53 protein-coding genes, 1 pseudogene and 1 riboswitch (1 of these 55 cut by a window edge) are annotated in these 56,760 nt (G+C 71.6%); of the genes and pseudogenes, 38 read left to right on the top strand and 16 right to left on the bottom strand.

Features of this window, described 5'->3' with window-relative positions:
- The 13 genes from IG02_RS0123145 to IG02_RS0123085 all read left to right on the top strand — a co-directional run.
- A protein-coding gene (locus tag IG02_RS0123145) for a spermidine synthase (protein WP_078854734.1) crosses the window boundary here: on the top strand, positions 1–16 show its 3' portion. Its footprint begins 1,721 nt before the window's first position; 16 of the gene's 1,737 nt are visible here — the last part of the coding sequence; its start codon lies beyond the left edge, outside the window; the stop codon is at positions 14–16.
- 204 nt (positions 17–220) lie between these two features.
- The gene (locus tag IG02_RS0123140) at positions 221–1,078 is read left to right on the top strand and encodes an SRPBCC family protein (RefSeq protein ID WP_030751375.1); all 858 of its coding nucleotides are present in this window, start codon (positions 221–223) and stop codon (positions 1,076–1,078) included.
- Positions 1,079–1,087: 9 nt separating this feature from the next.
- Positions 1,088–1,882 carry an aldose epimerase gene (locus IG02_RS0123135; RefSeq protein ID WP_030751373.1) on the top strand — a complete coding sequence of 265 codons (795 nt, stop codon included), beginning with the start codon at positions 1,088–1,090 and terminating at the stop codon, positions 1,880–1,882.
- Between the two features lie 49 nt (positions 1,883–1,931).
- On the top strand, positions 1,932–2,471 hold the full coding sequence (gene pyrE / locus IG02_RS0123130; protein WP_030751371.1) for an orotate phosphoribosyltransferase: 540 nt from the start codon (positions 1,932–1,934) through the stop codon (positions 2,469–2,471).
- 263 nt (positions 2,472–2,734) lie between these two features.
- Positions 2,735–3,766, top strand: coding sequence for a class II fructose-bisphosphate aldolase (gene fbaA / locus IG02_RS0123125; RefSeq protein ID WP_030751370.1), 1,032 nt, complete (start codon positions 2,735–2,737; stop codon positions 3,764–3,766).
- Between the two features lie 178 nt (positions 3,767–3,944).
- Complete coding sequence (locus IG02_RS0123120) at positions 3,945–5,432, top strand: MFS transporter (RefSeq protein ID WP_051765557.1); 1,488 nt, start codon at positions 3,945–3,947, stop codon at positions 5,430–5,432.
- Positions 5,433–5,521: 89 nt separating this feature from the next.
- Positions 5,522–5,935 carry a DUF3151 domain-containing protein gene (locus IG02_RS0123115; protein ID WP_030751365.1) on the top strand — a complete coding sequence of 138 codons (414 nt, stop codon included), beginning with the start codon at positions 5,522–5,524 and terminating at the stop codon, positions 5,933–5,935.
- Positions 5,936–6,234: 299 nt separating this feature from the next.
- Positions 6,235–7,086 carry a tryptophan 2,3-dioxygenase family protein gene (locus tag IG02_RS0123110; RefSeq protein ID WP_030751362.1) on the top strand — a complete coding sequence of 284 codons (852 nt, stop codon included), beginning with the start codon at positions 6,235–6,237 and terminating at the stop codon, positions 7,084–7,086.
- Positions 7,079–8,530: a kynureninase gene (gene kynU, locus IG02_RS0123105; RefSeq protein ID WP_078854733.1), complete on the top strand. Its 1,452-nt coding sequence runs from the start codon at positions 7,079–7,081 to the stop codon at positions 8,528–8,530. Before IG02_RS0123110 ends, kynU begins: the two co-directional genes overlap by 8 nt.
- A gap of 103 nt (positions 8,531–8,633) precedes the next feature.
- Entirely contained in the window at positions 8,634–9,584 is a 951-nt protein-coding gene (locus tag IG02_RS0123100; protein ID WP_030751356.1) for an alpha/beta hydrolase family protein, read from the top strand.
- Positions 9,585–9,838: 254 nt separating this feature from the next.
- Positions 9,839–11,197 (top strand): histidine kinase, encoded by a 1,359-nt coding sequence (locus tag IG02_RS0123095; protein ID WP_051765555.1) that lies wholly within the window; start codon positions 9,839–9,841, stop codon positions 11,195–11,197.
- Positions 11,194–11,853, top strand: a complete 660-nt coding sequence (locus IG02_RS0123090; protein ID WP_030751351.1) for a response regulator — start codon at positions 11,194–11,196, stop codon at positions 11,851–11,853. The genes IG02_RS0123095 and IG02_RS0123090 overlap by 4 nt, the downstream gene beginning before the upstream one ends.
- Before the next feature lie 128 nt (positions 11,854–11,981).
- Positions 11,982–12,575 carry a Uma2 family endonuclease gene (locus tag IG02_RS0123085; RefSeq protein ID WP_030751348.1) on the top strand — a complete coding sequence of 198 codons (594 nt, stop codon included), beginning with the start codon at positions 11,982–11,984 and terminating at the stop codon, positions 12,573–12,575.
- 70 nt (positions 12,576–12,645) lie between these two features.
- Here IG02_RS0123085 and IG02_RS0123080 read toward each other — a convergent pair whose 3' ends face one another.
- Both IG02_RS0123080 and IG02_RS0123075 read right to left on the bottom strand, forming a co-directional pair.
- Entirely contained in the window at positions 12,646–14,271 is a 1,626-nt protein-coding gene (locus IG02_RS0123080; RefSeq protein ID WP_030751343.1) for an ABC transporter permease, read from the bottom strand.
- On the bottom strand, positions 14,268–15,227 hold the full coding sequence (locus tag IG02_RS0123075) for an ABC transporter ATP-binding protein (protein ID WP_030751340.1): 960 nt from the start codon (positions 15,225–15,227) through the stop codon (positions 14,268–14,270). The genes IG02_RS0123080 and IG02_RS0123075 overlap by 4 nt, the downstream gene beginning before the upstream one ends.
- 107 nt (positions 15,228–15,334) lie before the next feature.
- Between IG02_RS0123075 and IG02_RS0123070 the strand changes: the two genes are divergently transcribed.
- Positions 15,335–15,958 (top strand): GbsR/MarR family transcriptional regulator, encoded by a 624-nt coding sequence (locus tag IG02_RS0123070; protein WP_078854732.1) that lies wholly within the window; start codon positions 15,335–15,337, stop codon positions 15,956–15,958.
- A 6-nt stretch (positions 15,959–15,964) separates the two neighbouring features.
- On the opposite strand, the gene IG02_RS0123065 is transcribed toward IG02_RS0123070, so the two are convergent.
- A complete protein-coding gene (locus tag IG02_RS0123065) occupies positions 15,965–16,897 on the bottom strand; it encodes a diacylglycerol kinase family protein (RefSeq protein ID WP_030751334.1) in 933 nt (310 codons plus the stop codon).
- 290 nt (positions 16,898–17,187) lie between these two features.
- Between IG02_RS0123065 and IG02_RS0123060 the strand changes: the two genes are divergently transcribed.
- From IG02_RS0123060 to IG02_RS0123045, 4 genes are all read left to right on the top strand, one after another.
- Positions 17,188–18,471, top strand: a complete 1,284-nt coding sequence (locus IG02_RS0123060; RefSeq protein WP_030751332.1) for an adenylosuccinate synthase — start codon at positions 17,188–17,190, stop codon at positions 18,469–18,471.
- Positions 18,472–18,915: 444 nt separating this feature from the next.
- Positions 18,916–19,881, top strand: a complete 966-nt coding sequence (locus tag IG02_RS0123055) for a hypothetical protein (protein ID WP_030751330.1) — start codon at positions 18,916–18,918, stop codon at positions 19,879–19,881.
- 102 nt (positions 19,882–19,983) lie between these two features.
- Positions 19,984–20,247 (top strand): hypothetical protein, encoded by a 264-nt coding sequence (locus IG02_RS0123050; protein ID WP_234314871.1) that lies wholly within the window; start codon positions 19,984–19,986, stop codon positions 20,245–20,247.
- Positions 20,244–20,645, top strand: coding sequence for a hypothetical protein (locus IG02_RS0123045; RefSeq protein ID WP_030751326.1), 402 nt, complete (start codon positions 20,244–20,246; stop codon positions 20,643–20,645). The genes IG02_RS0123050 and IG02_RS0123045 overlap by 4 nt, the downstream gene beginning before the upstream one ends.
- Positions 20,646–20,726: 81 nt before the next feature.
- Here IG02_RS0123045 and IG02_RS0123040 read toward each other — a convergent pair whose 3' ends face one another.
- The 4 genes from IG02_RS0123040 to IG02_RS0123025 form a co-directional block, all read right to left on the bottom strand.
- The gene (locus IG02_RS0123040; RefSeq protein WP_030751323.1) at positions 20,727–21,212 is read right to left on the bottom strand and encodes an SRPBCC family protein; all 486 of its coding nucleotides are present in this window, start codon (positions 21,210–21,212) and stop codon (positions 20,727–20,729) included.
- A gap of 50 nt (positions 21,213–21,262) precedes the next feature.
- The gene (locus IG02_RS0123035) at positions 21,263–21,619 is read right to left on the bottom strand and encodes a DoxX family protein (RefSeq protein WP_030751320.1); all 357 of its coding nucleotides are present in this window, start codon (positions 21,617–21,619) and stop codon (positions 21,263–21,265) included.
- Positions 21,620–21,722: 103 nt separating this feature from the next.
- Positions 21,723–21,959: a DUF397 domain-containing protein gene (locus IG02_RS0123030; RefSeq protein ID WP_030751317.1), complete on the bottom strand. Its 237-nt coding sequence runs from the start codon at positions 21,957–21,959 to the stop codon at positions 21,723–21,725.
- Positions 21,956–22,792 carry a helix-turn-helix domain-containing protein gene (locus tag IG02_RS0123025; RefSeq protein WP_030751315.1) on the bottom strand — a complete coding sequence of 279 codons (837 nt, stop codon included), beginning with the start codon at positions 22,790–22,792 and terminating at the stop codon, positions 21,956–21,958. The genes IG02_RS0123030 and IG02_RS0123025 overlap by 4 nt, the downstream gene beginning before the upstream one ends.
- Positions 22,793–22,947: 155 nt before the next feature.
- Here IG02_RS0123025 and IG02_RS0123020 point away from each other — a divergent pair, with 155 nt between their 5' ends.
- Complete coding sequence (locus IG02_RS0123020) at positions 22,948–23,421, top strand: hypothetical protein (protein ID WP_234314870.1); 474 nt, start codon at positions 22,948–22,950, stop codon at positions 23,419–23,421.
- Positions 23,422–23,460: 39 nt separating this feature from the next.
- Here IG02_RS0123020 and IG02_RS41720 read toward each other — a convergent pair whose 3' ends face one another.
- Entirely contained in the window at positions 23,461–25,638 is a 2,178-nt protein-coding gene (locus IG02_RS41720) for a serine/threonine-protein kinase (protein WP_030751309.1), read from the bottom strand.
- 131 nt (positions 25,639–25,769) lie between these two features.
- Positions 25,770–26,477 carry a formylglycine-generating enzyme family protein gene (locus IG02_RS0123010; RefSeq protein ID WP_030751306.1) on the bottom strand — a complete coding sequence of 236 codons (708 nt, stop codon included), beginning with the start codon at positions 26,475–26,477 and terminating at the stop codon, positions 25,770–25,772.
- A gap of 119 nt (positions 26,478–26,596) precedes the next feature.
- On the opposite strand from IG02_RS0123010, the gene IG02_RS0123005 reads away from it, so the two are divergent.
- The 4 genes from IG02_RS0123005 to IG02_RS0122990 all read left to right on the top strand — a co-directional run bounded on the left by IG02_RS0123005 (position 26,597) and on the right by IG02_RS0122990 (position 32,685).
- Entirely contained in the window at positions 26,597–27,982 is a 1,386-nt protein-coding gene (locus tag IG02_RS0123005; protein WP_030751304.1) for an aspartate aminotransferase family protein, read from the top strand.
- Between the two features lie 205 nt (positions 27,983–28,187).
- Complete coding sequence (locus IG02_RS0123000; RefSeq protein ID WP_030751302.1) at positions 28,188–28,880, top strand: GntR family transcriptional regulator; 693 nt, start codon at positions 28,188–28,190, stop codon at positions 28,878–28,880.
- Positions 28,881–28,942: 62 nt separating this feature from the next.
- On the top strand, positions 28,943–31,777 hold the full coding sequence (locus IG02_RS0122995) for a dolichyl-phosphate beta-glucosyltransferase (RefSeq protein ID WP_078854731.1): 2,835 nt from the start codon (positions 28,943–28,945) through the stop codon (positions 31,775–31,777).
- Positions 31,778–32,034: 257 nt separating this feature from the next.
- Positions 32,035–32,685: a hypothetical protein gene (locus IG02_RS0122990; RefSeq protein WP_030751296.1), complete on the top strand. Its 651-nt coding sequence runs from the start codon at positions 32,035–32,037 to the stop codon at positions 32,683–32,685.
- Between the two features lie 120 nt (positions 32,686–32,805).
- On the opposite strand, the gene IG02_RS0122985 is transcribed toward IG02_RS0122990, so the two are convergent.
- Positions 32,806–33,690 carry an SLATT domain-containing protein gene (locus tag IG02_RS0122985; RefSeq protein WP_030751294.1) on the bottom strand — a complete coding sequence of 295 codons (885 nt, stop codon included), beginning with the start codon at positions 33,688–33,690 and terminating at the stop codon, positions 32,806–32,808.
- 410 nt (positions 33,691–34,100) lie between these two features.
- Here IG02_RS0122985 and IG02_RS0122980 point away from each other — a divergent pair, with 410 nt between their 5' ends.
- The 3 genes from IG02_RS0122980 to IG02_RS0122970 all read left to right on the top strand — a co-directional run bounded on the left by IG02_RS0122980 (position 34,101) and on the right by IG02_RS0122970 (position 35,777).
- Complete coding sequence (locus IG02_RS0122980) at positions 34,101–34,436, top strand: YbaB/EbfC family nucleoid-associated protein (RefSeq protein ID WP_030751292.1); 336 nt, start codon at positions 34,101–34,103, stop codon at positions 34,434–34,436.
- An 80-nt stretch (positions 34,437–34,516) separates the two neighbouring features.
- On the top strand, positions 34,517–35,116 hold the full coding sequence (gene recR, locus IG02_RS0122975) for a recombination mediator RecR (RefSeq protein ID WP_030751288.1): 600 nt from the start codon (positions 34,517–34,519) through the stop codon (positions 35,114–35,116).
- Entirely contained in the window at positions 35,109–35,777 is a 669-nt protein-coding gene (locus IG02_RS0122970) for a DUF5063 domain-containing protein (RefSeq protein WP_030751285.1), read from the top strand. The genes recR and IG02_RS0122970 overlap by 8 nt, the downstream gene beginning before the upstream one ends.
- 184 nt (positions 35,778–35,961) lie before the next feature.
- Here IG02_RS0122970 and IG02_RS0122965 read toward each other — a convergent pair whose 3' ends face one another.
- Together IG02_RS0122965 and IG02_RS0122960 are read right to left on the bottom strand one after the other, a co-directional pair.
- Positions 35,962–36,372, bottom strand: coding sequence for a VOC family protein (locus IG02_RS0122965; protein ID WP_030751282.1), 411 nt, complete (start codon positions 36,370–36,372; stop codon positions 35,962–35,964).
- 486 nt (positions 36,373–36,858) lie between these two features.
- Positions 36,859–37,791 (bottom strand): zinc-binding dehydrogenase, encoded by a 933-nt coding sequence (locus tag IG02_RS0122960; RefSeq protein ID WP_030751279.1) that lies wholly within the window; start codon positions 37,789–37,791, stop codon positions 36,859–36,861.
- Positions 37,792–37,880: 89 nt separating this feature from the next.
- On the opposite strand from IG02_RS0122960, the gene IG02_RS0122955 reads away from it, so the two are divergent.
- From IG02_RS0122955 to IG02_RS0122925, 7 genes are all read left to right on the top strand, one after another.
- Complete coding sequence (locus tag IG02_RS0122955) at positions 37,881–38,483, top strand: TetR/AcrR family transcriptional regulator (protein WP_030751275.1); 603 nt, start codon at positions 37,881–37,883, stop codon at positions 38,481–38,483.
- A 72-nt stretch (positions 38,484–38,555) separates the two neighbouring features.
- Positions 38,556–39,251 carry a transposase gene (locus IG02_RS39705; protein ID WP_234314869.1) on the top strand — a complete coding sequence of 232 codons (696 nt, stop codon included), beginning with the start codon at positions 38,556–38,558 and terminating at the stop codon, positions 39,249–39,251.
- A gap of 96 nt (positions 39,252–39,347) precedes the next feature.
- Positions 39,348–40,508 carry a hypothetical protein gene (locus IG02_RS36825; RefSeq protein ID WP_199814067.1) on the top strand — a complete coding sequence of 387 codons (1,161 nt, stop codon included), beginning with the start codon at positions 39,348–39,350 and terminating at the stop codon, positions 40,506–40,508.
- A gap of 219 nt (positions 40,509–40,727) precedes the next feature.
- Positions 40,728–41,996 carry an aspartate kinase gene (locus IG02_RS0122940; RefSeq protein ID WP_030751265.1) on the top strand — a complete coding sequence of 423 codons (1,269 nt, stop codon included), beginning with the start codon at positions 40,728–40,730 and terminating at the stop codon, positions 41,994–41,996.
- A 28-nt stretch (positions 41,997–42,024) separates the two neighbouring features.
- A complete protein-coding gene (locus tag IG02_RS36820; RefSeq protein WP_037803959.1) occupies positions 42,025–43,254 on the top strand; it encodes an aspartate-semialdehyde dehydrogenase in 1,230 nt (409 codons plus the stop codon).
- A gap of 357 nt (positions 43,255–43,611) precedes the next feature.
- Positions 43,612–44,430, top strand: a complete 819-nt coding sequence (locus tag IG02_RS39700) for a SigE family RNA polymerase sigma factor (protein WP_078854730.1) — start codon at positions 43,612–43,614, stop codon at positions 44,428–44,430.
- A 431-nt stretch (positions 44,431–44,861) separates the two neighbouring features.
- Positions 44,862–45,935: a hypothetical protein gene (locus tag IG02_RS0122925; protein ID WP_234314868.1), complete on the top strand. Its 1,074-nt coding sequence runs from the start codon at positions 44,862–44,864 to the stop codon at positions 45,933–45,935.
- 203 nt (positions 45,936–46,138) lie between these two features.
- On the opposite strand, the gene IG02_RS0122920 is transcribed toward IG02_RS0122925, so the two are convergent.
- Together IG02_RS0122920 and IG02_RS0122915 are read right to left on the bottom strand one after the other, a co-directional pair.
- A complete protein-coding gene (locus IG02_RS0122920) occupies positions 46,139–46,891 on the bottom strand; it encodes an SURF1 family protein (RefSeq protein ID WP_030751253.1) in 753 nt (250 codons plus the stop codon).
- A gap of 118 nt (positions 46,892–47,009) precedes the next feature.
- The gene (locus IG02_RS0122915) at positions 47,010–48,914 is read right to left on the bottom strand and encodes a S9 family peptidase (RefSeq protein WP_030751250.1); all 1,905 of its coding nucleotides are present in this window, start codon (positions 48,912–48,914) and stop codon (positions 47,010–47,012) included.
- Positions 48,915–49,145: 231 nt separating this feature from the next.
- On the opposite strand from IG02_RS0122915, the gene IG02_RS0122910 reads away from it, so the two are divergent.
- The 4 genes and pseudogenes from IG02_RS0122910 to IG02_RS0122895 all read left to right on the top strand — a co-directional run bounded on the left by IG02_RS0122910 (position 49,146) and on the right by IG02_RS0122895 (position 53,929).
- Positions 49,146–49,862, top strand: a complete 717-nt coding sequence (locus tag IG02_RS0122910) for a hemerythrin domain-containing protein (RefSeq protein ID WP_030751247.1) — start codon at positions 49,146–49,148, stop codon at positions 49,860–49,862.
- Positions 49,863–50,103: 241 nt separating this feature from the next.
- Entirely contained in the window at positions 50,104–50,364 is a 261-nt protein-coding gene (locus IG02_RS0122905; protein WP_030751245.1) for a twin-arginine translocase TatA/TatE family subunit, read from the top strand.
- A gap of 237 nt (positions 50,365–50,601) precedes the next feature.
- Positions 50,602–50,913: pseudogene (locus IG02_RS0122900) on the top strand (ArsR/SmtB family transcription factor); the annotation flags it as partial.
- Positions 50,914–51,064: 151 nt separating this feature from the next.
- Positions 51,065–53,929, top strand: a complete 2,865-nt coding sequence (locus IG02_RS0122895; protein WP_078854729.1) for an HAD-IC family P-type ATPase — start codon at positions 51,065–51,067, stop codon at positions 53,927–53,929.
- 6 nt (positions 53,930–53,935) lie between these two features.
- Here IG02_RS0122895 and IG02_RS0122890 read toward each other — a convergent pair whose 3' ends face one another.
- Positions 53,936–55,498, bottom strand: a complete 1,563-nt coding sequence (locus IG02_RS0122890; RefSeq protein ID WP_051765551.1) for an LCP family protein — start codon at positions 55,496–55,498, stop codon at positions 53,936–53,938.
- A gap of 155 nt (positions 55,499–55,653) precedes the next feature.
- On the opposite strand from IG02_RS0122890, the gene tatA reads away from it, so the two are divergent.
- Positions 55,654–55,917, top strand: coding sequence for a Sec-independent protein translocase subunit TatA (gene tatA / locus IG02_RS0122885; protein ID WP_030751234.1), 264 nt, complete (start codon positions 55,654–55,656; stop codon positions 55,915–55,917).
- Between the two features lie 130 nt (positions 55,918–56,047).
- On the opposite strand, the gene IG02_RS0122880 is transcribed toward tatA, so the two are convergent.
- Complete coding sequence (locus IG02_RS0122880) at positions 56,048–56,311, bottom strand: hypothetical protein (RefSeq protein WP_051765549.1); 264 nt, start codon at positions 56,309–56,311, stop codon at positions 56,048–56,050.
- A gap of 146 nt (positions 56,312–56,457) precedes the next feature.
- Positions 56,458–56,539, top strand: a riboswitch (cobalamin riboswitch).
- Positions 56,540–56,760: the final 221 nt, after the last annotated feature.

Raw genomic sequence — 56,760 nt, 5'->3', positions numbered from 1 at the left:
TCCGAGGTACGGGTAGACGTGGGGCGGCAGGTGACACGGAGCGCGACCGGAAAGGAAAGGAAGGTGCCGCGGGCCTGGAGCCGGATCGGAAAGGAGGGGCCCGAAGGGCCGGGGCCGGAGGGGAAGGAGCCGGAGCGGGAGCGGAGGAGGCCAGGGGCTGGGAGAGAAACCTGTGGCAGGACCAGGGCCCCGAGGAGTGGGAATGAGTAGGCTCGAAACCATGGAGCATGAGGTGTTCGTTCCGGTGGTGGCAGAGGCTCTCCGGCGGGCGCTGCGGGATCCCTCTCGAGTCGCTCGTTGCGTGCCGGGGATCCAGCAGGCCGCGGAGGAAGGGGCGGGGCCCCTTGTGGGGCGGCTCAGGTTCCGGGTCGGGGGGCACACGATCACCTATCGCGGGGCGCTGACGCTCGTCGAGCGGGACGGCGTGTTCACCGTCGAGGGAGAGGGCGCGGAGGTCCGGGGCAGCGGGACCGTGAAGGTCGTGCTCTCGCTCCGGCTGACCGAGCGCCCGGACGGCACGGCCCTCACGTTCACGGGCAGCTCCGGCACCGAAGGCCGGCTGACGGAGTTCTCCGACGAGACGACGACCGCTGCCGCGCGACGGCTGCTGGGGCGGTTCGCCGTACGGCTGGCCGAGGAGGCCGAGCCCGAGCCCGCGACGAACCAGCCCGCCCCGCCGCCGCCCGCGGACGCCGCCGCCGACCCGTTGCCCGCCGAGCGGTCCCCCGGGGGCGAGTCCTCCAGGGAAGCGGTCGGTGACGTGAGCGACGTGGATGATGTGGACGACGCGGGCGGTGTCGACGATGTTGACGCCCTGCTCAATTCGCGGGCCGAGGCCGACGGCGCCGAGTTCCTGGTGCCCGACACGCCTCCCGCCGAGGCCGCGCACGCCCGGCGCACCATGATCGGACGGAGCGCGGAGGAGGTCGACCACGCGCCGCCCCGTGGTCGTTACGCGCCCGTGCCCGCGCCCGACGCGGCCACCACCCGGGTCACTCTGCGCTGGGTCGCGCCCGCTGCCGCGCTGGCGCTGGCGTCCGCCGTGGTGGTCGGCCGCGCGCTGCGCCGTCGCAAGTAGTGTCGGAGTGTGAGTAGCAGCGAGAAGAGCATCCGACTCTCGGCCGGTGACGCCGAGTTGACCATCAGCCCCGACAACGGCTGCCGTATCAGCAGCCTGCGCATCGGCGGCACCGAACTGCTGCGCCAGGGCGAGCGGTACGGCTGCTTCCCGATGGTGCCGTGGTGCGGGCGGATCGAGCATGGCCGCTTCCGTAACGGCGAGGTGGTCCAGCAGATGCCCCTCAACTCCCCGCCGCACGCGATCCACGGCACGGGCCGTGACACCGCGTGGCGCACGGCCCGCGTCGGTGAGAGCGAGGCGGCGTTCACCTACGACCTGGTCGAGCCGTGGCCGTACAGCGGGCGGGTCACCCAGACGTTCCGGCTGACCGGGGACTCGCTGTCGCTGGCGCTCGGGGTGGAGACGTACGACACCTCGTTCCCGGCGCAGGCCGGCTGGCACCCCTGGTTCCTGCGCAGCCTTGACGGCAGCGACGTGGCCGTCGACTTCACCGCCGCCTGGCAGGAGGAGCGCGGCGACGACCACCTGCCCACCGGCCGCCGGATCCCGCCGTTGCCCGGCCCCTGGGACGACTGCTTCGGTATGCCCGACGGTGTGGACGTGACCCTGACCTGGCCCGGACAACTGGAGCTCAAGGTCGCGAGCCGCGCAGAGTGGGTCGTGATCTACGACGAGCAGGACGAGGCCGTCTGTGTGGAGCCCCAGTCAGGGCCGCCGAACGGGCTCAACAGCATGCCGCACCTCGTGACGCCCGTGGATCCGCTGGAGATCACGACGGACTGGACCTGGCGACGGCTGTGAGGGACGGCTGTGCGGGCCGGCCGTCGGCGGACCGCATAAGCTCGTGGCCATGAGCGACGTACGGGCCGAGCTGCTGCAGCTGATCAAGGACAAGGCCGTGGTGCACGGCAAGGTGACCCTCTCCTCGGGGATCGAGGCCGACTGGTACATCGACCTGCGCCGGATCACGCTGGACGGCCAGGCCGCTCCGCTGGTGGGGAAGGTCATGCTCGATGCGACGGCCGGTCTGGACTTCGACTGCGTGGGCGGGCTGACGCTGGGCGCCGATCCGGTGGCGACCTCGATGCTGCACGCCTCCGCCGCCCGGGGGGAGCGGCTCGACGCGTTCGTGGTGCGCAAGGCACAGAAGGCGCACGGCATGCAGCGCCGGATCGAGGGCACGGACGTCCGGGGCCGCCGCTGCCTGGTGGTCGAGGACACCTCCACCACAGGGGGTTCCCCGCTGACCGCTGTCGAGGCGGTACGGGAGGCCGGCGGCGAGGTCGTGGCGGTCGCGGTGATCGTGGAGCGCGGAGCGGCCCCGGCCATCGCCGAGGCGGGGCTTCCGTACGTCAACGTCTACGGGCTGGAGGAGCTGGGCCTGGCCTGAGCCGGATCTGGCCTGAGCCGGGCCTGGCCTGTGTGTCGCCGGCCCGCGCGCGTGGACCTCGCGTATTGCGGCCCGGGTGCCTGCCGTGTCCGGCCGGACCGGCCCGCACCTGCGCTTTTTGGGATCTCTTGACTGTTTCACGTGAAACGGCCAAGACTCCCGGTGGAGCCCCTCACCACGTCTGGAAAGATGGGGGCGACGATGATGTCGCCCCCAGGTCTGGGACAAGCACCTCACACCCGCACATCACAAGGAGCGGCCCGATGCCCATCGCAACCCCCGAGGTCTACGCCGAGATGCTCGACCGGGCGAAGGCAGGCAAGTTCGCCTACCCGGCCATCAATGTGACGTCGTCCCAGACCCTGCACGCTGCGCTGCGCGGCTTCGCGGAGGCCGAGAGTGACGGCATCATCCAGATGTCGACCGGTGGCGCCGAGTTCGCGGGCGGTCAGTACAACAAGGACATGGTGACCGGTGCCGTCGCCCTGGCCGAGTTCGCGCATATCGTGGCCGCGAAGTACGACATCAATGTGGCGCTGCACACCGACCACTGTCCGAAGGACAAGCTCGACGGCTATGTCCGGCCGCTGCTCGACATCTCCGCCGAGCGTGTGAAGGCCGGCCGTAACCCGCTCTTCCAGTCGCACATGTGGGACGGCTCCGCCGAGACCCTGGCCGACAACCTCACCATCGCCGAGGAACTGCTCGCGCAGGCCGCCGCAGCCAAGATCATCCTTGAGGTCGAGATCACCCCGACCGGTGGCGAGGAGGACGGCGTCAGCCACGAGATCAACGACGAGCTGTACACCACGGTCGACGACGCGCTGCGTACCGCCGAGGCCCTGGGCCTGGGAGAGAAGGGCCGCTACCTGCTGGCCGCCTCCTTCGGCAATGTCCACGGTGTCTACAAGCCGGGCAACGTCGTGCTCCGCCCCGAGCTGCTGAAGGACCTCCAGGAGGGGACCGCCGCCAAGTACGGCAAGGCCGCGGGCAGCCAGCCGTTCGACTTCGTGTTCCACGGCGGTTCCGGCTCCACGGCCGAGGAGATCGCGACCGCGCTGGAGAACGGCGTCGTGAAGATGAACCTCGACACCGACACCCAGTACGCCTTCACGCGCCCCGTCGCAGGCCACATGTTCAGCAACTACGACGGTGTGCTGAAGGTTGACGGCGAGGTCGGCAACAAGAAGACCTACGACCCGCGGACCTGGGGCAAGCTGGCCGAGGCAGGCATGGCCAAGCGCGTCACGGAGGCGTGCGCGGCGCTGCGCTCGACCGGTACGAAGCTCAAGTAGTCCCGCCGGCACGTTGTTCGTGGCTCGCGCAACTCGTTGCGCGCCACACGGGGCCCGCTTCATGCGGGCCCCGAGTGCATTCCGCCTCCGCCGGGCCGTGCTCGGGACCGTCCGTCCGAAGCCGTCTGGGACGGGGCGTCCGGTCGCCTTCCGAACGCGGGGCGAGGATGATCCCCCTATGGACATCAGGCTGTCCTCGGCACGGGGGCGCTGGGTCATCCTGACCACGGTGCTCGGCTCCAGCATGGCGCTGCTGGACTCCACCGTCGTCAATGTCGCCCTGCCGCACATCGGACGGGCGCTCAACGCGGATCTCGCGGCGCTCCAGTGGACCGTCAACGCCTATACGGTCACGCTGGCCGGGCTGATCCTGCTCGGTGGATCGCTCGGGGACAGGTACGGGCGGCGGAAGATCTTCGTTCTGGGGGTGGCCTGGTTCGCGCTGGGCTCGCTGGTGTGCGGCATCGCGCCGAACGCGGCCGTGCTGATCGCGGCCCGGGCGTTCCAGGGCGTGGGCGGGGCGTTGCTGGTACCGGGCTCGCTCGCGATCATCCAGGCGAGCTTCCACCCCGACGACCGGGCGCGAGCGGTCGGCCTGTGGTCGGGGTTCGGCGGGGTCGGCGCGGCGGTCGGGCCGTTCCTGGGCGGCTGGCTGGTCGACGGGCCCGGCTGGCGCTGGGTGTTCCTGCTGAACGTGCCGCTGGCCGCGATCTGCGCACCGGTGGCGCTCCGGCACGTACCGGAGTCCCGGGACCCGGTGGCGCGCGGCGGCTTCGACGTGCTGGGGGCGGCGCTCGGGGCGGTGTCGCTGGCCCTGATCACCTACGCCCTGATCGGCAGGACGGTCTGGACGGGGATCGCCGGGGTGCTGCTCGCGGTGGTCTTCGTCCAGGTCGAGCGACGGCGGTCCGATCCGATGCTGCCGCCGTCGATCTTCCGTTCCCGGCTGTTCACCGCGGTGAACCTGGTGACGCTGTGCGTGTACGCGGCGTTCGGTGGCTTCTTCTTCCTCGCCGCGCTCCAGCTCCAGGTCGTCGCGGGCTACTCGGCGCTGGGCGCGGGGGCGGCCCTGCTGCCGACGACGGTGCTGATGCTGCTGTTCTCCGCGCGGTCCGGCGCGCTGGGGGAGAAGACCGGGCCGCGCCTCCCGCTCACGGTGGGGCCGCTGCTGTGCGCGGCGGGGCTCCTGCTGATGCTGCGCGTGGGGCCGCACGCCGACTACCTCAAGGACGTACTGCCCGCGCTGGTGGTGATGGGCATGGGGATGGTCGCCCTGGTCGCGCCGCTGACGGCGACGGTCCTCGCGTCCGTGGACACCGCGCGGGCGGGCCTGGCCAGCGGCATCAACAACGCGGCGGCCCGCGCGGCCGGCCTGATCGCGGTGGCGGCGCTGCCGCTGCTGACGGGTTCGGGCCCCGAGGCGTACCGCTCGGCGGCGCAGTTCGACGACACCTTCCGCCGGGCCATGCCGATCCTGGCGGGAGTCCTGGTGGCGGGCGCGCTGCTCGCCTTCGCGACCGTACGTACCCCGAAGCCGCCGCGGGGCGCCGGCCCGGAGGCCGCGCTCCACCCGGAGTGCCGGATCAACTGCGGCCTCTCGGCCCCACCACTGGAACCGCCACGACGGACGAGGGGCGACGGGGGCGGCCGGACCGGGCGCACCTGAGGCGGGTGGCCGAGGCCACCGGTGACACAAGACGCGGGGCACCCGACGGTGTCGCGGCACGGCCGGGCGGGGCAAGGCAGACTGTAGGCATGGCCATCCATGAGAACCTCCTCGGAGGACCGCCCCCCACCCGGCTGCCCGATGATCCCGAGCCGCGTGAGCTGCTCGCGAACGGGACGTCGCCCACCGACGTCGCCGCGAAGTACCCGACCTCGTCGCTGGCCTGGGCACAGCTCGCGGACGCCGCGTTCGAGAACGGGCAGGTCATCGAGTCTTACGCGTACGCCAGGACCGGTTACCACCGTGGGCTCGACGCCCTGCGGCGCAGTGGGTGGAAGGGGCACGGGCCCGTGCCGTGGGAGCACGAGCCGAACCGCGGTTTCCTGCGTGCCCTGCACGCGCTCGCCCGCGCCGCGCAGGCGATCGGTGAGCAGGAGGAGTACGAGCGCTGCGCCACGTTCCTCCGGGACTCCTCGCCGCTGGCGGCCGACACGCTCGGCTGAGCACGAGCGCCCGCGTACCGCTCGAGCAGCGTCACGTACCGCTCACGTACCCCGTACCGCTCGCATACCCCGTACCGCTCAGGTACCGCAGAACCCTTGATGGCTCGCCCGGCTCCGACGGACTCCCGTCCCCGGGCGGGCCATCGGCGTGCTCGCGGCGGGCGGGCTGTCGGCGTATGTGCTCCCGCGCACTGACCCCGGTCCGTGCCCCCGGATTATGATGCGCACAGGGGACCGGGGCTCCACGGACGAACGGAAGGGGCGGACCGCTACCCGGCAGCGCATTCGAGGAGACAGCAATGTCGCAGACCCCCGATGTTCATGTGCCCGGAGCCGGTTCGGACGCCCCGAACCTCGATTTCGCCGGGACCACCCCGTACGAGGACTACGTCCAGGCCGACGTCCTGACCCACTTGCAGCATCCGCTCTCCGAGGATCCCGGCGAGATGGTCTTCCTGGTCACCACCCAGGTCATGGAGCTGTGGTTCACGGTGATCGTCCACGAGTGGGAGACGGCGTCCCGCGCGCTCCGGGAGGACCGGACGCGGGAGGCGATCGACGCGCTCGGCCGGTCGGTGCATGAGCTGGAGGCGCTCAACGCGTCGTGGAAGCCGCTCGGACGGCTGACGCCCGCGCAGTTCAACTCGTACCGGGCCGCGCTCGGTGAGGGTTCCGGATTCCAGTCGGCGATGTACCGGCGACTGGAGTTCCTGCTGGGCGAGAAGTCCGCGTCGATGCTCGTCCCGCACCGGGGCGCGCCGCGCGTGCACGCCGAGCTGGAGAAGGCGCTCCACCAGCCGAGCCTGTACGACGAGGTGCTGCGGCTGCTGGCGCGGCGCGGGCTGCCGGTCCCGGTGGCGGTCCTGGAGCGGGACCTGTCCCAGCGCTACGAGCCGTCCCCGGAGGTGGAGCGGATCTGGGCCGGCGTCTACGCCGACCCCGACCAGTGCTCCGAGCTCCTCCGGCTCGGCGAGGCGCTGACGGACGTCGGGGAACTGGTCTGGCGATGGCGGAACGACCATCTGGTGGCGACCCGGCGGGCGATGGGTTCCAAGACCGGCACCGGCGGTTCCGCGGGGGTGGCCTGGCTGGAGAAGCGGGCCGCGAAGAACGTGTTCCCCGAGCTGTGGACGGCGCGCAGCCATGTCTGATTCCCCTCTCGCGTCCCCCGCTTCCTCCGCTTCCTCCGCCAAGGGGGCCGCTGCCCAGCTCGTCGCGCGCGCCGCCGCGCTCGACGCCGCCGACGTGCTCGCCCCTCTCCGAGACCTCTTCGTCCTCGATCGACCTGCCACCACCTACCTCGACGGCAACTCCCTCGGCGCCCTGCCGCGCCACGTCCCCGCCCGTCTCCAGGACGTCATCACCCGGCAGTGGGGCGAGCTGGGCATTCGTTCCTGGACCGAGAGCGGCTGGTGGACCGCGCCGGAGCGGATCGGGGACCGGATCGCCCCGCTCGTCGGCGCGGCGCCGGGCAGCGTCGTGGTCGGCGACTCGACGAGCGTGAACGTGTTCAAGGCCGTGGTGGGCGCGGTACGCCTGGCGGCCCCGGCGGACGACGCGGCGGCCTCGGCGGACGACGCGGCGGTTCCGGCGGATGGCACTGCGGTTCCGGTGCGGGACGAGATCCTTGTCGATGCCACGACGTTTCCCACGGACGGGTACATCGCGCGCTCCGCGGCCCGGCTGACCGGCCACCGGATCGTTCCGGTCGACCCGGCGGCCGCCGCCGGCCCGGGCAGCCTGTTCGGCTCGCTCGGGCCCCGGACGGCCGTCGTGCTCGTCAACCACGTCGACTTCCGCACCGGGCGCCTCCACGACCTGCCGGGCATCACCGCCGCCGCGCACGACGCCGGCGCGCTCGTCGTCTGGGACCTGTGCCACAGCGCGGGGGCGCTCCCCGTCGGCCTGGACGCGCACGGTGTGGACCTCGCGGTGGGCTGCACGTACAAGTACCTGAACGGCGGGCCCGGGGCCCCTGCCTTCCTCTACGTCGCCGAACGCCACCAGTCCCGCTTCGACTCGCCGCTGCCCGGCTGGAACTCCCATGCCGACCCCTTCGCGATGTCCCCCGGCTTCACGGCGGCCGAGGGCGCGGTACGGGGCCGGGTCGGCACCCCCGACATCCTCTCGACGCTGGCGCTGGACGCGGCGCTCGACGTCTGGGAGGGCGTGCGGATCGAGGACGTACGGGAGAAGAGCCTGGCGCTCACGGACTTCTTCCTGGAGTGCGTGGCGGAGTACGCGCCGCCGGGGCGGGTGCGGTCGCTGACCCCGGCCGCGCACGCGGAACGCGGCAGCCAGGTCGCTCTGCGCTGCGCGGAGGCGCCAGCCGTGATGGCGGCGCTCATCGCCCGTGGCGTGGTCGGTGACCTGCGCAGACCGGATGTGCTGCGGTTCGGCTTCACCCCGCTGTACACCGGGTTCGCCGACGCGGAACGGGCGGCGAGGGTGCTCGGCGAAGTCCTGGCGGAGGTACCGGCGGAGGTACCGGCGGAGGTACCGGCGCAGGCGCCGGCCGAGACCTCGGTGGAGGTGTCGGCGGAGTCACCGGCGGCGAGGCCGCGCGCCGATGCGGAGCCCGGCGCGAACGAGTGACCGAGGGCGGGCCCCGCGCGGCCGGCGGGGCTGGTACGGTCCCGCTGATCAGGTCAATGGTCACCAGGTCAAGTAGGCCCGACCAGCGAAAGGTTGGCGCACCATGCCGGACGACGCCGCGCGCGGCGAAGCCGTTGCCCATGACGCCGTCGCTCAGGACGCGCTCGCTCGCGACGCGGCGGAGAGCGAATCGGCCCTCGGCCATGCGGCGGTGCCTCCCGATGCCACCGCGTCGTACGGTGACCACCCGGATCAGGTGATCGACTTCTACGCGCCCCGGTACGCGTCGGGTGCGCCGGGCGGGGAGGGGCGGGCCCCGCTCGTCGTCGTCCTGCACGGCGGCGCGTGGCGGGCGCCGTACGACCGTGGCCACGTGACGCCCTTCGCGGACTTCCTGGCCCGGCGGGGTTTCGCCGTCGCCAATGTCGAGTACCGGCGGGGGGCGGCCGCCGGCGAGCCCGGTGAGCCCGGCGAGCCCGGGGCCGGTCCGGTCGCCGGCCGGTGGCCCGAGACGTTCGACGACGTGGCCGCCGCGCTGGACGCGCTGCCGTCCCTCGTCCCGGACGCGCTGCCCATGGCCGATCTCCGGCGGACCGTCCTGACCGGCCACTCCGCGGGCGGCCAGCTCGCGCTCTGGGCCGCGGCCCGCCATGTGCTCCCCGCCGGGTCGCCCTGGCATCTGCCCCGGTCCCCGGAGCTGCGCGGTGTCGTCGCGCTCGCGCCCATCGCGGACCTTGTGCGGTCGGTGGAGCTGGCGGTGTGCGGCGGCGCCGTTCTCCAGTTGCTGGGCGGGGAGGCCGGGTTCAAGCGGCGGCGGGAGGCCGTGGACCCGGCCGTGCTGCTGCCGACGGGCATCGCGACGACGGTGGTGCAGGGCCGTGCGGACCTGACCGTGCCGTACGCCGTCCCCGAGTCCTTCGTGGAAGCGGCGGCGCGAGCGGGCGAGACGGTCGGGCTGACGCTGCTCGAGGATGTCGGCCACTTCCCGCTCATCGACCCGGCGGCGGACGCCTGCGCGGTGGTGGCGGAGGAGATCGCCCAGCTGGCGTGGTGAGCCGGACGTACGGGAGCCGGACGTACGGGAAGCCGGGCGTCGGGGCGGAACGGCGTCCGGGCGGGACCGCGTCCGGGCGGAAGGGCATCCGGGCGGTAAGGCGCCCGGGCGGAACGGCGTCCGGGCGGAACGGCCGCGCCCCGCCCCCGAGCCCGGCCCTCCGCCTCGTCCCCCTCGTAGTACCTGGGACGGACGCCCGCGGATCAGCTTCCCTGGTGACGACCGCTCCCCGCCCCGCCCCCTACCGTGGCAGCGTGACCCAGACAGACACCGGGGATTCCCGGGGCCCCGAGCGCCGCATGACCGCGCGAGCCTTCGGCAACGTGCGGCAGGACCTGTTCGACGACGCCTTCGCCTACCGTCCGCTGAAGCCGCTGGCGGCGGGCCACCCGTTCGTCCGCCGGCTCCCCGAGGGGCGGATACGGGAGATGGCGGTGTGGACACCGCACGGCCTGATCGTGGCAGCCGCCGTCCTCGTGATGTTCGTCGCGCGCCTCGAGACAGGCTTCGGCAGCGGTCTGTTCGCGTTCCTCCCGGTCATCCCGGTGCTGTTCACCCTGGTCAGGCCGGTGGGCGCGTGGTGGCTGGCGCTGGCGGCCTCCGGGATCACGGCCTTCTTCGGCAACCGGTACGAGGGTTTCCCCTGGACGCCCAGCGCCTTCTTCGGATACCTGGCGGTGCTGACGATCGTGGCGCTGCGCAGCCGGCTGAGCATCGGCCTCTCGATGTGGCTGGCAACCGCGGTGTACGCCACGGTGGTCCCGGCGCTTCTGTCCGGATACGACGACGCCACCGCGTTCCAGATGCTGTTCCTCTCCGCGCTCGTGCTGCTGGCCGTCGCCGTGTTCCACGTCCGGCGCGACGCGAAGGAGGAGGTCGCGGCGCAGCAGACCGTCACCGCCGTCGAACGGGGCCGGCGCACGCTCCTGGAGGAGCGCACCACCATCGCCCGTGAGCTGCACGACGTGGTCGCGCACCACATGTCGGTCGTCGCGATCCAGGCCGAGGCCGCCCCGTACCGGGTGGAGAACCCGCCGCCCGAGCTGGAGCAGGCGTTCGCCACGATCCGCGAGAACGCGGTCATCGCGCTGGCCGAGCTGCGCCGGGTCCTCGGCGTCGTACGGGCGGCTGACTACGAGGCCCCCGACGCCCCGCAGCCCACGCTCGCCGAACTGGACGGGCTCCTCGCGAACGTCCGCGAGGCGGGCCTGGCCGTCGACAAGACGGTCACCGGCTCGGTCCGTACGCTGTCGCAGGGCGTCGAGCTGTCGGCGTACCGGATCGTGCAGGAGGCGCTCAGCAACGCGCTGCGGCACGCGCCGGGGTCGAGTGCGAGCGTGGAGATCAGCTACGTCCTGGGCGGGCTCGGCCTGCGGATCGTCAACACGCCGCCGCGCGGGCTGGTCAAGCCGTCGCCCGGATCGGGGCACGGCCTCACGGGCATGCGCGAACGGGTGACGATGCTGAACGGGGAGCTGACGGCGGAGCCGCTTCAGGACGGCGGCTACGAGGTCGCCGCGTTCATCCCGGTACCGGCGGCCGAGCGCGACGCGGACAAGCACGGGAACAAGCAAGCGAACAAGCCGGGCGAGAAGCACGGGGAGAAGTCATGACCATCCGGGTACTGATCGTGGACGACCAGGTGATGGTCCGCGAGGGATTCTCCGTGCTGCTGGGCGCGATGCCGGACATCGAGGTCGTGGGGGAGGCGGTGAACGGCCGGGAGGCGGTCCGCCAGGTCGCCGCCCTGCGCCCCGACGTGGTCCTGATGGACATCCGCATGCCGGAGCTGAACGGCATCGAGGCGACCCGTGAGATCGTCGCCGCCGACGGGACCGCGAAGGTGCTGGTGCTGACCACCTTCGACCTCGACGAGTACGTCTACGAGGCGCTGCGCGCCGGCGCCTCGGGCTTCCTGCTCAAGGACGCCTCGGCGCGGCAGCTCGCGGACGGGGTACGGGTGGTGGCGGCCGGCGAGGCCCTGCTGGCCCCGACCGTCACCCGCCGCCTGATCACGGAATTCTCCAAGATCTCGGACTCCCCGCGCCCGCCGACGATGGCCCGCCTCGGGGACCTCACGGAGCGCGAGACGGAGGTGCTGGTGCTGATCGCGCAGGGGCTGTCGAACGGCGAGATCGCCGAGCACCTGATCGTCGCGGAGTCCACGATCAAGACGCATGTGAGCCGGATCCTGGTGAAGCTGGGCCTGCGGGACCGCACGCAGGCGGCGGTGTTCGCGTACGAGGCGCGGCTGGTGACGCCGGGGTGAGGACGGGGCCCGAGGCTCGGAGCCGCTGCCAGGCATCTGATCACTCGGTCGGGTGATCGACAGACGAAGAACCGTTTTGGCTGATGATGGGCCTGCCAGGGTGGTTTTCACCTGACAGGAGGTGCAGCATGACAGTTATGGCTGAGTACGCGGTTCAGATGTCTGTCGAGGAGTTCGAGAGGATCGCGAGGCTCGTCGAGAGAGAGACCGACACCGTCAGGTTGGAGTTCATCAACGGACGGATCGGATTCAAGGGCATGACGGACGGTGACCACGCCGAGATCATCAGGTGGCTGCAGCAGCGCTGTATGCAGGCTCGTCCGGATCTGTGGCTGTATGCCGGAGGTGAGATCGGTCTTCTGGTCGAGGCCTACCGCAAAGGGCGGGCCAAACCGGATGCCGTCCTCGCCCCGGAGGACACCTTCGCGGGACAGGGCGACTGGGCCGATCCGGCGCGTGTGCTGATGACGGCCGAAGTTACTTCGTACGACTGGGACACCGATCGCCGGGATCGTAAAGAGAAGCCGGCCGCTTACGCCGCCGCCGGAATTCCGGTCTACCTGCTGATCGACCGTCACCACTGCACAGTTACTGTGCACAGCGATCCCTCGGGCGATGGTTACGGCTTTCGCCAAGTGGCGGACTTCGGCAAGAAGGTCATGCTCCCCGACCCCGTCGGCATCGAGTTCGACACAGAGGCACTGAAGAAGTACGTCCGCTGACGCACCCGGCGTCACACTTCGGCCGCTTCATCCACACGTTGTGGATGAAGCGGCCGAAGTATGTCAGCTCTCAGGTCAGCAGATCCCTGCGCCGCAGCCCCGCCAGGCCGCCCGCCGTCAGCGCCGCCGCCAGGGCCGTCAGGACGAGCACCGGCGGCCAGGACATCTCCGGGCCCGGCAGCCTCGGCAGGTGGCCGAAGGGCGAGAGGTTCATCACCGACTGCGGCAGGTCGATCGCCGGGCCGATCCAGCCCAGGGCCAGGGCCAGGCCCGCGACCGCCCAGGCGGCCACGGACACCTTCGGCGCCAGCCCGTACAGGAACACCGCCAGCGCGCCCAGCAGCCAGACCGCCGGGAGCTGGACCAGGCAGGCGCCCAGGATCGCGGGCAGGTCCCGGCCGTAGCCGAGGGCCAGGCCCGCGCCGCCGAGGAGCATGATCAGGGCGACGCCGGCATACGCGATCAGCAGGTGGCCGGCGGCCCAGCGCAGCCGGCCGACCGGCCCCGCCAGGACCGGTTCCGCGCGTCCGCCGGTCTCCTCGCCGTACAGCCGCAGCACCGACGCGACGACGTACAGCGCCGCCACCATGCCCAGCATGGAGACCATCGCGGCGAGGAACGCGTCGGTCAGCCCCTGCTGGCCGCCCATGCGTTCGAAGATCTGCCGTGCCTGCTCGTTGTCGCCGACCACGTCCGCCACGCCGTCCGTGATGCCGCCGAACAGGATCCCGGTGAGCAGGAAGCCCGCGCCCCAGCCGAGCACACTGCCGCGCTGGAGCCGCAGGGCGAGTGCCCAGGCCGTGCCGAGTCCGCCGTGCGCCGGCCCCGGCCGGGCGGGCAGGAAGCTCATGCCGATGTCGCGCCGGCCCGCGAGGGTGTACGCGAGGACGGCCTGGACGGCGATCGCCGCGAGCAGGATGAGCATCACCCACCAGCGTTCGTCGTCATAGGCGCGTACGTTCTCCGCCCAGCCGATCGGGGAGAGCCAGGTCAGAAGGGACGAACCGTTCGCCGTCGAGGCGTCGCCCGCCGCCTTCAGCGCGAACGCGGCGCCGATGACCGCGCTCGTCAGCCCCTTCGCCAGCCGAGCGTTCTCGGTGATCTGCGAGGCGATCGCGGCCGTGCACGCGAACAGCATGCCGACGCCCCCGGTCGCGAGGCCGAGTGCCAGCGAACCGGTCGTGTCGCCGGTGCTCCCCGCCAGCCCGCCGGCGATCAGCAGCGCCAGCGCGGCATTGGCGGTCAGGGCCGTGAGCAGCGCGGCCGTCAGCGGCGCCGCCCGCCCGACCATCGCGGCGGACAGCATCTCCTGACGGCCCGTCTCCTCCTCCTCGCGGGTGTGCCGTACGACGATGATCAGGCTCATCGCGGCGGCGAACGCGCTCCCGAAGGCGATCATGCGCGCGGCGGTGAGCGCGCCGAGGGTGTCGTTGAAGAACGGGCCGTACAGGGCGCGCAACGAGCTGTTCGCCGTCATCGAGCGGACGATGTCGGCGCGCGCGGCGGCGGTGTCGTAGAGCGAGGCGTACGAGCTCGCCACCGACATGTACGACGCGCCGATGACCAGCACCCACGCCGGCAGCATGATCCGGTCACGGCGCAGGGCGAGCCGGAAGAGCGGCCAGGTGCCGGCCAGCCGGCGGGAGCCGCCGGTACGGGCTCCGGCCCCGGCGGCCGGCGCTGAGACGGTGGTCATCGGGACGCCACCCGCCCTCCGGCCTCCGGCCGGGCGTCGTCCGCCCCGGTGCCCCCGGCCGCCTCCGGCGCGTAATGGCGCAGGAACAGTTCCTCCAGTGTGGGCGGAGTACTGGTCAGCGAGCGGATGCCGGACGCGCTGAGCGCGCGGAGTACGGCGTCGAGCTTGTCGGTGTCGACCTGGAGCCGCACCCGGTTCCCCCGGACGTCGAGGTCGTGCACACCGGCCAGCCCGGCCAGTCCGTTCGGCGATCCCGCGAGCGGTTCCGCGAGTTCCGCGCTCACGCTCGTCCGCGTCAGGTGGCGCAGCTGGGAGAGCGAGCCGGACTCCACGGTCGCGCCCTTGCGGATGATGCTCACCCGGTCGCACAACGCCTCGACCTCGCTGAGCACATGGCTGGAGAGCAGGACGGTACGCCCCCGGTCGCGCTCCTCGGCGACACAGCTCTGGAAGACCTCCTCCATCAGCGGGTCGAGCCCGGAGGTCGGTTCGTCCAGGATGAGCAGGTCCACGTCGGAGGCGAACGCGGCGACCAGGGCGACCTTCTGGCGGTTGCCCTTGGAGTACGTACGCCCCTTCTTGGTCGGGTCGAGCTCGAAACGCTCGACGAGCCGGTCCCGCCGGGCCCTGTCGAGACTGCCGCGCAGGCGGCCGTACAGGTCGATGACCTCGCCGCCGGAGAGGTTGCGCCACAGGGTCACGTCCCCCGGTACGTAGGCCACGCGCCGGTGCAGGTCGACCGCGTCCTTCCACGGGTCCCGGCCCAGCACCCGGGCGGCGCCGGAGTCGGCGCGCAACAGTCCGAGCAGCACCCGGATGGCGGTGGACTTGCCCGCGCCGTTGGGCCCGAGGAAGCCGTGCACCTCGCCGGTCTCGACGGCCAGGTCGAGGCCGTCCAGCGCATGCGTCCGCCCGAACGACTTGTGCAGCCCGGCGACGCTGATTGCCTTTGTCATGATTTTGAACGTACGCTTTGTTCAGAAATTTGTGAAGTTAAGGAAGCGTAAAAAGGCCCGGGTAAGATCGAAAGGAGCCCGGGCGGGTGACAAGGTCGATGAGGGAGATGAGGACGATGAGCGGAACGGAGAACGCGGTCGGCGCGCCGCGCGACCCGGAGGCGGTGTCCCGCTTCACGGAACGCTTCGCGGCCGAGATGACCGAGGCCGGGATGCAGCGGGCGGCCGCCCGGGTCTTCGCCGCGCTGACGGCCTCCGACGACGCGAGCATGACCTCGGCGGAGCTGAGCGAGCGGCTCAGCATCAGCCCGGCGGCCGTATCGGGCGCGGTCCGCTACCTCATCCAGGTCAACATGATCAGCAGGGAGCGCGACCCGGGTACCCGGCGCGACCGCTACCGCCTGTACCCCGACATCTGGTACGGCACCTTCACGGCGCGGGACCGGATCATGCACCGCTGGGCGACCGTCCTGCGGGACGGGGCCGACACGCTGGGCAGGGACACGCCGGCGGGGGAGCGGATGGCGGAGTCCGTCGCCTTCTTCGAGTTCGTGCAGGAGGAATTGCTCGCGATGATGGACCGCTGGAAGGTCCGTCAGGACGAGCTACGGGCGCGGGCCGCGAAGACCGAGGTGAGGGCGCGAACGGAAGCGCACGCGGGAACGGAAGCGCCCGCGGAGACGAACGGAAAAGCGAACGAGGAGGCGGGGGCGGGGGCGGACCGGCGCTGACTCCCCTCAGCCGTCCCCGGGGCCCGGCACTCGCGCCGCCTCCGGCGCGGACGCCGGGAGCGTCAGCCCCCAGCCCGCCGGCCGCAGCGTCCACGTGCGCGTCCGTACCGGCCCCGTCACCCGCGCGTCCGCGTGGTAGCGGAAATCGGCCCCCGACACCGTCACCGACAGCGCGCTCGCCCGGCGCGGCTCCTCCGTGTCCTGCGTACGGATCACCACCTCGGCGCGCCCGTCGCGCGAGCGGACCGTCACGCCGGACACCGGCTCGTCCAGGTCGCTCAGCAGCACCCCGTCCGCCTCGACCCGCAGCCGGTGCGCCCGCGCGCCCGCCACGCCCGGGACCGGCCGTACCAGCGTGCGCACCAGCGAGCGGCACGTGTGCCACACGGACGACGCCGCGGGACCGAGACCGGCGGTGAACTCCTCGGCCCCGGCCCCGTCACCCGCCGCCCCCGTCCTCCGGTGCGCTCCCGTCCCCCGGTGCGTCCCCGGCGGCGCCGGGATCCGCAGGTCGCCCAGCACCACCCCGTCGCTGTCGTCCACCAGCAGGTCCAGCCGCCGGACCACCCCGTCCAGCACCGCACGCGCCGCCGCGACCGCGCCCGTCGGCACGCCCAGCGACCGCGCCAGATCCACGCACGTACCCACCGGCACCACCGACAGCGCGCCCGAGGCCAGCTCCCGCTCCCGGTGCAGCTGGCCGACCATGCGCAGCAGCGCCCGGTCGTCGCCGATCACCACCGGCCGCCGGCTGCCCCGCCGGGCCAGCGCCCGGGCGAATTCCTCCGGCCCGTCCGGAAGACAGATCTTCACGGCGGCACCCGCGCCCAGCACGTCTTTCGCGATCCGCACGGATTCACCGTCGGTTCTGCGGGCGACCGGGTCGATGAACACCAGAAGCTGCTGCGCGCCGTTTTCGGCGGGCTCCGGAGCCGACACCTCGGTCCTTCCTCGGGTAGCATCTTTGTGCAAGAGCCCCTTGCGCTATTGCGCCAGGGGCTTCGTCTATTCCGGGGCAACCGGTTCGACGGGCGGGCTGTGACGTGTCGTGTCGTACGACGTCGTACACCGCTGTGCCGCATGGCGCGTACGTACGCGGGTGATCGCGTACACGCGCACATCCGTGCACAGCCGTGTGCGCTGTCCTGCGCCACGGCGACGTGCTGCGGCGGGCATACGGCGTCCGCCCCCGACCTTGGACATGCCCCGCCCGGAAGGGGTGTACGCCTGTGCCCGCACTTGTGCTGCTCGGTGCTCAGTGGGGTGATGAGGGCAAGGGAAAGGCCACCGACCTGCTCGGCGGCTCCGTGGATTATGTCGTGCGCTACCAAGGGGGCAACAACGCCGGTCACACCGTCGTCGTCGGCGACCAGAAGTACGCGCTGCATCTCCTCCCTTCCGGAATCCTCTCCCCGGGGTGCACCCCGGTGATCGGCAACGGTGTGGTCGTCGACCCGGCCGTCCTGCTCTCCGAGCTGAGCGGGCTGGAGGAGCGCGGCGTCGACACCTCCAAGCTGCTGCTCAGCGGTAACGCCCACCTGATCACGCCGTACCACACCACCATCGACAAGGTGACGGAACGGTTCCTCGGATCGAGGAAGATCGGCACGACGGGGCGTGGCATCGGCCCCACCTACGCCGACAAGATCAACCGTGTCGGCATCCGCGTCCAGGACCTGTACGACGAGTCCATCCTGACCCAGAAGGTCGACGCGGCGCTCGACTTCAAGAACCAGATCCTCGCCAAGCTCTACAACCGCCGCGCCATAGAGTCCGGCCGCATCGTCGAGGAACTGCTCGGCTACGCTGACAAGCTCCGGCCGTACGTCGCCGACACCACGCTCGTCCTCAACGACGCCATCGACGAGGGCAAGGTCGTCCTCTTCGAGGGCGGCCAGGGCACCCTGCTGGACGTGGATCACGGCACGTACCCCTTCGTCACCTCCTCCAACCCCACCGCGGGCGGCGCCTGCACGGGCGCGGGCGTGGGACCGACGAAGATCAGCCGGGTCATCGGCATCCTCAAGGCGTACACCACGCGCGTCGGCGCCGGCCCCTTCCCGACGGAGCTGTTCGACGAGGACGGCGAGGCGCTGCGCCGCATCGGCGGCGAACGCGGCGTCACGACCGGCCGCGACCGCCGCTGCGGCTGGTTCGACGCGGTGATCGCGCGGTACGCGACCCGGGTCAACGGCCTGACGGACTTCTTCCTCACCAAGCTCGACGTCCTCACCGGCTGGGAGCAGATCCCGGTGTGCGTCGCGTACGAGATCGACGGCAAGCGCGTCGAGGAACTGCCCTACAGCCAGACCGACTTCCACCACGCGAAGCCGGTGTACGAGTACCTGCCGGGCTGGTCGGAGGACATCACGAAGGCGACGACCTTCGCCGAACTGCCCAAGAACGCGCAGGCGTACGTGAAGTCGCTGGAGGAGATGTCGGGCGCGCCGATCTCGGCGATCGGGGTCGGCCCGGGCCGTACGGAGACGATCCAGATCAACTCGTTCCTGTAGGAGCAGGATGTCGGGTGTCGGGTGGCGCGTAACGCGCCGCACGACACAAGAGACGCGGAGACAGCAGGAACAGCGACAACAGCGCGTACAGCGAGAACCGCCCCGGTGGCCAGGACGACAGGCCGGCCGGGGCGGTTCTCTTATGTCGCGGAATCACTCCGGCGGGTGAACTACCTTGATGCGTCTCCTGCGTTGCCGTGTGTGTCGCGCGGTGACGACATGGGAGGAACGGGCAGGTCAGAAGGGGTTTGATGCCCGAAGGCCCAGGGCCCGGGCGCCGGGTCCTGGCCGTGGGGAGGGAACTTGCGCTCGTCACGGTGCGTGGCGTTACAGTCACGCCAGTTGCCGAGCGGGGATTCCGCCCGGCCCCGACAAGCCATGAAAATGCCCCCGCGATGCGCCAACATCCGGGGGTTTGGCACCAGAGGAAAGCACCCACCTCCAATGCGCATTCACCGTACAACGCCCACGCGTTCCTTCTCGACCTTCGCCAACGCGCTGTTGCGCGACCACACCATCTCGTGGTGTGCGGCAGGCGTACTGATGTACCTGCTGAGCCTCCCGAACGGGGCCCGCAGTTCGATCCGTTCGCTGGCCGAGTTACGCAAGGAGGGCCGGGCCCGGATCGCCGAATCCCTGCGTGAGCTGGAGGAATCCCGCTATCTGCGCCGGGTGGTCGCCAAGGATCGCGAGACCGGACGGTTCTCCACGGTGTACGAGGTGTTCGACGCCCCGTACTCGAACGGGGGAGGCGGCGCGGCGGTCGACGACCAGGACGGAAATGGCCGAAACCTGGCCTCCGGAGAGGGGGACTCCGGCGGATCGGGCCCGCTTCCCCTGGAAGAAAAGACTGGGGGACAAGAACCTCCCTCCCCCGACCCCGCACCGGCGCCGGGTCGGAGTCGAGGCCGGGGGCGGGGGCGGGCGCGGGTGGCGCGTGCGGCGCGGGCACCAAAGGGTTCCGTCCCCGAACAGCTCAGGTCCGCCACCGAGTTGCTGCTCTCGCTCGGCCGCCGCGATGTACGGCTCGCACTCGGTACGGCCGAGGCGGTACGGCTGGCGCCCCTGGTCGAGGAGTGGCGGGCGGCGGGCGCGAGCGACGCGCGACTGCGCCAGGCGCTGACGGCCGGGCTGCCCGAAGACGTCCGCTCGGCGCCGGGCCTGCTCGCGAACCGCCTCCGCCGCAAGCTGCCGGCCCCGCCGCCTCCGCCGCCGGTACGCGACGAGTGCGAGCGCTGCGGCACACCCCTGCCGCCGTCGTCCGACTGCCGCGCCTGCGCGGCCCCGTCGTCCGCCCCCGCGCCCGAGACGCGCGGCTTCATGGACGCGGCGCGCAAGGGCGGCGCGCTGGTCCGCGCGGCGTTGGCGGGCGCGGTGACCGCGCCGACGGCGCCCTGCGCCACCGGCTGAAGCTTCCCGCCCCACAAGGAGGCGGGCCAACCCGAAGAGAGTGAGATGACCCTTCAACTGGAACGGCCGACCGAGATGGTATACCGCAGGTATACTGTGGTCATGGCTGACACCACCGTCAAGGTCGACCCCGCCGTCCGCGACCGCCTCATGGTCCTCGCCCGCGAGCGTGGACTGACGATGCGCGATCTGATCGCCGAACTGGCGGGCGCGACGCCGACGCGGGAGGAGCTGCGCAAGCGCTACGAGGAGACCAAGGCGTACTGCGAGACGCACTTCGGCGTCACGCTCACCGACGAGGACCACGACCGGGTGGAGAAGGTCTGGCAGGAGCTGGAGGCCGGCCGGCCTGTGGACAGCCTGTGACCGGTTCCACAGCGGTGATCTACGACGAGACCGCACTCCTCGCGCTGGGCGCGGGCAACCGGCTCGCCTCGCAGTTCGTGTCCAACCGCCAGCACGGCCCGACCCGGCACGTCTACGTACCGGCGCTGTCCCTCGCCGCCGCCGACGGCCTGCGCAAGGGGCTGGCCGACCACGTCGGCGCGCTCCCGGCCGCAGAGATCGTCGAGCTGGACTTCGCGGGAGCGTCGGCCGTGGGGGCACTGGTCCGCGACGGGGTCGAACTGCGTCTCGGCCAGGCGATCTACCTGTCCCGGCCGACGCTGGACTACCCGGACGGCCGCCCGGTGCTGACGACGATGCCGGAGCTGTACGCCGACATGCCGCTCGTACGGACGATCAGGCTGCCCGAGAGGAACTGACCGGAGGCGAACGGCGCGGGACCGGGGTGGTGTGCGCGCCCCGGGCCCGCGCCTGGCGGGCGGGCCGGTGGGGGCGAGGTCTCAGCCGGCCGCTTCCACGTACGACGCGAGGTTGGCCAGCGAGGCAGCGATCGCGGTCTCGTGGTCCGCCTGGTCGATGCCGGGCGGCACGTCCGTGGCGGTGACGGTCACCTCGGTTCCCTCGCCCGTGGCGGCGAGGTGCCAGGTCATCGTCATCGTGCCCGCGTACGACGGGTCGTCGGCCTCGAACACGGCCCGCTGCACCACGCGCTCCGGCGGTATCAGATCGGCGAACCTGACATCGACGACATCCGTCGCGTCCGACGTCTTGCCGGGACTGCCGGTGGGGTCGAGGTAGGTGAGGACCATCCGGAACCCGCCACCGGTCCGAGGGTCCCACCGCTCGATCCGCCCGCGCATGCCGTCCGGCGGCAGCCAGGCCTCAAGGGCCTCCGGGGTGAGGAGGGCGTCGTAGACGGTCGTCTGCGGCGCCGCGATCACCAGTCCCGCGCGGTCGGTCCTGTCGGTCCTGTCGGTCCTTCCCATGGCGTGATTCTAGGTTCGGGGTACGACAGCCGGTCCGCCCGTCGATGACGTCACCCTCCGGCAAGGACGGCGAGAGTCAGCGACGCGACGGCGAGCCCCAGGTAAGCGCCTGGGAAGGCGATGTTGTGGAAGACGCGGGCCCGCACGTGCGTGGCCACGGCGCCGATGAAGAACAGTACGAGCCCGGCCGCGGCGGCGATGCCGAGTGGGCGAATGCCGAGCAGGCCGATCAACAGCCCGACGGCCCCAGCGGCCTTGAGCGCGGCGAGCCACGGCAGCCAGGTGACGGGAACGTGGACCTCGGCCGAGTTGGCGAGGACGAACTCCGCGCGCAGCACGTCCGCGACGGCGATGGCCGCGTTGGCCAGGATGGTGGTGACGGTGACGACCACGTAGGCGGTGAACATGCGTGCGTCCGTTCCTCTCCGGGGGTTGCCTGGGGTGGGACGAACGCTGCCCCGAGCGGGGCCGAGGGCGATACGCGCTCCCGGCCCGGCCCCGCGGCGGGCGTCAGTCCGTCCAGGTGAGGAACGCGGACCAGGCCGTCGGGGTGACGGCGAAGGTGGGGCCCTCGCTGTTCTTCGAGTCGCGGATGTGGACGGCGTGGGGGCAGGCGGCGACCTCGACGCACTCGCCGCCGCTGGGGCTGCTGTAGCTGGACTTGTGCCAGTCGAAGGCGACCTCAATGCATTGGCCGCCGCTGGAACTGCTGTAGCTGGACTTGAACCACCGCAGGGTGTCGCTCATTGCTGCTCTCCTGCCAACTGCTCGATGAGGCCCAGCGATTCCCGAGGCCCCAGGGCCTGTGCTCGGATTTTCGCATAACGCTGGGCGTATGTGCTCACCTTTGCAGGGTCCTTGATCAGCAGGCTCTCGTCCTGCGGCTCCAGGTAGACGAGGTGGTTGTGATCCGGGGTCTCCAGCAGAGTCATGTCGCCGTATGCACCGGCATGCTCTCCGCTCAGCCCGCAGTGCTGCGGGAGCACCTGAATGGTGACATTGCGCCTGCGTGCGCAGTCGGCCAGGTATCGCAACTGCTCACGCATGATCTGCCAGTTGCCGATCGGCCGACGCAGCATCCCCTCTTCCAGGATGAGCTCGATCAGGGCCATCGGCTCCCGGTCGAAGAGTGCCTTCCTGGCCATCCTGGCTTCGACCAGCTCGTCCACCCGCTCGGCGGAGGGCGGCGGGTACCCGCCGGTGATCAATGCCTTTGCGTACTCCTCCGTCTGGAACAGGCCGTGCACGACCAACGTCGAGAACAGGTGCAGGCTGAGCGCGATCTGCTCCAGCAGCACGTAGTCCTTGAACTGCTTAGGGTACTTGTCCAGCCGTACGTACCGCCTCGCCTGCTCGAAGATTCCCATCCCCTCCCCGAGCACCCGCTCCAGCGCCACCAGCATGTCGTCGCTCGCCGGCTGCGCGCACGTTTCCATCGCGCTCACCGCCGCACCCGAGAATCCCAGTTGCTTGCCCAGTTGTTCCTGCGTCCAGCCCTTCCGGATACGCATCAGGCGGGCGATATCCGCCACCAGCCGTGTCGTCGGGCCCGCCGTTTCCTTGTTTTCCGCTCGCGCCATTTGTGATCACCATTCGTCTCGACCGGACTCAACCGGTCACAACCACTACGTACGGAACTTGACCTTCCGCTCGGGTAGTTGGCCCAGGTCGACCGGTGTCCGACGTACCCGCGCCGTCATGGAATACGTTAGTCGCGAGCCTTCAAAATGTCCCCATGGATGCGACAAGTCGCCACTTGGATGACATCGATTGGATTCCGCGTTATGGATTCCAACTACGGAAGGCGGGGGTGCAATTCGACGCGGTACGGGTCGACGGGGACGACGGGCGGCGGCTCGCCGACATGATGGAGGCGATTACCGGCGGGGATCCCGGGCCTATTGTCAGAGAATTGAATGGCCGCCGGGGAATGTACTTCTTACTTCCCGCCGGCAGTACCGTGCGCCGGTCGTGGCCACGCGCGGTCGTTCCCTTCAACGCCTGTTCGGGCCGGGTGAGTTACGTACCCGTGCCCGCCCTCGCCGAGCACACCTGGCCGCTGGCGTGGCACTTCCCGCCCACGGAGTACGGCCGGTTCGTGCATCCGCTGCTGCTGCTCAACGCCGCGACCGTACTGTTCAGCGACGCGGTCGTCCGACACCAGGACCTGGCCCGGATCGGGTTCCGGCTGTCCGTCCTCGAAGAGTGAGGGAGAAGAGCGAGAGAGGAGACAGGAGCCGACGGGCCGTCAGTTCCCCTTCGTGTAGATCAGGGACTCGCCGTTCGCCGTCGTACGCCGCAGGGTGCCGTCGGGCAGGAGCGTCAGTTCGGTGGCGGTGCCCGGCGTGCAGGAGGTCATCGGTTCGCCGACGGCGACCGTGGACGGTCCGATGCTGAGCGGGGATCCCGGGGCGGGGGCCGAGGCCAACGCGGCCTCGAAGACGCAGTGGTAGCTGCCGCTCCCTTCCCCCGGGCCGTCGGCGGTCAGGGAGAGGACCGTTTCGCCCACATTCCCCTGCTTGATGACGAGCCGGCGGGGGCTGTGGCCCGCAGCCGTGTTCACGCCGCCGGTCCAGGTCCCCACGTACTCGGCCGGCACGTCACCGGCCTCCGCCGAGGCGCTGGGGGAGGGGATGGGTGCGCCCGAGCCGGTGGACGACGGGTCCGGTTCGGTTCCGCCCGCCGAGGACTCCGAGGCGGCCGGGCTGATCGCCTCGTCGTTCTTGGCGTTCTTGCTGTCGTGGCCGCCCAGGAACGCGTACACGGAGAGGCCGGAGAGGATCGCGACGATCACGGTGGTGGTGATCAGGACCGCAGTGCCCCGGGAGGAGCGCTCAGGGGACGGGGGCTGGTGGAGGAACTGGGGCTGTGTGGGCTGCGGTATCGCGCCGTACGAGGGCGGCGGAGCGGCGCCGTACGGGGGCGTGGCGTAGCCGTGCGGTGCCTGTGCCGCAGCCGGTGTCTGTGCCGCAGCCGGTGCCGGTGCCTGTGGGTAGCCGTACGAGCCGGGTGGCGTCAGGTGCGGCTGGGGCGTCGGGTGCGGCGGGGTGCCGGTACCGGTATCCGCGCCTGTGCCGGTCGTCATCGGCGTCTTTTGTGTCGCTGGTGCGCTTGGACGCGCAACTGGACCCGTCGGACCCGTCGGACCCGTCGGACCCGGCACCGGCCTCAGCCGGGTGGTCCGCTCGACCGGCTTCTCGGGCGTCGGAACCGCCGTGGGAGCCTCAGTTGGAGCCCCGGCGGGAGTCGAGGTCGGAGTCGCTGCCGGAGCTGAATCCGCTGCGGGGGGCGTGGTCTCGGCGTCCGGCTCCAGTTCTACCTTGCGCATCTGAGCCGTCGCGTCGCCCTCGTACTCCAGCAGTTGGACCGCGTGCTGACCCAGTTCGGCCAGGAGCGGGCCCGGCAGCCAGGGGTCGCCGCCGCGTCCGGCCCCCGAGTCGATGGGTTCGCCCACCCTGGCCAGGATGTCGCGGGTGGTCGGCCGGACCGTCGGGTCCTTCTTCAGGCAGGCGCGCACCAAGACCGCCAGGTCTTCGGGCAGTCCGGACAGGTCCGGTTCCTCCTGCGCGATCCGGAACATCAGCGCGTGCGCGGGCGTGTCCTGCGTGCCGAACGGCAGCCGGCCCGTCGCCGCGTACATCAGGACCGACCCGAGGCAGAACACGTCGCAGGCCGCCGTCACCCGGTCCCCGCGTATCTGCTCGGGCGCCATGAAGCCGGGCGAGCCGACCACCGAGCCGGTGCGGGTCAGGTCGCCGTCCGTGACCGTCTCCAGGGCGCGGGCGATGCCGAAGTCGATGACGCGCGGGCCGTCGATCGTGATCAGGATGTTGGACGGCTTGAGGTCGCGGTGGATGAGGCCGGCGGCGTGGATGTCCTGGAGGGCGTGCGCGAGTCCGGAGGCGAGGATGCGGACGGAACGTTCGGGCAGCGGGCCGTGGCCGTCCCGGAGGCCCGGACGGCCGGGGCCACCGGGGCCACCGGGGCCACCGGGGCCGCCGGGGCCACCAGGCCCACCGGGGCGGTCCAGGCCGTTCTTCCCGCCGCTGCCGCTGCCGCTGCCGCCGCTGCCGCCCGTGCTGACGTCACCGCCGCCGTCGCGGCCACCGCCGGCCGAGACCACCGACTGGAGCGAGGGCCCCGCCACATAGCCCGTGGCCAGCCAGGGCACCGGCGCTTCGGTGTCCGCGTCGAGCACCGGCGCCGTCCACGCGCCGCCCACCCGCCGCGCCGCGGCCACCTCCCGCCGGAAGCGGTCGCGGAACTGTTCCTCCCGGGCCAGTTCCTCCCGTACGAGCTTGACCGCGACCGTACGACCCCGTTCCGAACGCCCCAGATACACGCGGCCCATCCCGCCGGCGCCCAGGCGGGCGAGCAGCCGGTAGGCGCCGATGCGTCGTGGGTCTTCTGCTGCCAGCTTCTCCATGGCCGCGCGGCCCTCCCGAATTGCCCCTGCCCCGTAAGTCCGCCCATTGTGACGTGTCCATAAGACGCCTCCGGTTCCGGCGCCCCGGTACGACGTCTCCGGTATGCCGCCGCCGGTTCGGCGGGCGCGTGTCAGCGCGCCGTGGGCACCGTGGAGCGCGCGACGCGGAATCCCACGTCGTCGATCCGGAGCGTCGGGTGGCTCCGGCGCCGTACCGAGGCCCGGCAGCTCCAGGGTTCGTCGAACCACCCACCGCCGCGCAGCACCCGGTAACTGCCGTAGACCTCGGCGTCGTAGACGTCCCAGCACCACTCCCAGACGTTGCCCAGCATGTCGTGCAGGCCCCACGCGTTGGGGCGCTTGCCGCCGACGTCCCGCAGCCGTTCGTCCGAGTTGCCGCGATGCCACGCGATCTCGTCGAGCCGACCGTAGCGCGCGCCTTCCGTACCGGCGCGGCAGGCGTGCTCCCACTCGGCCTCGGTCGGGAGCCGGTAGCCGTCGGCGGACGCGTCCCACTCGATGCCGGCCGCCGCCGTCCCGTCCGGCTCGGCGGGGTCCGTACGGACGCGATAGGCGGGCGTCAGCCCTTCGCTCACGGACAGGGCATCGCAGAACCGGACCGCGTCCAGCCAGGAAACGCTCTCGACCGGGAGCCCGTCGCCCCGCGCGGCGCTCGGCCGCCGCCCGGTGACCCGCTCGTACCGCGCCTGGGTGACCGGGAACGCCCCGAGCCGGTACGGCGCGAGCTCGACCGGCCAGCTGCGCCGCGTGCGCCGGTCCGACAGCGTCACCTGCCCCGGCGGCACGGCGATCATCGGATGTTCCCCGTTTACGTCCATGGACAGGGGAGCCTAGCCAAGGCCGTGCGAGCGCGGAGAGCTCGCCGGCAGGGCGGAAGTGGCCCAATCCATGCAACACTCCCGTACCGCCCGCCCCCTTCGCTTCTTACGCTGTCGGCATGACCACCACCGAGACCTCCGCACCGGCCCCCGGCCCGGCCCCCGACCCGGAGGCCGGCGCCGCCGTGAAGGCCGCCGACCGGGCCCACGTGTTCCACTCCTGGTCCGCGCAGGAGCTGATCGACCCGCTCGCCGTCGCCGGCGCCGAGGGTTCGTACTTCTGGGACTACGATGGCAACCGCTACCTCGACTTCACCAGCGGCCTCGTCTTCACCAACGTCGGCTACCAGCACCCCGCCGTCGTGGCCGCCGTCCAGGAGCAGGCCGGCCGGCTCACCACCTTCGCGCCCGCCTTCGCCGTCGAGGCGCGTTCCGAGGCGGCACGGCTGATCGCCGAGCGCACCCCGGGCGACCTGGACAAGATCTTCTTCACCAACGGCGGTACCGAGGCCATCGAGCACGCGGTCCGCATGGCCCGCCTGCACACCGGCCGCCCCAAAGTGCTCTCCGCGTACCGCTCGTACCACGGGGCCACCTCCACCGCGATCAACCTGACCGGCGACCCGCGCCGCTGGGCCTCCGACTCGGGCGCCGCGGGTGTCGTCCACTTCCACGCGCCGTTCCTCTACCGGTCCGCCTTCTACGCCACGACCGAGGCTGAGGAGTGCGCCCGCGCCCTGGAACACCTGGAATCGACGATCATCCTGGAGGGGCCCGCGACCATCGCCGCGATCGTCCTGGAGACGATCCCGGGCACGGCCGGGATCATGATGCCGCCGCCCGGCTACCTCACGGGCGTACGGGAGATCTGCGACCGGTACGGGATCGTCTTCGTGCTGGACGAGGTCATGGCGGGTTTCGGGCGGACGGGGAAGTGGTTCGCGGCCGAGCACTTCGGTGTCGTTCCCGACCTGCTGACCTTCGCCAAGGGCGTGAACTCGGGGTACGTCCCGCTCGGCGGTGTCGCGATCTCCGCCGCCGTCGCCGACACCTTCGCCACCCGCCCGTACCCCGGTGGACTCACCTACTCCGGCCATCCGCTGGCCTGCGCCGCCGCCGTCGCGACGATCGAGGTGATGGAGCGGGAGGGGATCGTCGAACACGCGGCGCGCCTCGGCGAGACGGTTCTCGGCCCCGGCCTGCGCGAACTGGCCGCGCGGCACGCGTCGGTGGGCGAGGTACGCGGTACGGGGGCCTTCTGGGCGCTCGAACTCGTACGGGATCCGGCGACGCGCGAACCTCTTGTGCCGTACAACGCGACGGGCGAGGCCAACGGGCCCATGGCCGCCTTCGCCGCGGCCTGCAAGAAGAACGGCCTGTGGCCCTTCGTGAACATGAACCGCACCCATGTGGTCCCGCCGTGCAACATCTCCGAGGCGGAGGCGAAGGAGGGGCTGGCGGCGCTCGACGCCGCGCTGTCGGTCGCGGACGAGTACGTGGCGTAGGGCCGAGCCCGTGGCGCGGGGCGAGTAGGCGGCGTAGGCCGAGTCCGTGGCGCGGGACGGCTGCGTGGCCCTGGCTGTGGGGCGGCTGATGCCGGCACGATCTGGCGTGATCCCATCAGTCTCAGCCGCCTCACCATCAACTTTCCGCGCCCCCGGCACCCCCCTGGCTTAAGGTGTCCCAAGCCGGACGAGGGGACGGAAAACCATGCCCGCCAGCGGAGCTGTGACCCGCAGTACCTTGCGGCAGCAGATCGCGGACGCGCTGCGTGACGAAGTGCTCGCGGGGCGTTTATTGCCGGGGCAGGAGTTCACCGTCAAACAGATCGCCGAGCAGTACGGGGTCTCCGCGACGCCCGTCAGGGAAGCCCTGGTCGACCTCTCCGCGCAGGACCTGCTCGACTCCGACCAGCACCGCGGCTTCCGCGTCCACCAGTTCTCGCTGGCGGACTTCCGGGGCATGGTCGAGGCGCGCGCCCTGGTCGTGGACGCGGTCTTCCGCGAACTGGAGGGCGAACACCTCGCCGCCAGGGCGCAGAGCACCGCGCTGGTGTCCGTACGACGCCGGGCCGAGGAGGCGACGCGCGCGGCCAGGAGCGGTGACCTGAACATCCTCATCGGCTACGACCTGCGGTTCTGGCGCGAGTTGGGCGCCTTGGTGGCCAACCGCTACGTCGCGGAGTTCCTGCACCGGCTGCGCGTCCAGGCGTGGGTGTTCTCCGTGCCGTACCTGCGCGAGGAGACGGCGGACGGGAAGTGGCTGTGGCACGGTCATGAGCGGCTCGTCGACGCGTTCACGCTGGGGGACGTGTCGCTGGTGCGGACGGTGATCCGGGAGTACGACGACCACTCGCGCGCGTGGGCGGAGAGGCTGGAGACGCCGGGGAGTTCACGGCGGTGAGCGGGCCGGACGGATCGAGAGAACCGAGCGGGGTGAGCGAGGACGGCGGGAGTGTGGAACGTATGAGCGCGGACGCGGAGGAATCCGTCGGGGCCGCCGTACCGGCCGGAGAGGCGCAGGCCGGACCTCGCGAACCGCTGGAACCAGTCGCTCCGGTCGAACCGCTGGAACCAGTCGCTCCGGTCGAACCGCTGGAACCGCTGGAACCGCTGGAACCGCTCGTACCGCTCGACCTCACCGTCGTGGTCCCCGCGTACAACGAGGAGCACCGCCTCCGCCCCACCCTCGACGCCGTCCGTGCCTATCTGTGCGCGGACCCCGCCCGCTGGGGCGACTGGGAGCTGATCGTCGTGGACGACGGCTCGACGGACGGTACGGCGGGGGTCGCCGCCGAGGCCGCCGCCGAGGAGCCCCGGATCCGCGTGGTCGCGAGCGACGCCAACCACGGCAAGGGGCACGCCCTGCGCCAGGGTGTACTGGCCTCGCGCGGCCGGCGCGTGCTCGTCACGGACGCGGACCTCGCGACGCCGATCGACGAGCTGGACCCGCTCGACAAGCGGCTCACCGCCGACGGGGGCGGCGCGGTGATCGGCTCCCGGGCCCATCCCGACGCCCGGATCGAGGTACGGCAGCTGGCGCTGCGCGAATGGCTCGGCCGACTGGGCAACCGGCTCATACAGCGCGTCGCGGTCGCCGGGGTGAGCGACACCCAGTGCGGCTTCAAACTGTTCGACGGCGCGCAGGCGCGAGCCGCGTTCGCGGAGTCGCGGCTGGACGGCTGGGGCATCGACGTCGAGATACTCCGGTACTTCCGGCGGTCCGGCTGGCCGGTGACCGAGGTTCCGGTGCGCTGGTCGCACCAGCCGGGGTCGAAGGTACGGCCGCTGGACTACGTACGGGTGCTGGTGGAACTGGTACGGCTGCGGGCGGGCCGTACCCCCGTGGGCGGTACCCCCGTAACAGGGGCCGGGGAAGGCACCGGGGCCGGGCGGGGGCGCGGAGACCTCCGCCGGAACCGCCCCCACCTGCGTACCGACCTGGCCGTCGCCGGACTCTTCCTCCTCTTCTCCCTCTACCTCTACAACGGGCTGTGGACGGACCTCGACCACGCCTATCTGCGCGACGCGGGGGCGGACCAGGACCAGTGGGAGTGGTTCTTCCGCGTCACCGCCGACAACGTCGCCCACCTGCGGAATCCGCTCTTCACGACGTTCCAGAACTATCCCGACGGCGTGAACCTGATGGCGAACACCGCCATGTTCGGGCTCTCCGTTCCGCTCACACCCGTCACGCTGGCGTTCGGGCCGCACGTCACGTGGGCGCTGGTCCTCACCCTGGGGCTCGCGGCGACGGCGGTGTCCTGGTACTGGCTCTTCGCGCGCAGGCTCTTCCCGGACCGCCCCGCGGCGGGGCGGTGGCCGGCGGCGCTCGGCGCGGGGCTCGCGGCGTTCGCGCCGCCGATGATCTCGCACGCCACCGCGCACCCGAACTTCTGTGTCCTGTTCATGATCCCGGTGATCATCGACAGGGCGCTGCGGCTCTGCGAGAGGGACGCCCGGGTCGTACGGGACGGGGTCCTGCTCGGCCTCTTCGCGACGTACCAGATCTTCCTGGGCGAGGAGCCGTTGCTGATCGCCGCGATGGGGATGGTGCTGTTCGCGCCGGCCTACGCGGTGGCACGGCCCGACGTCGCGAGGGTGGCCCTGCGCCCCCTGCTGCGCGGGACGGGGATCGCGCTGCTGGTCTGTCTGCCGCTGCTGGCGTTCCCGCTGTACTGGCAGTTCTTCGGTCCGCAGAGCTACCACAGCGTGCTGCACGGGGACAACGCCGGCAACAGTCCGCTGGCGTTCCTGGAGTACTCGGGGCGGGCGCTGTTCGGGAACGAGGAGACGGCCGACGCGCTGGCGATGAACCGCACCGAGCAGAACGCCTTCTACGGCTGGCCGCTGATCGCCCTCGCCGGCGGGATCGTGGTCTGGCTGTGGCGGCTGGCGGTGGTGCGGGCACTGGCCTGGACGGCGGCCGTGGCGGCGCTGCTGTCGCTGGGGCCCCGGATCCCCGTGCCGTTCACCGATGTCGTACTGCCGGGCCCGTGGCGCCTCCTCGTCCATCAGCCGCTCTTCGAGTCGGTGATCGAGTCGCGGGTGGCGATGATCTGCGCTCCTGTGCTGGGGGCGCTGCTGGCGCTGGCGGTGGAGCGACTGCGGGCGGGGGCGGGGGCGGACGAGTCCGGTCCTGAGAAGGCGCCCGTCGCGGGGTCCGCGCCCACGGGATCCGCGGCCACGGGATCCGCGGGCGCGGGTGCCACGGCGGGCCTCGGGGCGGGCCCCGCGGCGGGCCGGGCGCGGAACCGGCTGGTGGGTCTGCTGGCGGTGGCGGCGGCGCTGATCCCGATCGTGCCGACGGCCATGCCGGTACGGGAGCGGGAGGAGATCCCGCCGTTCATCGCGGAGGGCATGTACCGGTCGTACGTGTCGAAGGGCGAGACCCTCGTCCCCGTACCGCTCCCGGAACCGGGCAGCGCGGGCGCGCTGTACTGGCAGTCCGCGACCGGCATGGGGTTCTCGCTGCCGCGCGGCTACTTCAACGGCCCCGCGGGCGAGGACCGTACGGGCATCTACGGCGCCCCGGCCCGCTACACCTCCAACCTCTGGCGCGACATCCGCTTCGGCGGCGAGGTCCCGGAGATCGAGGCCCGCTGGCGCGCGCAGGCACGCTTCGACCTGGCCCACTGGAAGGCGGGCGCGGTGGTCCTGGCGCCGCAGCCCAACGACGCCGCGCTGTACGACGTGCTGGAGAAGCTCTTCGAGCGCCCCGGGAAGCGGATCGGCGGGGTGTGGGTCTGGGACCTCCCGCCGGGGTGGACGACGAGCACGGGAACGACGGGAACGGCCTGACGAACGCGCCGGCCCGACGACGCGTTCGTCAGGACGGCGGGACGGCGGGACGGCGGGACGGTGACGGGACGGCGACGGCGACGGCGAGATGACGACGGCGGGACGACCGGGCCGGACGACCGGCCTCCCGGCCGGGCCGATCGGCGGACGGTGCCCGCCCGGCCCCTACGCGGAAGCTGCCCGCCGCATTACGCTGTCCCGACGATCGCCACTCGATCGAGCACACGCGTACGCACCCGTTGGAGAGCGAGCCTCCCTTGGCCTGTGACCTGTGGTTGGTCCCCCTCGTCGATGTGCTGTGCCACAGCCCCGACAACCCCTTCGCCGAAGAGATCGCAACCTACGACAAGGCACTCGGCGACGCCGGGCTGCCGCCCGTCCCCGTCTTCGCCTACATGCCGGGCCTCTCGGGCGACGTCGCCCCGGTCGCCGGCTTCGACTACGACGCCCTGCACTTCCTGCGCCGCGCGTACCTGCTCCAGCTCTGCGGCCTCGCCGTGACACCCGTCGGTGAACTGGGCGGTGACTACGAGCAGTTGCTGGAGATGTTCGAGTCGACGGCCCAGCAGTCCCACCTCGTCTGGCACTACGACCACGCCGGCGCCTATGTCCCCGTCGACTTCTCCGCGCCGCTCTCCAACGAGGAACTCCTCGCGGGGGGAGGCCCGTTGGGCTCCACCCAGGGGTTGCTGCGGGAGCTGGAATTCGTCGCCCCGTCGATCGGCATCGACCCGGCCAACCCCCCGTCCGCCCCGACCCCGCCGGAACGGCCCACGTCCCTGGAGGAGCCGGCGACCTCGGTCCCGTACGACGACAGCCCGTTCGCCCGGGAACGGCACGTGTGGCTGGGGCTGCACGCGGCGGCCACCCGGAGCCTGGGCCAAGGCTCGATGATCATCTTCAGCTGACGGTGGAACGGGCGCGCGGCGTCACCGCGCCGACGACACCCGGAGCCACGGGGGCGCCGCCGCACCGCATGACCCGTCCGTCTCCGTGTTCCCGCCTCCGCCCCCGCGCGCCGCGCGGCGTCACCGTGCCTCCGGGGGGCGCTGCCGGGGCATGTTCGGCCGTGCTCCCGGCGGCAGCGGGAAACGCCCCGCCGGCGGTACGGCGCCCTCGCCCCGGCCGCCGCCCATCGGCATCGACTGCATCACCAGCGGCGCCGGTCCCGACCGGAACTCGATCAGCCAGTCCGCCGTCTCGGCCCGTACCAGCTCCGTCATGTCCTCCGTGAACCGGCGCAGCACGGTCAGGCACCGCTCGGCCGCCTCGCTCGCCGTGCCCTCCGTCGGGCCCAGGACCTCCCGTACGCACTCCGACGCCCAGTCGAACTGGAGCGTCTGCAACCGCCGCTGCACCGCCTGCGCCGTCGCCAGCGCGCGCATCCACCCCGAGGTCAGTCCCAGGTAGCGGTCGCACGCGAGCGACGCGGCGCCCAGCAGCAGCGCGACGTATCCCCAGCCCGCCGCACCCGGCAGCGCGCCGGTCAGGTCCAGCAGCGGCAGCATGGCGCCCGCCGTGCCGGTGAGGGCGGTCGCGCCGCGCAGGACGCGGGCGAAGCGCCGCTTGCGCACCCGGTCCGCCAGGTACCAGCCGACCGTGTGGAGCGCGCCCGCCTCCACCCAGCGGTACAGCTCGTCGAGCCGTTCGGCGGGCTCGCCCCAGTCGCCTTGCGGGAACGGGCCCCCCGTCAGATCGCCGGCGTGTCCGGGACGGCCCGGACCACCGCCGGGGCCGCTCGTACCTCCCGCGGCTCCCGTGCCCCCCGTACCGTTCTCCTCGCCGCCGCCGTACCAGGCACCGTGCGCACTGTGCGTACCTTGCGCACTCTGCGAGCCCTGTGCGCTCTGCGCACCTGGCGCGGTGCCCTCCTCGTTGGCGGGGCCTCCGGGCTGCATCTCCGGCTGGCTCACCGGGGCACTCCTCTACGGGTACGGCGACCGCGCCGCCGCTCGTGACGCACGCGGGACGTGACGTACGGCGACGCGTCGTTGACGTACGGCGACGGTCGGTTGACGCGCTGCCGCGCACCCAGTCCCGTGACCCAGGGGCCGAGGCGGCTGCGTGAACACTTCCTACCGCCGAATGGTGGGCGCTGTGTCCGAAATCCTGTTGATTTCCCCCTTCCGTGGGTCGTGATCAGGTAATGGGCCCGGGAAAAGTCCACTCACATTCACCCGAAAGAGTTGGTCACCGAGGGGTGCGGCGGGGTGCGCGGGGAACACGTAGGCTCGCTTTAGAGGTACGAGAAGGCGCGAGAAGGTTCGAGAAGGCACGTGAAACGCGCCAGGACGAGAAGACGACGAGAAGACCAGGAGTGACCGTGATCCCCGGTGGTGGCCAGCCCAACATGCAAGACCTGCTCCAGCAGGCCCAGAAGATGCAGCAGGACCTCGCCCGGGCGCAGGAGGAGCTGGCGGCCACCGAGGTCGACGGCCAGGCGGGCGGCGGTCTCGTCAAGGCGACCGTCAACGGCTCGGGAGAGCTGCGCGGCCTCGTCATCGACCCCAAGGCCGTGGACCCGGACGACACGGAGACGCTCGCGGATCTCGTCGTGGCCGCCGTCCACGCGGCGAACGCGAACGCGCAGGCGCTCCAGCAGGAGAAGCTGGGTCCGCTGGCGCAGGGCCTCGGTGGCATGCCTGGCCTGCCCTTCTAAGTCCCCCCGACACCAACTACCGTACGTACGGGCCGCATGTTCCGGCCTACGCGTACGAGCCGTACCCGAGAGGCGATCCCTTGTACGAAGGCGTGGTTCAGGAGCTCATCGACGAACTGGGCAGGCTGCCCGGCGTCGGCCCCAAGAGCGCGCAGCGGATCGCCTTCCATGTCCTCCAGTCCGAGCCGACCGATGTCCGCCGCCTCGCGCACGCGCTGCTGGAGGTGAAGGAGAAGGTCCGGTTCTGTGCCGTGTGCGGCAACGTGGCTCAGGAGGAGCGGTGCGGCATCTGCCGTGACGTGCGCCGCGACCAGGCGGTGATCTGCGTCGTGGAGGAGCCGAAGGACGTCGTGGCCATCGAGCGCACGCGCGAGTTCCGCGGCACGTACCACGTGCTCGGCGGCGCGATCAGCCCCATCGAGGGCGTGGGCCCGGACGACCTGCGGATCCGTGAACTGCTGGCCCGGCTCGCCGACGGCACCGTCACGGAGCTGATCCTGGCGACCGACCCGAATCTGGAGGGCGAGGCCACGGCCACGTACCTCGCGCGCATGATCAAGCCGATGGGACTGAAAGTCACACGCCTGGCCAGTGGTCTGCCCGTCGGGGGCGACCTGGAATACGCCGATGAGGTCACGCTCGGGCGTGCCTTCGAGGGGAGACGACTTCTCGATGTCTGACGCAACGCTGCACGCCGTGAACCAGGACCCGGACGACTTCGCGGTCCAGATCGCCGACCAGATCGAGAGCTTCATCGTCGCCGTCACGGAGGTGGCCAAGGGCGATGAGCCGGACAGCACGGTGCCGTTCCTGCTGCTGGAGTTCTCCCAGCTCATGCTGGCGGGCGGCCGGCTCGGCGCGCACGAGGACATCCTCCCGGAGGAACGGTACGAGCCCGATCTCGGCCCGGAGCCGGACGTGGACGACCTGCGCGAGCGCTTCGCCGTGATACTGGAGCCGATCGACGTCTACTCCGAGGTCTTCGACCCGTACGAGCCGCGCAAGGCGCCGGTGGCCTCCCGTATCTCCGACGACATCGCCGACGTGGTCACGGACCTGCGGCACGGCCTGGCGCACTACCGGGCGGGCCGGACGACCGAGGCGCTGTGGTGGTGGCAGTTCTCGTACTTCTCCAACTGGGGTTCCACCGCCTCGGCGGCCCTGCGCGCGCTCCAGTCGCTGGTGGCCCATGTCCGCCTCGACCAGCCGCTGCCGGCGCTGGACGGCCTGGACACGGACCAGGCGCTGCAGGAGGACCCGGAAGACCTCCTGGCGGAGGAGGCGGGCCAGGTGATGGCGGCGGAGATCGCGGCGCCGCTGGGGCTGCGCGGGCGCCGCTGACGCCGTCCGGCCCGGGGGCTGCGGGACGGTCGACCGCCGGCGCTCCGGGTGCGGGCTTTTGCGTCGGTGGTTGCGTTGAGCGCGCCACCCGGGGCCCGTGCCGTACGGGCCCGTACGGCACGGGCCCGTACGGCACGGTGTGGTTCCGGCTCGGGGCCGGCTCCGAGCCGGCTCGGAGGCCCGCTCAGCCCTGGCCCTCGACCGCGGCCGGGTCCATCCACACGACCTCCCAGATGTGGTGGTCCGGGTCCTGGAAGGAGCGGCCGTACATGAAGCCGTGGTCCTGCGGGTCGCCCGCCGCGGAGCCGCCGGAGGCAAGGGCGGTGTCGGCCAGCTCGTCGACCTTCTCCCTGCTCTCCGCGCTGAGGCAGAGGATCGCCTCGGTCGTGCGCGAGGCGTCGGCGATGTCCTTCTTCGTGAAGTCCTTGAAGCGCGGCTCGGTCAGGAGCATCACGTAGATGGTGTCGCTGATGACGACGGACGCGGCGTGCTCGTCGCTGAACTGCGGGTTGATCGAGTAGCCGATCTTGGTGAAGAAGTTCTTGGAGACCTCCAGGTCCTTCACCGGGAGGTTCACGAAGATCTTGGTCGACATGAGGGGTTCCGCCTTCGTCCGGGGCGCGATCGGTCCGCGCTGTTCGGAGGGGTGGACCGGGGGCCGCGGCAGAACTCATCGGTGGTACGGAAGTATTTTCGAATCCGCATGGAATCCGCATGGAATCCGCGTGGAAGCCGTGTGGAAGCCACGTGGAAGCCGCGTCGGGGCGGAGGCGGGACCGGCGTGCGCCTTGAGCCCGGCTCGGGCGCCGACGCCCGTCGCGCGACACGTCGTCGCAGGTCGTCCCGAAGCTCAAGCCCCGGGCCCCGGGCTTCGAGCCCTTACCCATGAGTGGGGAGGGAGATGGGTGACCACCCTCCCTCCCGGGCCCTCCAGGTTCGTCAACTGGCGGCCGTTGACCTGCACATATGACTTAATGTGCTCAACTTGCGCCTCAACGTGATGTCCGCTTGGCTTGTCCTTTAACCTCCGTCGGCGTTGTGCGGTGCCGACGGAGGTTGTGACGGTGTCGAATCCGGCCGGTTACTCGAGATCGAGGACGGCTTTGCCGTGGAGGCGCTGGCCCAGCAGAGCCTGCACTGCCTCGGAGTGGCGAGTCCAGGGGCCGCGCCAGCTGATGCCCGGATCGAGGCGGCCTGCGGCGATCTCTCCGGCCAGCCAGGTCAGATCGGCGGAGAAGTCGGTGGTGGGGTCGCCGAAGAGGAAGAAGGTGCGGATCGACCGGTCGTGCCGTCCTCCGTTGCCCAGCAGGGCATCCGGTGACAGCACCACGTCGGCCTCGGAGGAGCGGCCCACGCTGTAGAGGATGCCGCCGGCCGACAGGGTGGCGAAGGCGTCGACGAGGTACTGTCCGCCGACGTTGTCCAGAACGGCGGACACGGGCTGCCGCGCGGCGGCCGGCTCGGGGTGGACCTCGTGGGCGCCCAAGGCTCGCAGTCCCTCCGCCTGGGCGGGGTTCCGGCTGATGGCAACGACGTGCGCGCCCGAGCGGGCGGCCAACTGGACGGCGTAGCGGCCGACACCGCCGGAAGCACCGGTGACCATCACGCGGCGACCGAGCAGCGATCCCATCCGGCGCAGCACATGCAGGGCGCTCAGTCCCGCGACGGGGACGGTACTCAGTGCGCCGGGGTCGGCGTCCTTCGGTGCGATGCCGAGCCGGGCGGCGGGTACGGCGCGGAGCTCGGCCCAGCCGGCCTCGCCGAGGGTGACGACCCTCTCTCCCTCGGCCGGGCCGGAGCCGTCGGCGGCCGCCTGGACGACCACGCCGGCCGCGTCCCAGCCGAGCACGGTGCCGCCCGGCATCTGCGGGCTGGTCGCTTCATGGACCTCACCGAAGTTCAGCGATACCGACTCGACCCGCACGAGCGCCTCGTGGGCGGCGGGCCGCGGTGCGGGGACATCCGTCAGTGACAGGTGTCCGGGTGAGGTGTGGTCGACGACGAGTGCGCGCACAGGAACATCCCTCCATAAAGTGCCACAGTGTGGCGTTTGCTTCAGTAGAGCATATGCGCGATCTCGGCGTGCTTGGTAAAGTGCTCACGATGACCACCTCCGAACAGCCCGCCACCCTGCGCGAGCGGAAGAAGCTCCGCACTCGCCAGGCATTGGTCGACACCGCCGTCACGCTCTTCGGCGAACGCGGATTCGACAGCACTCCGCTGGACGCGTTGCTGGAGCAGGTGGAGGTGTCCCGGCGGACCTTCTTCCGCAACTTCCGCTCCAAGGAGGACGTGGCACTCACCGCCGTCAAGCAGCTCTGGGACGTCTACCTGGAAGTCTTGGACGGCATCAAGAAGTCAGGGCCGCTGGCCGACGTCTTCCTCGACGCCATGCTGACCACTCTCGAGCGCATGGATGAGGACTGGTACCGGCGCTTCCCACTCACACTGCGGCTGATCGCCGACTCGCCCGCACTCGACGGGTACACGCTGCGGCACTGCGCCGAAGTCCAAGCCGAGATCGCTCGCAGACTCGACGTACAGAGCCGTCTCGAGCTGCGGCTCCTCATCGAGTTCTTCGTGGCAACCTGGCGCTGCACTCTGGACGAATGGCTGCCCGACTGCATACCGGGCGAACTGCCCACACTCTTGCGCCGGTCCTGCTCATCCGTGAACTCCGCCCTCAGCTTGTCCTTCATGGCCTGAGGTCGAAATGAGCCTCGAACTTGCCTGCTCACCTAGGCGTTCGTCGGACGCTGGGGCGGCCTTCGTCTGATCATGTGCTCCGACCAAGGTGCACCGATCAAGACGAAGACCGTGAAGGTGAGTCTGCTGCCTGACACCGATCCCGGGGAAGCGTTCGCGCAAGCGTCACGCTTCCGGGACGACTTATTCGACTGCCTGACCGCGCGCGGGGACGAACTGTTCGAGCTCGTGGACGCGTTGCTCTGCGCGGACGGTCCGGTGACCTCGCCGGTGGACCTCACGCTCGTGGCCGAGCACCGACGCGGCCACGGCGCGATGTACGACGCGCTGAACCGCGGGATCGTGGACGTGCCCCGCTTGCGCCAGGTAGTGGCCGGCCTGCCCGTGCCGCAGGCCGCCGACGGGCGTCTGGTCCTTGCGGTCGACGTCAGCCACTGGCTCCGCACGCCCCAGGCGGCGGACCGGTGGACCTGGCTGGTCATCGCCGCCCACACCCAAATCCGCCTCGCCCGGCCGCTGGCCGCGGACCTCCGCCACCCCTGGGAGAAGCCAGCCGAGCCCGGCCGACTCACCCCCGCCCGGGTCCGCCGGGGGTTCAGGAACCTCCGCCCGAACCTGCCCTGCCCGGCTCGTGCGCCCAAACCCAACCGACCTGGCCCCGGACGCCCGCCCGGCTCGAAGAACCGGCACCCCGCCAACCGCTACGACGTGGGCAAAACCGTCAAGCGACCCGAGACCATCGCCGAACGTGGCCAGGTCAGACCATAAAAAACAAGCTTGGCGTTCGCAGCATTAAGCGGCCCCGGCTGGTGTACCACCACCAAATCCGGGGCCTCACCGGCGAATCGAAGAAAAGGTTCGATCGTGGCTTACCGCGAGCCTGGTGCCGCCCTGCCCGCTCCCGTGCACCCGTTGGCCAAAACGGGTTACGGCAAGCGCTCCGCGCCCGGACAACTCCCACGTGGCACGGCCGACTTCGCACATCTGCGCACGAGGGAAGCCGTCGTCGCCTCGTACATCGATCGGCTGCCCGACGGCGCCCTGATCGGGTACAAGGCGCTGGCCAAGCACGTGGCCGACTACGGCCGGGCCGCCTGCTCCAAGGCGCTCAAGTTCCTTTCCGACGCCGGGCACTTGCGGCGCGTACGGGAACACCTGGTGGTCGAGGACAACAGTTGTCGCTGGGTGACGCGGACGTACTTCTCCCGGACGGCGCGGGAGGACGACTGGTGGAAGGCGTACGTCGCGAGCCTGCGCGGCGTCGACCTCACGGAACTGGAGCGCGGAGCCGGGCAGGAGGCCGCACAGGGGCCCGTAAGCACACCGGACCCGGCGCCCGTACCCGTCCCGGACCCGAGGCCGACGTCACCGGAACGCACGCCCGAGGCGGGGCCCGAGACCCCGGTCCTTCCCGCCACCCCGTCCGTCGCCTACCGCACCCTCGCGCGGCTCGGCCGCGCCGAACCCCGTATGGCCCTGTCCGCGGCCGACTGCGCCGCGCTCGAGTCGCTCGCGGCCCAGTGGCTGGCGCGCGGGGCGACGCCGGACCACCTCACTCGCTCCCTGACCGCCGGGCTGCCGCATCCGATGCACAGCCCCGTGGCGATCGCCCGCAACCGACTGGAGACGAAGATGCCGCCCGAGCCGGCGAGCGCGAGTGCGCCCGCGCACATCAATTACGCGCTCATGGAGTGCGTCACCTGCGAACAGCCCGAGACGGTGGTGACGCTGATCAGAGGGGTCTGTGTCGAATGCCGGAAGGAGATGGCCGCCTACGACGTGGCGGAGGAGGCCGGGGTTGTCCTGGACGGGATCCCGGACACCTTCCGCGCCGTGCCGGTCGACGTCGGCGTGGCCCGGCGGGCCGCGGAGCTCCGCGCGCGGCCCGCCGGGCCGCGGAGCTCCGCGCGGCGGCCGGCTTCAAGGCCCGCCCGGTCCCCCGGCCGACCCAGAGCGCACTCCTCCGGCCGGGAGCCCTCGGAGCCGGTTCGCCCGGCGAGAAGCTCAAGGACTACGCGGACTTAAGGGCCGGACGCCCGCGGACCGGCGCCTCCGGCGCGTGTGACCCGTCACACGTTCCCGCGTGCCCTACGGCATCCGGGGCATGCATGGTCAGCGAGCGGCTGTGAGCCGACGTCGGCGTTCGGCACGTGAGCGGGTCATCTCACGATGCGATATGTCCGGGTCGTTCCGCGGTTGCTCGTTAAACTGAGCCGACAGCAATGGACTGAGCGAGGAGCGCACGTGGGCCTTGTCGTGCAGAAGTACGGAGGCTCCTCCGTCGCCGATGCCGAGGGCATCAAGCGGGTCGCCAAGCGGATCGTCGATGCCAAGAAGAACGGCCACCAAGTGGTCGTCGTGGTGTCGGCGATGGGTGACACGACGGACGAGTTGATCGATCTCGCCGGGCAGGTATCGCCGATCCCTGCCGGGCGTGAGTTCGACATGCTGCTGACCGCCGGAGAGCGTATCTCCATGGCTCTGCTGGCGATGGCGATCAAAAACCTGGGTCACGAGGCCCAGTCGTTCACCGGTAGCCAGGCGGGCGTCATCACCGACTCGGTCCACAACAAGGCGCGCATCATCGATGTCACGCCGGGCCGGATCCGTACGGCGCTGGACGAGGGCAACATCGCCATCGTCGCGGGCTTCCAGGGGGTGTCCCAGGACAAGAAGGACATCACCACCCTGGGGCGTGGCGGCTCGGACACCACCGCCGTCGCGCTCGCGGCCGCGCTGGACGCCGAGGTCTGCGAGATCTACACCGATGTGGACGGTGTCTTCACCGCCGACCCGAGGGTCGTGCCGAAGGCCCGGAAGATCGACCGGATCTCCTTCGAGGACATGCTGGAGCTCGCCAGCTCCGGCTCCAAGGTGCTGCTGCACCGGTGCGTGGAGTACGCACGCCGTTACAACATCCCGATCCATGTACGCTCCTCCTTCTCGGGCCTTCAGGGCACATGGGTCAGCAACGAGCAAGGGGACCGCAAGGTGGAGCAGGCCATCATCTCCGGTGTCGCCCATGACACCTCCGAGGCGAAGATCACGGTCGTCGGCGTCCCCGACAAGCCCGGCGAGGCGGCGACGATCTTCCGCGCCATCGCGAACAACGAAATCAACATCGACATGGTGGTGCAGAACGTCTCCGCCGCGTCGACGGGCCTGACCGACATCTCGTTCACGCTGCCGAAGGCCGAGGGCCGCAAGGCCATCGACGCGCTGGAGAAGACGAAGTCCACGATCGGCTTCGAGTCGCTCCGCTACGACGACCAGATCGCCAAGATCTCGCTCGTCGGCGCCGGCATGAAGACCAACCCGGGCGTCACGGCCGGCTTCTTCGAGGCGCTGTCGGACGCGGGGGTGAACATCGAGCTCATCTCGACATCAGAGATCCGCATCTCGGTCGTCACGCGTGCGGACGAGGTCAAGGAAGCGGTGCGCGCCGTGCACAGCGCCTTCGGGCTCGACAGCGACTCCGACGAGGCCGTGGTCTACGGAGGCACCGGACGATGAACCGCCGCCCGGCCGGAGGTCCCGTGCGATGAACGGCGGGCCGACGCTCGCGGTCGTGGGAGCGACCGGGGCCGTCGGTGCCGTCACGCTCCAGATCCTGTCGCAGCACGCCGACGTCTGGGGCGACATCCGGCTGATCGCCTCGCCGCGTACGGGCGTACGCGCCGATCCCCGTACGGCCGCCGGCCGCGGCGGTCACGCGCGCTCCGGCGGCCGGGCCCCCGCGCGTTCCGACGGCCGCGGTCCCGCGCACCCGGACGGTCGCGGTCCCGCGCACCCGGACGGTCGCGGTCCCGCGCACCCGGACGGTCGCGGCCTCCCGGACACTCGCGAGCTCTCCGTGCGGGGCGAGGCGATCGAGGTCGTCGAACTCTCCGAGGAAGCGCTCGACGGCGTGGACGTCGCGCTGTTCCTCGTACCGGACACCGTGTCCGCCCATTGGGCACCGATCGCGGCCGCGAAGGGCGCGGTCGTCGTGGACAACTCGTCCGCGTTCCGGATGGACCCCGACGTACCGCTGGTCGTACCGGAGCTGAACCCCCATGCCGTACGGTCCCGGCCGCGCGGCATCGTCGCCGGGCCGGGCTGCGGCACCCTGTCGATGATCGTCGCGGTGGGCGCGCTGCACGCCGAGTTCGGCGTGCGCGAACTGGTGGTCTCCTCGTACCAGGCGGTCAGCGCGGCGGGGCCTGACGGTGTCACCGCGCTGCGGGATCAGCTCTCCCTCGTCGCCGGTACGGAGCTGGGCACGCACCCCGGCGATGTGCGCCGCGCGGTGGGGGACGCCACCGGCCCCTTCCCCGCCCCGCTGGCGCTCAATGTCGTGCCCTGGGCCGGTTCGGCCGGGGAGGACGGCTGGTCGTCGGAGGAGCTGGCGATCCGGGAGGAGACCCGGAAGGTCCTGGGCCTGCCGGAGCTGAGGGTCACGGCCACCTGCGTCCGCGTACCGGTGATCACCGGACATTCCCAGACGGTGCACGCGCGTTTCGAGCAGGAGATCAGCGTGGAGCGGGCGCACGAGATCCTGGCGACCGCGCCGGGAGTGGTGCTGTTCGACGACCCGGAGGCGGGCGACTTCCCCACGCCGGCGGACGTGGTGGGGACGGACCCGGTCTGGGTCGGGCGCGTACGGCGCTCGCTGGACGACCCGCGGGCGCTGGAGCTGTTCGTCTGCGGCGACAACCTCCGCAAGGGCGCGGCGCTGAACAGCGCGCAGATCGCCGAGGCCGTCGCGGCGGAGCTGTCGGCGCGGCGGTAGGCGGGCCGACGGCCGGTGCGTACCGGCCCTGGACATAACCCGGGCGCCAGGGTGTCCTTAAACTTTGTAGGATTCGTGAACGTCCTGAACGTCCCGTGCGCAAGCTTGTGATCCGAACCGCTTGAGCTGGGACGTTCTTGTATGCGGCAACGCGCGTCCCGTCCTCCCGCGAGAGCACCTCGAAAACACTGCAACCGCCGGCGGCCGGGACGCGTCTCTGCGGTCACCCTTCAGGGGTGCCGCAGATATGGGGCATAGGGGGAGAGCGGGGCGTATGAGGCTAATTGGTGCAGCGTCGGACGAGATCGCGTGCACGTACAACCCTGACGGGGGGAAGCGTGTCCAACAGACGTGGCAGTGGCAGAGGTTCTCGATATCGCGGAAGCCGTTCCGGCACGCGACGCGGCGGTCGTCCCGGTGCGCGACGCGACCGTGCGCCCGCTTCGGCGTTCCCGTGCGTCCGGTGGCATGCCGGTGATCGCGCCCATGCCGGCCGCGCGGCCGGCTCGCGTGCCTTCGCCGGCGTCACCCGCGGCGCCGGCGGACGCGACGGATCCGTCGGGTGTGCCGGGGGCGCCGGGCGTTCCGGTCGGTCCGTCCGGGGCGTCGAAGAGTCCGAAGGCCGCGAAGTCGCCCCTGTCGCCGTCCTCCCGGCGCGGGAGTCCTGACGAAGCGATGGCTGCGGGCACCACTGTCGACCATCTCACCGAGACCTACCGTGCGCACTACCGTTCGCTGCTCGGTCTCGCGGCCCTCCTGCTGGACGACACCGCCTCCTGTGAGGACGTCGTCCAGGAGGCGTTCATCCGGGTCCACTCGGCGCGCAGCCGCGTACGGGAGCCGGAGAAGACGCTCGCGTACCTGCGGCAGACCGTGGTGAACCTGTCCCGGTCCGCGCTGCGCCGCCGTATTCTCGGGCTCAAGCTCCTCTCGAAGCCCATGCCCGACATGGCGAGCGCGGAGGAGGGCGCGTACGACCTGCTGGAGCGGGACGCGCTGATCAAGGCGATGCGCGGGCTCCAGCGGCGCCAGCGCGAGGTGCTCTCCCTGCGGTACTTCGCGGACATGACCGAGGCGCAGGTCGCCGAGACGCTGGGGATATCCCTCGGTTCGGTGAAGGCGTACGGCTCCCGCGGTATCGCGGCGCTGCGCGTCGCCATGGAGGCCACGACATGAGTGCCTGGAGGGACCGGCGCGGCTTCCGCGGCGGCGACGGCCGTGGGGGGAGCCGTGACGAGAGCCGGGGAAGCGATCCGGCGGACCGGGATACGCGGTTGAACGATCTGACTGGAAACGACATTGTGAACAACGGGCCGGAAAACGGACAGAGCGGCCTCGAAGGCCCCGCCGCGTCCCCAGCGGCGGACGCGGCGTCGGCCGTGTCACCGGACGAGCCTCTGAGCGCGACCGACGGCACAGCAGAGGACGCGGCACAGAGCTCGGCGCGAGGTAGGGCGGAAGGCCCGGTGGAAGCCACGGTGAAAGCCACGGTGGAAGCCACGGCCGACGGCAACAACGACGCCGGTGCCCCTGACCCTGATCGTGGCCCTGGCCTTGCCCCTGGCCCTGACCGTGATCGCGGCACGGGCGCTTTTCCGGGTGCCCAGTTGCACAGCGTCAGCCTCGACGGCTCGGACGGTCCCGACGGTTCGGACGGCTTCGACGACGACGAACTGGCGCTTCGACGCCTGATGCACAGCGCTGTCGCGGACCTCCGTCCCGCCGACGACGCCCTCGACCATCTGCGCAAGGCGGTACCGGCCCGGCGGGCCAGAAAGCGCCAGGCCGTCGTCGGCATGGCGGCCGCGGCCCTGCTGCTGAGCACGGCGGTACCGGCGTTCGTCCACGTCGCGAACTCCGGCACCGCGGTGAACAAGCAGTCCGTGAACGCGGGCCACGGCCAGGAGTCACACGACGACACGGACCCCGACCGGCGGCCCGACAGCCCGCACGACGACCCGGACCGTCCGTCCGACAAGGTGTCCACCGTCGACGAGGACGAGCCGGGGAAGAAGGCGAAGCCGGAGGAGCACGCCCCCAACACGTCGGAGGGCACCAAGGGCGGCGCGGACAAGCCCGGCGGGGGTTCCGTCGCGTCCTCGTCCCTCTGCGTCGCGGGCCAGCTCCAGGTCGCCGCCGCGGAAGCGGGCGCGCCGGACGCCTCCGGCACGGTGTACGGCACCTTCCGTATCGCCAATGTCTCGGGCACCACCTGTACCGTCACCGACTCCGGAACGGTCGGCACCCAGGCGAGCGGCGCGGCCGACGGAAGCAGGATCACCGTCGTGCGGCACGCGGCGGGAGACCCGGCACCCGGCCTGCCCGATCCGTCCCAGGAGGCGTCGACGCTGACGCTGGCGCCGAGCGGGGCGTACGAGGTGCGGTTCGCCTGGGTGCCCTCGGAGAGCTGTCAGCCCGTCGGGCCCTCGCCCGGTCCGACGCCCACCGAGGGCAGCTCCTCGGGTGCGGGCGGCGGAGGTACGGACCCGGGGGCGAACCCCGGATCGGGTTCGGACGGCTCGAACGTGGAGCCGCAGCTCGGCTACGACACGGGCGGGACGGCGGACGGCAGCGTGTCGGTGTCGCACGTTCCGCAGGCGGGCGCGCCCTTCGCGCAGACGACGATCCCCAACGCCTGCGTCGGCACGATCTACCGGACCGGAGCCATCGCCGCGTCATGACGCGGCGCCGAGCGTACCCGCCCGGTGGCGCGGCCGAGGCCGGAGGAGACGCAGCTGCCCCGCCCCGGTCGGCGCGCCAACGGTCGGCAACGGGCCGGCGCTCTCCGAAGGCGCTCTCCGAAGGCCCGCTCGGAAGGGGCGCCCCGCGGGCCCGCCGGACCCGAGCCCTTCCGGCAGGGCCCGGCGCCGCGCGCGGCGCCGGCTCAGGCCGCCGTTTCCAGGCCCAGCGCCCGGTCCTTCGCGGTCTCGACCTCGCGGCGGAACAGCCGGAACCACATGAAGACCACGAAACCGGCGAACACGAACCACTCGCCGGTGTAGCCGAGGTTCTGGAACGCCTTCAGGTCCAGTCCGCTGTTCTGCGGGGCGGACGCCGGTACGGCCCGCAGCCCGTCCGCCGCCCGGTCCACGGTGATCCAGGCGTTGTAGACGTCGTACGGCACGACATTGACCAGCGATGCCGCGCTGATCATGCCGAGCTGCCCCTCCGGCAGCCCGCCGCTCGTGTGCACCCCGTCCGACCCGGTGGACTCCGACGCCTGGAGCGCCCCGGTGACCGTGACCTCGCCCCGTGGCGGCGCCGGTGCCTTCGCGCCGTCGGCCAGCCAGCCCCGTACGACCGGCAGCGCCTTGCCGCTGTCGGTGCGCAGCATGGTCAGCACGTACGAACCCGTCGCGTCGTCCAGCCTCCGGTCGGGCACCAGGAACTGGTCCTCGTACCGACCGCTCGCGGTGGCGTGCCGTCCCGAGGTCTCCTGGTCGACCGGCAGCAGCGTCTCCACCGGGACCGCCGCGCGCTTTCCCGGGTCCGGCTGCCGCTCGGCCGCCCGGTGGGTGTCCACCCGGGCCTCGAAGCGGCCGAGCTGCCAGGTCCCCATGAAGATGCACACGGGGATGGCCAGCACGACGAAGACGTTGATTCCCCACCAGCGCGGAGTCACCAAGAACCGGTACACCCCTCTAAGGTACGGAACGCCGCCCCGCACCCGGGCGCCGGGGCCCGGGCCCACGGGCCCGAACGCGTGTACTCACCTCCCTTGTACTCGCCTCTCGCTCACCGGTGTGTCCGCGCCGTCAGGCCGTCCCCTTCCCCAGATGCCGTGCCACGAAGTCCAGCTCCAGCCGCACCTGCTTGATCCGTTCCTCCACCACCAGCGAGCCATGACCCGCGTCGTACCGGTACACCTCGTGGACCGCTCCGCGGGCCGCCAGCCGGTCCACGTAGTTCTCCACCTGGCGGATCGGGCAGCGCGGATCGTTCACCCCCGCCGAGATGTAGACCGGCGCCTTCACCGCGTCGACGTACGTCAGGGGCGACGACGCCTCGAACCGCTCCGGCACCTCCTCCGGCGTGCCGCCCAGCAGCGTGCGGTCCATCGCCTTGAGGGCCTCCATCTCGTCGTGGTACGCCGTCACGTAGTCCGCGACGGGCACGGCCGCCAGCCCCACGGCCCAGGCGTCGGGCTGGGTGCCGAGGCCGAGGAGCGTAAGATAGCCGCCCCAGGAGCCGCCGGAGAGGACCAGCTTCGCCGGATCGGCCAGGCCGGAGGCCACCGCCCATTCCCGGACCGCCGCGATGTCCTCCAGCTCGATCAGCCCGACCCGGTGCTTGAGCGCGTCCGTCCACTCCCGTCCGTACCCGGTCGAGCCCCGGTAGTTGACCCGCACGACCGCGTACCCCTGGTCCACCCAGGCGGCCGGGCCCGCGGCGAAGGCGTCGCTGTCGTGCCACGTAGGGCCGCCGTGGATGTCGAAGACCGTCGGGAACGGCCCCTCGCCGGCCGGCCGCTGCACCAGCGCGTGCACCCGGCCCCCGGGCCCCTCGACCCAGGCGTCCTCCACCGGCACGGACGCGGGCGCCTTCGGCCCCGGCGGATCCAGGACCACGCCGCCCGCCGTGGACCGCACCTCCGGCGGGCGGGCCGCCGACGACCACAGGTACTCCACGCTCCCGTCCGGCCGGGCCGTCGCCCCCGACACCGTCCCGGCCGGGGTCTCCACCTGGACCAGCGCGCTCCTGGCGAAGTCGTAGCGCCACAGCTCGCCCCGGGCCTCGAAGCTGTGGGAGATCAGCAGCCCCGAGCCGTCCGGATACCACTCGGCGTTGACATCGCCGGGAAGCTCGATCGCCGGCTCCGTCTCCACTCCGGTCAGCGGGTCCCAGATGACCGGCTCCCAGCGGCCCCGTCGCTGGTGGCCGACGAGCAGGCGGTTGTCGCCGCGCACCGGCGCGAAGCCCAGCACTTCGAGGCCCAGTTCGCGCGTGCCGCCCGCCGTGTCGTCCAGCTCGTTCACCACGGAGCCGTCCAGCCGCAGCACCCGCACCGCCGAGTGCATCGCGTCCCCGTGCTCGGTGTGCTCGATCGCGAGCAGCGTCCCGTCGTGCGACAGATCCCCGACGCCCGCCGACTCGCGGTGCCGGTAGATCTCCACGGGCCGCTGTCCTGGCCGCACGACATGGATCGTCGAGCCGTCCTCGTCGGTCGAGCGCCCGATCACCGCCGTGCCGTCCCGGCCGAGCGCCAGCCCGGCCGGATAGGAGGGAGCCAGGCCCGGAGCCGCGGGCTCGTCCGGCCCCTGCGCCCCCGCCCCGACGGCGTCCGAATCATCGGCGTCCTCGCGCGTGACGGCGTCTTCGCGCGCGGCGGTCTCCTCGGGTGTGACGGCCCCGGACGAGGCCGGCCGGCCGGTGAACGGCTGACGCATCCAGACCCCGAATTCGTCCCCGTCCGTGTCCGAGAACCACCAGATCCACTCGCCGTCGAGCGAGAGCACCCCGTCCGTGGTCCCGTTCGGCCGGTCCGTCACCTGGCGCTGCCGGCCCGTCGCGCGGTCCCACGCGTACAGCTCGTACGTCCCCGTCGCGTTGGAGACGAACAGCGCCCGCTCAGGCGCGTCCTCCGCCCAGTCGGGCAGCGAAACCCGCGGCGCCCGGAAGCGCTTCTCCCACTCCGGCATCGAACCGGTGATGTCAGTCATGCCCCCATTCTGCGCCCGGCCTCCGACATTCCGCCGGGGCCGGCCCCAGCCTGTGGACAACTCGGCCGCCGGGTGACCGGCCCGGCCGTTAGGAATCCGTATCGACTCGCCAGGAAGGCGCGTGAGGTGCGTAATGCGATCATTCTATGGGTATTCCGGCTGTGAGTATGAAAAAGGAATTAATAGCGATATTCCTGCTGAATTAATTTGAGTGTGTTTGAGGGACAAGCGATGGCTGCTTCACCCGCGCTCGAGGCCGAGCGATCGCGCCTCGGTGACGAGTTGCTCGCCGTACATACGATCATGCGCCGGGGTACCGCCCTCGTGTCCGAGGCGTTCGCGCGTCTCGCCGGCGGCTATTCGGTCGACGTCAAGGTTCTGGTCAACGCGACCCGCTGGCTGATCGCGTTCATCCACGGCCACCACGAAAGCGCCGAGCAGACGCTGTGGCCCGTGCTGCGCGACCGCTTCCCCGAGCGGGCGGTCGACCTCGACCTCCTGACAACCGAGCACCAGGCGCTCGAAGTCGAACTGCACGCGCTCGCCAGGGTGGTGGACGCGATCGACATCCCCCAGGTCCCCGGGGAGCGTGAGGCCGTGCTGGGGATCGTCGGCGCGGTGGCGCTCACGGGACTGCCCGCCGTGGAGACCGTCCAGACCTCGATGGAACGGCACGCCGACGCGGAGGAACCCGTGCTGCTCGATCTGTTCCCGAAGGTGGCGGACGAGGACGTCGCGCAGTTGCGCAGCGCCGTTTTCGACGGAGCCCCGCACGCCGGGCCCTCTCTGGTCTTCGGTCTGATGGGGGATCCGGAGCCGGTCGCGGGGTACGAGCGGATCATCGACGGCTTTCCCGTCACGGTGCGTTGGCTGAGGCCGGTGCTGCGGGCGCGGTACAAGGCGGTCAAGAAGGCGCTGTGCGCCTCTGAACAGCCGTATAGCCGTTGAACAGCAGCGCGCTCTTGAACGGGAGACCGCCGGGATGTGAATGCCGGGACGCGGGCCGGCGGCGGACCGGATGTGGATGCGGATGCGGCCGGATGCGGGCTTGTCCGGCCGCGTCCGGGTGCGCGATACTTCTACAGACCTGTAGATGCCGATGTGCCGCAAGCCGGACGCATCGGCCCCCGCCCCATTACGGATCCCGCCCCTCGCCGGGGCCCGCCTCTTCCGGGAGAGAGCACACCTCATGTTCGGCATTGGCGAACTGGCCCTGATCCTCATCGTTCTCGTACTGGTTCTCGGGGCGAAGAAGCTGCCCGAACTGGCCCGCGCGGCGGGCAAATCGGCGCGCATCCTCAAGAGCGAGGCGAAGGCCATGAAGGAGGAGGGGAAGAAGGACTCCGCGCAGGACACCGCCGCAGGCCAGGCCGTCGGTGGTACGCAGGGCGAATCGCACGTCATCACCGGCCGTGTCGTCGAGCGTGAGGACCCGCCCGCGCGCTCCTGAACCGGCCGGCCGCGCGCTGTTTCGGCGCCCGGCTCCGCCGTTGCCCCCGGCGCCCGGCCCCGGTGCCCCGGCGCTCCCGTACCGGCGCAGCACCGCGTCGCGCCCCGTATCCCCAGCCGCCCGGCCCGGCGTGGGGCGCCGACGCGCGCCCTAGACTGGGTGGCCGGTTCCGGTCAGTCGGGGCCGGGTGGGCACGCGGACGGGCCGGCCGGTGGCCCGCGGGACGGGAGAGTGATCGTGACGGCAGATGTCGGCGGCTTCGGGGACCCTCCCGCCGGAGTGCTGGCGGAGGCGGCCGCCGCGTTCGGGCTGCTCGCGTCCCCGGCCCGGCTGCACATCGTCTGGGTGCTGTCGCAGGGCGAGAGCGACGTGAGCGGGCTCGCCGAACGCGTGGGCGGCGCGCTCCCCGCCGTGAGCCAGCACCTGACCAAGCTGAAGCTGGCCGGTCTCGTACGGTCGCGCCGGGAAGGCCGTCGGCAGGTGTACTTCGTGGACGACCCCGATGTGGTGACGGTCGTACGGCTCATGGTCGGCCAGCTGACCGACCGCGTGGCCCGGACCCACGCCCAGGTGCCGCAGGCGCAGGGGCAGAGGCAGGCGAACGGACACGGGCACGGGCAGGCGCAGGGCCAGGGCCAGGTTCAGACATCCGCGCGGCCACAAGGCCGGTCACCGGCACCGGCCTCGGTACGGCGCGTCGATGACGTTGGTGCCTGAGTCCGCGGCGACCTCCCTCCAGGTCCTGCGGCGTCTCGACAGCGGTCCACGCGGTCTCACGGAAGCGCAGGCCGAGGAGCGGCTGCTCCGCTACGGCGAGAACATCGTCCCCGAGTGGCGCACGGCGTCCTGGCCGCGCCGGTTCCTGCGGAGCCTGCGGGATCCTTTCACCGCCGTCCTGCTCTGCCTCGGTCTCGTCTCGGCGGCTGTCGCCGCCTGGGGCACCGCCTTCGTCATCCTCTCCCTCGTCGCCGTCAGCTGCCTCCTGCGCTCGTCGGGCGAGTACCGGGCCGACCGCTCCATGGCCGCCCTGCGCGAGCTGGTGGCGACGACGGCGACGGTGCTGCGCCGTCCCGAGGCGCCCGGGGCCGACGGAAAGCGCGGAACGGGACCGGGATCGGGACCGGGAACGTTCGGTTCGGACCCGGGCGTGACCGGAACGTCCGGCCAGGGTGCGTACGGAACCGACCCGCGTGGCCGGGCGTGGGCCCGGGAGATCCCCGTCGACCAGCTCGTGCCCGGCGATGTGATCCGCCTCGGTCCCGGCGACCTGGTCCCGGCCGACGTACGACTGCTGCGCGCGAGCGGCCTCACCGTCCATCAGGCGCCGCTGACAGGGGAGTCCGCGCCGGTCGCCAAGTACCCGGTCGACGCGGGCGCCGGCGCCGAGGCCGCCCACGCTCCTTACGCCGCCCACGCCGCCCGCGCCGCCGGGACCGGTGGCGACCGCGGGGTGTTCGCACAGCCCGAGTTGTGCTTCCAGGGCAGCAGTGTCGCCTCGGGCAGCGGTACGGCGATCGTCGTCGCGACCGGGGCCCGTACCCGCTTCGCGGCGGCGCGCGGCGGGCCCGGGAAACGCCCCGCCAGCGCCTTCGACCGGTCGGTGCGGGGGATCTCCTGGGTCCTGATCCGGTTCATGCTGCTGACCCCGCCGCTCGTCCTGATGGCGAACGCCGCGCTGCGCGGGCGGGGTCTGGAGACGCTGCCGTTCGCGGTGGCGGTGGCGGTCGGGCTCACGCCTGAAATGCTGCCCGTGATCGTCACCACGGCGCTGGCCCGGGGCGCGGCCCGCCTCGCACGGGGACACGGGATCATCGTCAAGCGGCTGCCCGCGCTGCACGACCTGGGGGCGATGGACGTCCTCTTCCTGGACAAGACGGGCACGCTCACCCAGGACCGGCCGGTGGTGGAGCGCGCCCTGGACGCGCGGGGGGCGCACGACCCCGAGGTGCTGCGCTGGGCCGCGGTCAACGCGTGGTGGACGCTGCACCTGGCCGATCTGCCGGCCCCGGACGCTCTGGACGAGGCGATCCTGGACGCGGCGCTCCATGGGGCCGGGGACGACGGCCACGAGGGCGTGACGGCGCTCCCCTTCGACCCGGTACGACGGCTGTCCACGGCGGTCGTACGCCGCCCCGGCCGCCTCGGCACCCACACCCTCGTCGTCAAGGGCTCCGTAGAAGCGGTCCTGGACCGGTGCGCGCTCGACGAGGCGGAGCACGCCCGTCTCACCGCCCTCGCCGCTCAGGAGACGCGTGGCGGCCTGCGGCTGCTCGCGGTCGCCACCGCCGAGCGTCCGGCCCGTGCTCGCGCGCACACCCCGGCCGACGAACGGGGGCTCGACTTCGTGGGCTTCGTCGCGTTCCGCGACGCGCTCGCCCCGACCGCCGCCGACGCGCTGGGCGTCTTCGCCGCCCGGGGCGTCACGGTCAGGATCCTCACAGGCGACCACCCGGGCACGGCCGTCCGCGCCTGTCTGGATCTCGGCCTTCAGGACGCCGAAGTGGTCACGGCCGACCGTATCGACGCCCTTACGGATGACGAACTCGCCAGAATCGCTCGCCGTACGACCGTCTTCGCGCGCTGCACGCCTGAGCACAAGGCCCGTATCGTCGCCGCCGTACGAGCCGACGGGCACACCACCGGCTTCCTCGGGGACGGCGTCAACGACCTGCCCGCGCTGTACGCCGCCGATGTCGGGCTCTGCCCGCGCGACGCCGTCGACGTGGTGCGGGAGAGCGCGGACGTGGTCCTCGCGGAGAAGGACCTCACCGCGATCGACCACGCGATCGGGGCCGGGCGCCACTCCAGCGGCAACATCGCCACGTACCTGCGCATCACGCTCTCCTCGAACCTCGGCAACGTCCTCGCGATGCTCGTGGCGGGGCTGGCGCTGCCGTTCCTGCCGATGCTCCCGGCCCAGGTGCTCGCGCAGAACCTGTGCTTCGACGCGGCGCAGCTCGCCTTCGCGTACGAGAGGGCCCGGCCGGACGTGCTGCGCCGGCCGACGCGGCTGCGGTCCCGTACGTTCCTGCGGTTCATCACCGGCTTCGGCCTGCTCAACGCGGTCGCGGACCTCGCCACGTTCGGGGTCCTCGCGCTGGCTCTGAGCACGGCGGACGCGGCGGGTACGGCGGGCGGGGACGGCGGACAGGCGGCGTTCCACTCCGGGTGGTTCACGGAGAACCTGCTCACCCAGGCGCTGGTGATGCTGCTGTTGCGTCCGGGCGTACGCGGCGGCGGGCCGGCCACAAAGGACCGGACGGCCGGTCGAAGGGCCGCTCTCCGCGCGGCCGGCCCGGTCCGCTGGGCCGCCGCCGCGCTGGCCGTGACGGGTCTGCTGCTGCCGCTCTCGCCGCTCGGCCCGGTGCTCGGGATGCCCGCGCTTCCCCTGCCCTACTACCTGCTGCTCGCCGCGGTCCTCGGGCTGTACGCGGCGGGGCTGTGCCTGGCCAGGAACCGCTACGAACGCCGGTGGGCGGAGGCGGGCGAGGGCGGGGAAGAGAAGGGGGACGGCGAGGCGAAGGGGGACGGCGAGGTGGTGGTCCCGGCTCCCGGTCAGCCGTAGGAGAGATCAGCCGTAGGAGAGGTTCGAACAGGGATCGTCGTCCGCGGAACGGGCGTCCTCGGCGACGCCGGACGGCACGGACGACGAGCCCGATGACGACGCGGCCGAACCGGGATCCGAACCGGGGGCCGGCGCCGCCGGGGTGTCCTCCACCGCGGGCTGGTTCACGTACGCCGCGCCGAGCACGACACTGATCCCGGTGCCGGACACGGACCGCAGCTCCGCGCCCGGGAAGAGCCGGGCGACGGTGCGCGCCTCCTTCTCCTGGCCGGGCCCGTACTCGACCAGGGTGGTGCCGTGGTCCTGGGTGCTCGCGGTCGCGGTGTCCGTCACCGTGAAGGCGTGGCTGGTCAGCGCGGCGGCGGCGCGAGCGGCCAGGCCGTCGACGGTGGTGCCGTTGTAGACGGCGACGGATATGCCGTCACCGGACACGACGCCGCCGGACGCCCCGGTACCGGCGGACGGGTCGCCGGTACCGCTGCCCGAAGGAACGCTGTTGACCGGAGGGCCGCTCTTCGCCTTCCCGCCGCTCGCGTCGGTGCCGTCGATCGTACGGTCCGCCCTCAACGAGGCCCAGAGAGCGGACGCGTCCGGCTCGACGACCGCGACGCGCGACCCTTCGTAGCGCCAAGGAATGGTCACGAACTTGGTGTTGTGCAGATCGATGTCTTTGAGGGACATGGCGAAACTGATCAATTTGTCCGCTGAGCCCAGACCGGGATCGACCGTCATGGACTCTGTCGCGGCGTCCGCGAGAGGCAGCAGTTTCGTCGGCGTGAGGCCGTCGCTCTTCACCTTCTTCATCAGGCTCGCGACGAAGGCCTGTTGGCGTTTGATCCGGCCTATGTCCGAACCGTCGCCCATTCCGTGCCGTATCCGTACATAGTCCAGCGCCTTCTGACCGGACACCTCCTGGGGGCCCTTGGAGAAGATGCGTTCGCCCCGGGTGGTCCGGTTCGGGTTGAGGTCCTGCTGGTAGATGTCCTGCGGCACGCACACCTGGACTCCGCCCACGACCTCGGTCAGTTTCGAGAAGCCCTTGAAGTCCACGACGACGGTGTGGTCCACGCGGAGGCCGGTGAGCTTCTCGACGGTGTTCTGGGTGCAGGCGGGGTTGCCCTGGGGCGTCCGGCCCACGGAGAACGCCGAGTTGAACATGGCGTTGGTCTGCTCCTCCGTCCAGCTTCCGTCCGGCAGCCGGCAGGGGGGTATGTCCACCAGGGTGTCGCGCGGTACGGACACGGCGACGGCGTGCTCGCGGTCGCCGTAGACATGCAGCAGGAAGGCCGTGTCGGAGCGGCCGACGTCGTCCCTGTCGCCGCCGCCCAGTTCCTCGTTCCCGCCGGTGCGGGCGTCGGAGCCGATGACGAGCACGTTCTGGCCCTCCGACGAGCCGACGGGGCGGTTGTCGGAGAGGCCGCCCGCGCCGAAGGTGCTGATGTTGCCGTTCAGCCGGAAGTAGACCCAGCCGAGTCCGGCCGAGGCCAGGACCAGGAGGGCCAGGGCAACCCGGAGGCCGGACCGTACGGGCGCCGCCCGCTCCTGCTTCCGCCGTCGGCTGCCCGCCATCCGCCCACCCTCATCGCCGTGACCCACATACCGGTGGAGCCGTCCAACGGTTGTACAGTTGCGCAATGTAGCAATCTTATGGAGTGATGGTACCCGCGGCCCCGGCCGGTGGCGCGGGTGACGGATGAGATGGACGAGAGGGAGAGTGGGCACGGATGCTGCGAAACGGGCTGGAGCCCTGGCACCTGCTGATCGTGGCCATCGTGGTCATCTTGCTGTTCGGCTCGAAGAGGCTTCCGGACACGGCCCGTTCGCTGGGCAAGTCCCTGCGCATTCTCAAGAGCGAGACGAAGGCGATGAAGGGGGACGCCGCCGAGCGCGCGCCGTCCCCCGACGCGCCGCCCGTGCGGACCGTGACCGCGACGGGGGCCGAGGCCGAGGCCGTGCCGCGCGAGGAGCGGACCTCCAAGACGCCCTGACGCCCGCCGTGTCGGCGGTCGCGTTACGTCGTCGGCCGTCGTTCCGTCGAGCCGTTCCGCCGCCCGGCCTCTCGGTGGCCGGCCTTCCGGTGGCCGGTCGCCCGGCCGCCCCGTTCGGCCGCCGCTCATGTCACGGGCTGGCCCGGTCGTACCCGTACCGCAGCGGCGACTCCCGTACGCGCGGGTCGCGCCGGTACACGTAGAACGCCCCCACCTCGGCCCCACCCGTCGGCCCGTCGGGCTCGCAGGGATACGTCACCTGCACCACCGAGGGCCGGTCCATGACCCGCATCCGCACCCCGTCCGCCGGCCCGCCGTCGAGCACGGCGACCTCCGCGATCCCGTCGTACTCCCCGAGCCTTTCGCGCGGCCCGCGCGGCCCGCGCGGGTTCATCCTGCTGTGATCGCTCATACTTAATACTTTAAAGCTTGCGCAACTAATAAACCATGGCTGCCGACGCCCCAGCACTCCGCCCCGTCCCGGGGCGCCGTCTGCCGGCGGCCGGCCGGCCTCTGTTAGGCTCCCCGACGCCTCCCGCGGGGGAAGTCCGGTGAGAGTCCGGCGCTGACCCGCAACGGTGTGCGCGGCGTCCCCCGGACGTCCGCGTGAGCCCGATCGCCCGTGGACGGCGCCGACCCGATGACTGCTCGCCGTGGACTGCGAGAGGGGACCGCGCGGCCTTCGTACCGTACGGGCTGACTCCTCGTGTGACGCTTCCCAGGCGGCCCGAGGCGAAGGAGCGCCCCGACCGTGCGCCGAAATCCCGCTCCCGGGCGTGACCCCGCTGCCGGGCGAGGCCCCGCTCCCGGACGTAGTGGCCCCGCTCGTGGCCCCGGCCCCGC

The organism is Streptomyces sp. NRRL F-5135, assembly GCF_000719775.1.
Classification (GTDB): Bacteria; Actinomycetota; Actinomycetes; order Streptomycetales; family Streptomycetaceae; genus Streptomyces; species Streptomyces hebeiensis.
This window is presented reverse-complemented; position numbering and strand designations above follow the sequence as displayed.

Coding starts and splice junctions, on each gene's coding strand:
- IG02_RS0123140 (WP_030751375.1), top strand. CDS start 221: ATGGAGCATGAGGTGTTCGTTCCGGTGGTGGCAGAGGCTCTCCGGCGG.
- pyrE (WP_030751371.1), top strand. CDS start 1,932: ATGAGCGACGTACGGGCCGAGCTGCTGCAGCTGATCAAGGACAAGGCC.
- fbaA (WP_030751370.1), top strand. CDS start 2,735: ATGCCCATCGCAACCCCCGAGGTCTACGCCGAGATGCTCGACCGGGCG.
- IG02_RS0123120 (WP_051765557.1), top strand. CDS start 3,945: ATGGACATCAGGCTGTCCTCGGCACGGGGGCGCTGGGTCATCCTGACC.
- IG02_RS0123115 (WP_030751365.1), top strand. CDS start 5,522: ATGGCCATCCATGAGAACCTCCTCGGAGGACCGCCCCCCACCCGGCTG.
- IG02_RS0123110 (WP_030751362.1), top strand. CDS start 6,235: ATGTCGCAGACCCCCGATGTTCATGTGCCCGGAGCCGGTTCGGACGCC.
- kynU (WP_078854733.1), top strand. CDS start 7,079: ATGTCTGATTCCCCTCTCGCGTCCCCCGCTTCCTCCGCTTCCTCCGCC.
- IG02_RS0123100 (WP_030751356.1), top strand. CDS start 8,634: ATGCCGGACGACGCCGCGCGCGGCGAAGCCGTTGCCCATGACGCCGTC.
- IG02_RS0123090 (WP_030751351.1), top strand. CDS start 11,194: ATGACCATCCGGGTACTGATCGTGGACGACCAGGTGATGGTCCGCGAG.
- IG02_RS0123085 (WP_030751348.1), top strand. CDS start 11,982: ATGACAGTTATGGCTGAGTACGCGGTTCAGATGTCTGTCGAGGAGTTC.
- IG02_RS0123080 (WP_030751343.1), bottom strand. CDS start 14,271: ATGACCACCGTCTCAGCGCCGGCCGCCGGGGCCGGAGCCCGTACCGGC.
- IG02_RS0123075 (WP_030751340.1), bottom strand. CDS start 15,227: ATGACAAAGGCAATCAGCGTCGCCGGGCTGCACAAGTCGTTCGGGCGG.
- IG02_RS0123070 (WP_078854732.1), top strand. CDS start 15,335: ATGAGGACGATGAGCGGAACGGAGAACGCGGTCGGCGCGCCGCGCGAC.
- IG02_RS0123055 (WP_030751330.1), top strand. CDS start 18,916: ATGCGCATTCACCGTACAACGCCCACGCGTTCCTTCTCGACCTTCGCC.
- IG02_RS0123050 (WP_234314871.1), top strand. CDS start 19,984: ATGGCTGACACCACCGTCAAGGTCGACCCCGCCGTCCGCGACCGCCTC.
- IG02_RS0123040 (WP_030751323.1), bottom strand. CDS start 21,212: ATGGGAAGGACCGACAGGACCGACAGGACCGACCGCGCGGGACTGGTG.
- IG02_RS0123035 (WP_030751320.1), bottom strand. CDS start 21,619: ATGTTCACCGCCTACGTGGTCGTCACCGTCACCACCATCCTGGCCAAC.
- IG02_RS0123030 (WP_030751317.1), bottom strand. CDS start 21,959: ATGAGCGACACCCTGCGGTGGTTCAAGTCCAGCTACAGCAGTTCCAGC.
- IG02_RS0123025 (WP_030751315.1), bottom strand. CDS start 22,792: ATGGCGCGAGCGGAAAACAAGGAAACGGCGGGCCCGACGACACGGCTG.
- IG02_RS0123020 (WP_234314870.1), top strand. CDS start 22,948: ATGGATGCGACAAGTCGCCACTTGGATGACATCGATTGGATTCCGCGT.
- IG02_RS41720 (WP_030751309.1), bottom strand. CDS start 25,638: ATGGAGAAGCTGGCAGCAGAAGACCCACGACGCATCGGCGCCTACCGG.
- IG02_RS0123010 (WP_030751306.1), bottom strand. CDS start 26,477: ATGGACGTAAACGGGGAACATCCGATGATCGCCGTGCCGCCGGGGCAG.
- IG02_RS0123005 (WP_030751304.1), top strand. CDS start 26,597: ATGACCACCACCGAGACCTCCGCACCGGCCCCCGGCCCGGCCCCCGAC.
- IG02_RS0123000 (WP_030751302.1), top strand. CDS start 28,188: ATGCCCGCCAGCGGAGCTGTGACCCGCAGTACCTTGCGGCAGCAGATC.
- IG02_RS0122995 (WP_078854731.1), top strand. CDS start 28,943: ATGAGCGCGGACGCGGAGGAATCCGTCGGGGCCGCCGTACCGGCCGGA.
- IG02_RS0122970 (WP_030751285.1), top strand. CDS start 35,109: ATGTCTGACGCAACGCTGCACGCCGTGAACCAGGACCCGGACGACTTC.
- IG02_RS0122965 (WP_030751282.1), bottom strand. CDS start 36,372: ATGTCGACCAAGATCTTCGTGAACCTCCCGGTGAAGGACCTGGAGGTC.
- IG02_RS0122955 (WP_030751275.1), top strand. CDS start 37,881: ATGACCACCTCCGAACAGCCCGCCACCCTGCGCGAGCGGAAGAAGCTC.
- IG02_RS39705 (WP_234314869.1), top strand. CDS start 38,556: ATGTGCTCCGACCAAGGTGCACCGATCAAGACGAAGACCGTGAAGGTG.
- IG02_RS36820 (WP_037803959.1), top strand. CDS start 42,025: ATGAACGGCGGGCCGACGCTCGCGGTCGTGGGAGCGACCGGGGCCGTC.
- IG02_RS0122915 (WP_030751250.1), bottom strand. CDS start 48,914: ATGACTGACATCACCGGTTCGATGCCGGAGTGGGAGAAGCGCTTCCGG.
- IG02_RS0122910 (WP_030751247.1), top strand. CDS start 49,146: ATGGCTGCTTCACCCGCGCTCGAGGCCGAGCGATCGCGCCTCGGTGAC.
- IG02_RS0122905 (WP_030751245.1), top strand. CDS start 50,104: ATGTTCGGCATTGGCGAACTGGCCCTGATCCTCATCGTTCTCGTACTG.
- IG02_RS0122895 (WP_078854729.1), top strand. CDS start 51,065: ATGACGTTGGTGCCTGAGTCCGCGGCGACCTCCCTCCAGGTCCTGCGG.
- IG02_RS0122890 (WP_051765551.1), bottom strand. CDS start 55,498: ATGGCGGGCAGCCGACGGCGGAAGCAGGAGCGGGCGGCGCCCGTACGG.
- tatA (WP_030751234.1), top strand. CDS start 55,654: ATGCTGCGAAACGGGCTGGAGCCCTGGCACCTGCTGATCGTGGCCATC.
- IG02_RS0122880 (WP_051765549.1), bottom strand. CDS start 56,311: ATGAACCCGCGCGGGCCGCGCGGGCCGCGCGAAAGGCTCGGGGAGTAC.